The organism is Pseudomonas sp. FBF18, from assembly GCF_024261405.1.
Classification (GTDB): domain Bacteria; phylum Pseudomonadota; class Gammaproteobacteria; order Pseudomonadales; family Pseudomonadaceae; genus Aquipseudomonas; species Aquipseudomonas palmensis.
Genome location: NZ_QKRS01000005.1, coordinates 54,877 through 110,912, shown reverse-complemented (window position 1 = coordinate 110,912; position 56,036 = coordinate 54,877). Strand labels below are relative to the sequence as shown.

50 protein-coding genes (2 of these 50 only partly in view) are annotated in these 56,036 nt (G+C 63.5%); 26 read left to right on the top strand and 24 right to left on the bottom strand.

Annotated features, from left to right (window positions below):
* Together DN387_RS10295 and DN387_RS10290 are read right to left on the bottom strand one after the other, a co-directional pair.
* Window positions 1–1,465 carry the 5' portion of a copper resistance system multicopper oxidase gene (locus tag DN387_RS10295; protein ID WP_012316927.1) on the bottom strand. Its footprint begins 353 nt before the window's first position, so the window shows 1,465 of its 1,818 coding nt (coding positions 1–1,465); the start codon lies at window positions 1,463–1,465; its stop codon lies beyond the left edge, outside the window.
* A gap of 181 nt (window positions 1,466–1,646) precedes the next feature.
* On the bottom strand, window positions 1,647–1,853 hold the full coding sequence (locus DN387_RS10290; protein ID WP_012316926.1) for a co-regulatory protein PtrA N-terminal domain-containing protein: 207 nt from the start codon (window positions 1,851–1,853) through the stop codon (window positions 1,647–1,649).
* A 165-nt stretch (window positions 1,854–2,018) separates the two neighbouring features.
* On the opposite strand from DN387_RS10290, the gene DN387_RS10285 reads away from it, so the two are divergent.
* Window positions 2,019–2,696 (top strand): heavy metal response regulator transcription factor, encoded by a 678-nt coding sequence (locus tag DN387_RS10285; protein WP_012316925.1) that lies wholly within the window; start codon window positions 2,019–2,021, stop codon window positions 2,694–2,696.
* Window positions 2,696–4,102, top strand: coding sequence for a heavy metal sensor histidine kinase (locus tag DN387_RS10280; protein ID WP_236171628.1), 1,407 nt, complete (start codon window positions 2,696–2,698; stop codon window positions 4,100–4,102). The genes DN387_RS10285 and DN387_RS10280 overlap by 1 nt, the downstream gene beginning before the upstream one ends.
* 1,741 nt (window positions 4,103–5,843) lie before the next feature.
* Here DN387_RS10280 and DN387_RS10270 read toward each other — a convergent pair.
* Window positions 5,844–8,057, bottom strand: coding sequence for an LTA synthase family protein (locus tag DN387_RS10270; protein ID WP_236171617.1), 2,214 nt, complete (start codon window positions 8,055–8,057; stop codon window positions 5,844–5,846).
* A 176-nt stretch (window positions 8,058–8,233) separates the two neighbouring features.
* On the opposite strand from DN387_RS10270, the gene hcnA reads away from it, so the two are divergent.
* From hcnA to hcnC, 3 genes are read left to right on the top strand one after another with little or no spacing between them, the layout of a single operon-like run.
* On the top strand, window positions 8,234–8,548 hold the full coding sequence (gene hcnA, locus DN387_RS10265) for a cyanide-forming glycine dehydrogenase subunit HcnA (protein WP_043861504.1): 315 nt from the start codon (window positions 8,234–8,236) through the stop codon (window positions 8,546–8,548).
* Window positions 8,545–9,948 (top strand): cyanide-forming glycine dehydrogenase subunit HcnB, encoded by a 1,404-nt coding sequence (gene hcnB / locus DN387_RS10260; RefSeq protein ID WP_043861505.1) that lies wholly within the window; start codon window positions 8,545–8,547, stop codon window positions 9,946–9,948. The genes hcnA and hcnB overlap by 4 nt, the downstream gene beginning before the upstream one ends.
* Window positions 9,945–11,189 carry a cyanide-forming glycine dehydrogenase subunit HcnC gene (gene hcnC, locus DN387_RS10255; RefSeq protein ID WP_054916441.1) on the top strand — a complete coding sequence of 415 codons (1,245 nt, stop codon included), beginning with the start codon at window positions 9,945–9,947 and terminating at the stop codon, window positions 11,187–11,189. Before hcnB ends, hcnC begins: the two co-directional genes overlap by 4 nt.
* Before the next feature lie 77 nt (window positions 11,190–11,266).
* Here hcnC and lpdA read toward each other — a convergent pair whose 3' ends face one another.
* On the bottom strand, window positions 11,267–12,667 hold the full coding sequence (lpdA, locus tag DN387_RS10250; protein WP_054916442.1) for a dihydrolipoyl dehydrogenase: 1,401 nt from the start codon (window positions 12,665–12,667) through the stop codon (window positions 11,267–11,269).
* 188 nt (window positions 12,668–12,855) lie between these two features.
* Between lpdA and cfaB the strand changes: the two genes are divergently transcribed.
* The gene (gene cfaB, locus DN387_RS10245) at window positions 12,856–14,040 is read left to right on the top strand and encodes a C17 cyclopropane fatty acid synthase CfaB (RefSeq protein ID WP_054916443.1); all 1,185 of its coding nucleotides are present in this window, start codon (window positions 12,856–12,858) and stop codon (window positions 14,038–14,040) included.
* A 9-nt stretch (window positions 14,041–14,049) separates the two neighbouring features.
* Here the strand turns inward: cfaB and cls are convergent, their stop codons facing one another.
* Window positions 14,050–15,489 carry a cardiolipin synthase gene (gene cls, locus DN387_RS10240; protein WP_054916444.1) on the bottom strand — a complete coding sequence of 480 codons (1,440 nt, stop codon included), beginning with the start codon at window positions 15,487–15,489 and terminating at the stop codon, window positions 14,050–14,052.
* Between the two features lie 128 nt (window positions 15,490–15,617).
* Here cls and DN387_RS10235 point away from each other — a divergent pair, with 128 nt between their 5' ends.
* Window positions 15,618–16,145, top strand: a complete 528-nt coding sequence (locus DN387_RS10235; RefSeq protein ID WP_043861510.1) for a DUF3617 domain-containing protein — start codon at window positions 15,618–15,620, stop codon at window positions 16,143–16,145.
* Here the strand turns inward: DN387_RS10235 and folE2 are convergent, their stop codons facing one another.
* Window positions 16,146–17,045, bottom strand: coding sequence for a GTP cyclohydrolase FolE2 (gene folE2 / locus DN387_RS10230; protein WP_054916445.1), 900 nt, complete (start codon window positions 17,043–17,045; stop codon window positions 16,146–16,148). It abuts the gene before it with no gap.
* Between the two features lie 75 nt (window positions 17,046–17,120).
* Window positions 17,121–17,438, bottom strand: a complete 318-nt coding sequence (locus DN387_RS10225; protein ID WP_290445893.1) for a glutamine synthetase — start codon at window positions 17,436–17,438, stop codon at window positions 17,121–17,123.
* Window positions 17,439–17,591: 153 nt separating this feature from the next.
* Between DN387_RS10225 and zigA the strand changes: the two genes are divergently transcribed.
* The 3 genes from zigA to DN387_RS10210 are packed head-to-tail and all read left to right on the top strand — an operon-like array spanning window position 17,592 to window position 20,404.
* Window positions 17,592–18,800 carry a zinc metallochaperone GTPase ZigA gene (gene zigA, locus DN387_RS10220; protein WP_054916447.1) on the top strand — a complete coding sequence of 403 codons (1,209 nt, stop codon included), beginning with the start codon at window positions 17,592–17,594 and terminating at the stop codon, window positions 18,798–18,800.
* Window positions 18,800–19,399: a DUF1826 domain-containing protein gene (locus DN387_RS10215; RefSeq protein ID WP_054916448.1), complete on the top strand. Its 600-nt coding sequence runs from the start codon at window positions 18,800–18,802 to the stop codon at window positions 19,397–19,399. The genes zigA and DN387_RS10215 overlap by 1 nt, the downstream gene beginning before the upstream one ends.
* A gap of 42 nt (window positions 19,400–19,441) precedes the next feature.
* Window positions 19,442–20,404 (top strand): GTP-binding protein, encoded by a 963-nt coding sequence (locus DN387_RS10210; protein ID WP_054916479.1) that lies wholly within the window; start codon window positions 19,442–19,444, stop codon window positions 20,402–20,404.
* A gap of 54 nt (window positions 20,405–20,458) precedes the next feature.
* Here the strand turns inward: DN387_RS10210 and DN387_RS10205 are convergent, their stop codons facing one another.
* On the bottom strand, window positions 20,459–20,851 hold the full coding sequence (locus DN387_RS10205; RefSeq protein ID WP_043861515.1) for a DUF3301 domain-containing protein: 393 nt from the start codon (window positions 20,849–20,851) through the stop codon (window positions 20,459–20,461).
* A 117-nt stretch (window positions 20,852–20,968) separates the two neighbouring features.
* Here DN387_RS10205 and pdxY point away from each other — a divergent pair, with 117 nt between their 5' ends.
* Complete coding sequence (pdxY, locus tag DN387_RS10200; RefSeq protein WP_043861516.1) at window positions 20,969–21,841, top strand: pyridoxal kinase PdxY; 873 nt, start codon at window positions 20,969–20,971, stop codon at window positions 21,839–21,841.
* Here pdxY and DN387_RS10195 read toward each other — a convergent pair.
* Window positions 21,838–22,323, bottom strand: coding sequence for an acyl-CoA thioesterase (locus DN387_RS10195; RefSeq protein ID WP_043861517.1), 486 nt, complete (start codon window positions 22,321–22,323; stop codon window positions 21,838–21,840). The genes pdxY and DN387_RS10195 overlap by 4 nt on opposite strands.
* 323 nt (window positions 22,324–22,646) lie before the next feature.
* Between DN387_RS10195 and DN387_RS10190 the strand changes: the two genes are divergently transcribed.
* Window positions 22,647–24,407 (top strand): cation:proton antiporter, encoded by a 1,761-nt coding sequence (locus tag DN387_RS10190; protein WP_054916449.1) that lies wholly within the window; start codon window positions 22,647–22,649, stop codon window positions 24,405–24,407.
* Here the strand turns inward: DN387_RS10190 and DN387_RS10185 are convergent.
* From DN387_RS10185 to uvrD, 4 genes are all read right to left on the bottom strand, one after another.
* Window positions 24,404–25,216 carry a hypothetical protein gene (locus tag DN387_RS10185; RefSeq protein WP_054916450.1) on the bottom strand — a complete coding sequence of 271 codons (813 nt, stop codon included), beginning with the start codon at window positions 25,214–25,216 and terminating at the stop codon, window positions 24,404–24,406. The two genes, DN387_RS10190 and DN387_RS10185, sit on opposite strands and share 4 nt — an antisense overlap.
* A gap of 157 nt (window positions 25,217–25,373) precedes the next feature.
* Window positions 25,374–25,781 (bottom strand): SMI1/KNR4 family protein, encoded by a 408-nt coding sequence (locus DN387_RS10180; protein ID WP_014720555.1) that lies wholly within the window; start codon window positions 25,779–25,781, stop codon window positions 25,374–25,376.
* A gap of 111 nt (window positions 25,782–25,892) precedes the next feature.
* Complete coding sequence (locus tag DN387_RS10175; protein WP_043861520.1) at window positions 25,893–26,744, bottom strand: Tim44 domain-containing protein; 852 nt, start codon at window positions 26,742–26,744, stop codon at window positions 25,893–25,895.
* Between the two features lie 192 nt (window positions 26,745–26,936).
* Complete coding sequence (gene uvrD, locus DN387_RS10170) at window positions 26,937–29,120, bottom strand: DNA helicase II (protein WP_054916451.1); 2,184 nt, start codon at window positions 29,118–29,120, stop codon at window positions 26,937–26,939.
* Window positions 29,121–29,355: 235 nt separating this feature from the next.
* On the opposite strand from uvrD, the gene DN387_RS10165 reads away from it, so the two are divergent.
* Window positions 29,356–32,226, top strand: coding sequence for an EAL domain-containing protein (locus DN387_RS10165; protein WP_054916452.1), 2,871 nt, complete (start codon window positions 29,356–29,358; stop codon window positions 32,224–32,226).
* A 61-nt stretch (window positions 32,227–32,287) separates the two neighbouring features.
* On the opposite strand, the gene DN387_RS10160 is transcribed toward DN387_RS10165, so the two are convergent.
* Together DN387_RS10160 and zwf are read right to left on the bottom strand one after the other, a co-directional pair.
* Window positions 32,288–32,605, bottom strand: a complete 318-nt coding sequence (locus DN387_RS10160; RefSeq protein WP_054916453.1) for a hypothetical protein — start codon at window positions 32,603–32,605, stop codon at window positions 32,288–32,290.
* 84 nt (window positions 32,606–32,689) lie between these two features.
* Window positions 32,690–34,132: a glucose-6-phosphate dehydrogenase gene (gene zwf / locus DN387_RS10155; RefSeq protein ID WP_054916480.1), complete on the bottom strand. Its 1,443-nt coding sequence runs from the start codon at window positions 34,130–34,132 to the stop codon at window positions 32,690–32,692.
* Window positions 34,133–34,236: 104 nt separating this feature from the next.
* Between zwf and hexR the strand changes: the two genes are divergently transcribed.
* Window positions 34,237–35,103, top strand: a complete 867-nt coding sequence (hexR, locus tag DN387_RS10150) for a transcriptional regulator HexR (RefSeq protein ID WP_043861524.1) — start codon at window positions 34,237–34,239, stop codon at window positions 35,101–35,103.
* A gap of 162 nt (window positions 35,104–35,265) precedes the next feature.
* Complete coding sequence (locus DN387_RS10145) at window positions 35,266–35,484, top strand: PA3496 family putative envelope integrity protein (protein WP_078481432.1); 219 nt, start codon at window positions 35,266–35,268, stop codon at window positions 35,482–35,484.
* Here DN387_RS10145 and DN387_RS10140 read toward each other — a convergent pair.
* Window positions 35,426–36,373: a LysR family transcriptional regulator gene (locus tag DN387_RS10140; RefSeq protein WP_162484870.1), complete on the bottom strand. Its 948-nt coding sequence runs from the start codon at window positions 36,371–36,373 to the stop codon at window positions 35,426–35,428. The genes DN387_RS10145 and DN387_RS10140 overlap by 59 nt on opposite strands.
* Window positions 36,374–36,578: 205 nt before the next feature.
* On the opposite strand from DN387_RS10140, the gene DN387_RS10135 reads away from it, so the two are divergent.
* Window positions 36,579–37,994, top strand: coding sequence for an acetyl-CoA carboxylase biotin carboxylase subunit (locus DN387_RS10135; protein ID WP_043861526.1), 1,416 nt, complete (start codon window positions 36,579–36,581; stop codon window positions 37,992–37,994).
* A gap of 11 nt (window positions 37,995–38,005) precedes the next feature.
* The gene (gene oadA, locus DN387_RS10130) at window positions 38,006–39,814 is read left to right on the top strand and encodes a sodium-extruding oxaloacetate decarboxylase subunit alpha (protein ID WP_043861527.1); all 1,809 of its coding nucleotides are present in this window, start codon (window positions 38,006–38,008) and stop codon (window positions 39,812–39,814) included.
* 94 nt (window positions 39,815–39,908) lie between these two features.
* Here oadA and DN387_RS10125 read toward each other — a convergent pair whose 3' ends face one another.
* Together DN387_RS10125 and DN387_RS10120 are read right to left on the bottom strand one after the other, a co-directional pair.
* Entirely contained in the window at window positions 39,909–40,583 is a 675-nt protein-coding gene (locus DN387_RS10125) for a GNAT family N-acetyltransferase (RefSeq protein ID WP_054916454.1), read from the bottom strand.
* A gap of 14 nt (window positions 40,584–40,597) precedes the next feature.
* Window positions 40,598–41,044 (bottom strand): GNAT family N-acetyltransferase, encoded by a 447-nt coding sequence (locus tag DN387_RS10120; RefSeq protein ID WP_043861529.1) that lies wholly within the window; start codon window positions 41,042–41,044, stop codon window positions 40,598–40,600.
* Between the two features lie 107 nt (window positions 41,045–41,151).
* Between DN387_RS10120 and DN387_RS10115 the strand changes: the two genes are divergently transcribed.
* Entirely contained in the window at window positions 41,152–42,681 is a 1,530-nt protein-coding gene (locus DN387_RS10115) for a PLP-dependent aminotransferase family protein (RefSeq protein WP_054916455.1), read from the top strand.
* A 2-nt stretch (window positions 42,682–42,683) separates the two neighbouring features.
* Here DN387_RS10115 and DN387_RS10110 read toward each other — a convergent pair whose 3' ends face one another.
* The 3 genes from DN387_RS10110 to DN387_RS10100 all read right to left on the bottom strand — a co-directional run bounded on the left by DN387_RS10110 (window position 42,684) and on the right by DN387_RS10100 (window position 45,928).
* Window positions 42,684–43,721: a histone deacetylase family protein gene (locus DN387_RS10110; RefSeq protein WP_054916456.1), complete on the bottom strand. Its 1,038-nt coding sequence runs from the start codon at window positions 43,719–43,721 to the stop codon at window positions 42,684–42,686.
* Between the two features lie 141 nt (window positions 43,722–43,862).
* Entirely contained in the window at window positions 43,863–44,855 is a 993-nt protein-coding gene (locus DN387_RS10105) for an AraC family transcriptional regulator (protein ID WP_054916457.1), read from the bottom strand.
* A gap of 86 nt (window positions 44,856–44,941) precedes the next feature.
* On the bottom strand, window positions 44,942–45,928 hold the full coding sequence (locus DN387_RS10100) for an asparaginase (protein ID WP_054916458.1): 987 nt from the start codon (window positions 45,926–45,928) through the stop codon (window positions 44,942–44,944).
* Between DN387_RS10100 and DN387_RS10095 the strand changes: the two genes are divergently transcribed.
* The gene (locus DN387_RS10095) at window positions 45,927–46,508 is read left to right on the top strand and encodes a hypothetical protein (protein WP_152644110.1); all 582 of its coding nucleotides are present in this window, start codon (window positions 45,927–45,929) and stop codon (window positions 46,506–46,508) included. The two genes, DN387_RS10100 and DN387_RS10095, sit on opposite strands and share 2 nt — an antisense overlap.
* A 126-nt stretch (window positions 46,509–46,634) precedes the next feature.
* Here DN387_RS10095 and aspA read toward each other — a convergent pair whose 3' ends face one another.
* Window positions 46,635–48,059, bottom strand: coding sequence for an aspartate ammonia-lyase (gene aspA, locus DN387_RS10090; protein ID WP_043861534.1), 1,425 nt, complete (start codon window positions 48,057–48,059; stop codon window positions 46,635–46,637).
* A gap of 178 nt (window positions 48,060–48,237) precedes the next feature.
* On the opposite strand from aspA, the gene DN387_RS10085 reads away from it, so the two are divergent.
* The 5 genes from DN387_RS10085 to DN387_RS10065 all read left to right on the top strand — a co-directional run bounded on the left by DN387_RS10085 (window position 48,238) and on the right by DN387_RS10065 (window position 51,863).
* Entirely contained in the window at window positions 48,238–49,143 is a 906-nt protein-coding gene (locus DN387_RS10085) for a LysR substrate-binding domain-containing protein (protein ID WP_043861535.1), read from the top strand.
* A 212-nt stretch (window positions 49,144–49,355) separates the two neighbouring features.
* A complete protein-coding gene (gene purE / locus DN387_RS10080; protein WP_054916459.1) occupies window positions 49,356–49,847 on the top strand; it encodes a 5-(carboxyamino)imidazole ribonucleotide mutase in 492 nt (163 codons plus the stop codon).
* Between the two features lie 10 nt (window positions 49,848–49,857).
* A complete protein-coding gene (locus tag DN387_RS10075) occupies window positions 49,858–50,940 on the top strand; it encodes a 5-(carboxyamino)imidazole ribonucleotide synthase (protein WP_054916460.1) in 1,083 nt (360 codons plus the stop codon).
* Between the two features lie 92 nt (window positions 50,941–51,032).
* Window positions 51,033–51,278 carry a GlsB/YeaQ/YmgE family stress response membrane protein gene (locus tag DN387_RS10070; protein WP_043861538.1) on the top strand — a complete coding sequence of 82 codons (246 nt, stop codon included), beginning with the start codon at window positions 51,033–51,035 and terminating at the stop codon, window positions 51,276–51,278.
* A gap of 51 nt (window positions 51,279–51,329) precedes the next feature.
* A complete protein-coding gene (locus DN387_RS10065; RefSeq protein ID WP_043861581.1) occupies window positions 51,330–51,863 on the top strand; it encodes a DUF3299 domain-containing protein in 534 nt (177 codons plus the stop codon).
* Window positions 51,864–51,967: 104 nt separating this feature from the next.
* Here the strand turns inward: DN387_RS10065 and DN387_RS10060 are convergent, their stop codons facing one another.
* Window positions 51,968–52,864, bottom strand: coding sequence for a D-hexose-6-phosphate mutarotase (locus DN387_RS10060; protein WP_054916461.1), 897 nt, complete (start codon window positions 52,862–52,864; stop codon window positions 51,968–51,970).
* A gap of 72 nt (window positions 52,865–52,936) precedes the next feature.
* A complete protein-coding gene (locus tag DN387_RS10055) occupies window positions 52,937–53,338 on the bottom strand; it encodes an acyl-CoA thioesterase (RefSeq protein WP_009402429.1) in 402 nt (133 codons plus the stop codon).
* A 359-nt stretch (window positions 53,339–53,697) separates the two neighbouring features.
* Between DN387_RS10055 and DN387_RS10050 the strand changes: the two genes are divergently transcribed.
* Both DN387_RS10050 and DN387_RS10045 read left to right on the top strand, forming a co-directional pair.
* Window positions 53,698–54,987 (top strand): MFS transporter, encoded by a 1,290-nt coding sequence (locus tag DN387_RS10050; RefSeq protein WP_043861540.1) that lies wholly within the window; start codon window positions 53,698–53,700, stop codon window positions 54,985–54,987.
* A gap of 150 nt (window positions 54,988–55,137) precedes the next feature.
* Window positions 55,138–56,036, top strand: the 5' portion of a protein-coding gene (locus tag DN387_RS10045; protein ID WP_043861541.1) for a phosphate ABC transporter substrate-binding protein PstS. Its footprint extends 103 nt past the window's final position; 899 of the gene's 1,002 nt are visible here — the first part of the coding sequence; it begins with the start codon at window positions 55,138–55,140; the stop codon falls past the right edge of the window.

Below are 56,036 nucleotides of genomic sequence, written 5' to 3'. Positions count from 1 at the left end.
CAGGCTCTCGACCATCGGGATCGATGAAGGTGCTCCGCAGATCGGCGTACGTCAGCACTCGACGCCCGTTGTTGCGTAGGCCAATTCCCGGATCGTTCAGCTTTGGCGTTGGCGACATAGTCTGCATATCGACCAGTGGGTTGTTGGTCTCGGAAGCCGGATGGCTTTGCATTGCGCCGCTCATGCCGGCCATGCCTTCATTGCCCATCCCAGTCATCTTGCTGTGGTCCATACCGGCCATGCTGCCGTGGTCCATTCCAGCCATCTTGCTGTGATCCATGCCGGCCATGCTGCCCTGGTCCATGCCAGCCATGCTGCCATGATCCATTCCGCCCATGCTGCCGTGGTCCATGCCCATATCGCTCATGGCGATGATCGGGCGTGGATCTACCGCCGGTACGGGCGCTTGCAAGCCTTCGCGAACTGCCAGGGTGCCTCGGGAATACCCGGTACGGTCCATGGATTGCGCGAAAATCGTATAGGCCTGTTCGTTTTCAGGCTCGACGATGACATCGTAGGTTTCAGCAACGGCGATCCGGAACTCATCGACCGATACGGGTTTGACGTACTGGCCGTCGGCAGCCACAACCGTCATCTTGAGCCCAGGAATCCGGACATCGAAATAGGTCATGGCCGAGCCGTTGATGAATCGCAGGCGGATCTTCTCGCCGGGCTTGAAGATACCCGTCCAGTTGCCGTTCGGAGCTTGGCCGTTCATGAGGTAGGTGTAGGTATACCCGCTCACATCTGCGAGGTCGGTGGGGCTCATCTTCATTTCAGCCCACATCTTCCGATCCGCTACAGCGGCCGACCAGCCTTTCTCGCTCACGTCGTCAACGAAGTCGCTGACCGTGCGCTTGTGGAAGTTGTAATAGTCGGACTGCTTCTTGAGTTTGGAGAGCACCCGCGCCGGGTCCTCATCCGTCCAATCGCTGAGCATGACGACGTAATCGCGGTCATATACAAACGGCTCGGGATCCTTAGCATCGATCACCAGTGCGCCATAGACCCCAGACTGCTCTTGGAGGCCTGAGTGGCTGTGATACCAGTAAGTGCCGTTCTGGTGGACCTTGAACTTGTATTCGTACATGCCATCGGGAGCGATGCCGTGAAAGCTCAAGCCCGGCACACCGTCCATATTGGCGGGCAGGATTATGCCGTGCCAGTGAATGGAGGTGTCCTGTTTCAACCGGTTGCGTACACGCAGCGTCACGGTGTCGCCTTCGCGCCATCGCAGGATCGGCCCAGGCACGGAGCCGTTGATGGCCATGGCCGTACGAGCTGCCCCCGTAATGTTGACGGGCAGTTCACCGATATACAGGTCGAATTCATTGCCGCTGAGCACGTTCGGTTGGCCAGGGCTGGTCACAGCCCAGACCGGCGCGCGCCACATGCCGAGCCCACCCAGAAGTCCGGTAGCGGCCAGGCCTTTGACGAATGATCGTCTCGTGGTTTTGCTTTGCATGCCGTTGCGTCCAGTCAGGTAGATCGCTGATATCCAGGCTGCTCGATGGCGCAGCCCTTGGGTTCGTTGGAGCTCTCACCAGTCTCGTAGACTTTCGCTACTGCGCGAGGCTGATGAGAGGCCGTAGTCTGAAACTGCCATAGTTCAGATTCCGGAGTGATTACATTTCTGTAAGCTCGGATCAGCAGCTCTCGTGGCCGACATGCTTGCTGGACTGTGCGGCGACCGGCGGCTGCTCTTTCTCCTGCTGCGCAACCTGATAGGCCTGCATGGAGTTTTGGCGAGCCGCTTCCATCCGCGCAAAGGTCCGGTCCGCGCCGCCCTCTGCCAGGGCGATGCCTGCCATGCCGAAGGTAACGACCACCACAATTGCTTTGACCATGTTCATCTGGAGATCCTCAGTGGGTTCTGCGCCTCATGGCGTCAGGTACAGGGTCAAATTAGCCTCGCGGTGCTGTCAGAAAACTGATCGCGACATTACTTTTCCGTCAGCTTCTGGTTGGGCGTCTTTTTTCCTGCAAACTGGAGATGCACTCCGCGTGGATGAGAGCAGATGAAATTACTCGTAGCCGAAGATGAGCCGAAAACCGGTGTCTACCTCCAGCAAGGCCTAACAGAGGCTGGCTTCACTGTAGACCGGGTGATGACAGGCACTGACGCCCTGCAACAGGCGCAGAGCGAAGCGTATGACTTGCTGATCTTGGACGTAATGATGCCGGGGCTCGATGGCTGGGAGGTCCTGCGCAAGATCCGGGCAGCGGGGAAAGACGTGCCGGTCCTCTTTCTCACGGCCCGTGATGGCGTAGATGATCGCGTTAAAGGCTTGGAGCTGGGTGCTGATGACTACCTTGTGAAGCCCTTTGCGTTCTCTGAGCTGTTGGCTCGGGTCCGCACACTGCTGCGCAGAGGCAACGGTGGTTCTGCTCAAACCACCATGAAGATGGCGGACCTTGAGGTTGACCTGCTCAAGCGCCGGGCTACGCGAAACGGCAAGCGGATCGACCTTACTGCCAAGGAGTTTGCCCTTTTGGAGCTGCTCATGCGCCGACGCGGGGAGGTGCTCCCCAAGTCGCTGATCGCTTCTCAGGTCTGGGACATGAACTTCGACAGTGACACCAACGTGATCGAGGTCGCGATTCGCCGACTGCGGGCCAAGATTGATGACGACTTCGCGCCAAAGCTCATCCATACCGCCCGAGGCATGGGCTACATGATGGATGTGGCAGAGTGATGCGCCCGCAATCATCGCTCGTCAAGCGACTGACCCTGATGTTCATGTTCGCGGTGACTGCTGTCTTGGTCGTTGCCGGCGTGGCTTTCTACGGGCTCAGCCAGCACCATTTCCGGATGCTGGATGAGCAGGCGCTCTCCGAAAAGCTGGAGTCAACGCGTCATATTCTGTCCATTTCAGCAGCGCGAGGCGAGCTCGGCGATCAGGAGCAGCAGCTGCGGGCATTGCTCGGCGCACATCAGGATCTTTCGGCGAAAATCACCAAGGCTGACGGAACGACCCTTTTTTCAGACTCCAAAGCCTCCCAAATTCCTCAGCGGTTCGAGCAGGCGCGCCAGGGTGCGGTCTGGGAGTGGCAGGATGAATCGCAGAACTTCCGCGGTATCACCGCCCAGTTGGCCATCGCGGGCGAGCCGGAACCTGTGACGGCGGTGCTGATGCTCGATGTCACCACTCATGCCCATTTCTTCTACACCTTGCAGTGGTGGTTCGGGATCGGCTTGGTGATCAGTGCAGTGGTGAGTGCAGGCTTGGGCTGGGTCGTGGCCAAAAGCGGGCTTCGGCCTGTCGGGCAAATCACCAAAGTGGCGGCCGCGATGTCAGCAAGATCGCTCCGCGAGCGCATTCCCCTGAAGCCCGTACCGATTGAGCTTCAGGAGCTCATCCTGTCTTTCAACGGGATGCTGGGACGATTGGAGGATGCATTCGTTCGGTTGTCCAACTTTTCTGCCGATATCGCTCACGAGTTGAGAACGCCGGTCAGCAACCTACTGACCCATACTGAAGTGGTGCTCACCAAGAAGCGTGACCTGGATGCATATGAGGAAAACCTCTATTCGAACCTGGAAGACCTCAAGCGCATGTCGCGCATGATTGACGACATGCTTTTCCTCGCCAAGGCGGACAACGGTCTGATCGTGCCCGAGCAGATCGATGTGGACCTCTCCGAACTCGTATACAAGCTGTTCGAGTACTACCAGTTCCTGGCTGAGGACCGGGGCATTCAGCTGACCCTCCAAGGTCGTGGCAAGGTTCGTGGCGATCGCCTGATGATTGACCGAGCGCTTTCCAACATTTTATCGAACGCGTTGCGCTACACCCCGGAAGGCAACGAGATATCAGTGCAGATCGAGCAAACACGTGAAACCGTGACGCTATCCGTACGTAACAGCGGAGTAACCATCGATCCTCAGCACATTGGCAAGATCTTCCACCGGTTCTATCGGGCCGATCCAGCCAGACGCGAAGGCGGGCCAAGCAATGCAGGCCTAGGCCTGTCGATAACACGCTCCATCATCGAGGCTCACAGCGGACGAATTTGGTGTACTTCAGCGGAGGGTGTCACAACCTTCTTCATCAGTCTCCCAGCCTCCATGCGGTTGGTTGGTGCAGCCCCAACCCCTTAATGGTGAGTTCATCCCGGTAACCTATACTCGCCCATCCTGATTCTTATCGTGGCGCTTCCGCTTAACGGGATGGCGGGCATCGATTCGGCGACTGAACCTTGCCCAATGCAGACCATGGGCATGGAAATGATGGCGGGCATGGACCATGCCTGCTGCCAGGACCAAGACCTGGGAAAGACTGGTGACCATACCAATCCTGCAAGGTAGGCCAGGAGTGCAGGACTGCCAGCACAGTGCAGCCCAGCTTCCTAACGCCTGGACTGACTATGCCAAGCCACGACCTGCCGATACCTATGCTGTAGGCATAGCGACAGGTTCTCCCCCCCGATCCATGGCGTCCTCCCCGCGTCTGACTCCCTCTTAATTTCACACCATCGTTCTGCGTAGCAGCGGGGCGATGGCACGCGGCTGGGCGCTGATCTGTCGAGGAATCATTTTCATGACTCCACAACGTTTTCAGGGACGGATCCAAGCTGAGCCTGCACAGCTGAAGGGCTTGAACGTAGGAGACAAGGTGAAATTTGGGTTCCGTATGGGGGGAAGCGTCGCGAAATCGTGAGCATTCAGAAGCAGTGATTTTCCAGCCTTAAATGATCGGGCAGGCCTTCGCACCGAGATGCTGACCACTGTCAGCAATGCGCACAGGCCTGTATGACCTGCGCAGATTCCTGCGAAGCAATGGCTGCGTAAGCGAATTTCGCCAAACCTCCGCCTGCTTTCCATGCGCCTGATAAAAGATTTGGGTACGTCGATAACCGGCGTGCCTAGGGAGACAGGTAGACCGCTTATGGGCATGCGTTCTGGCAGAGCCTAGCTTGGGCAGCTAGCCAACCAAAGGCGCTGCTGTACAGATCTGGTAGCAAAGAAGCCCGCCTCGGCGGCGGGCTATCAGATGTCTCCAAGGGGAGGCTGTAGGCCAACAAGTCTCGGAGCAAGCGCTTGTAGGATACGCCTCTTGGCTCACGCCCACCAGCCAGCTCGACGGGAGCGAATGGTCCTGCGTTCTGACGGCATTTGAAGCGGCTTATGTGGGCCACGTCAATCGGCAGGGCAATCCGCCAAGACAAAGCAAGCTGGTTATCCCCAGGCGGTATACCCTCAGGGAGAGTCAAAGGCAAAGCTAGGGGTAAATCTAGCGGGTACTCACATTTGAGGGCAGAATCACCAGCTTCGCCTACATTGCACTGGGTTGAGGGGAAGGTGGTGGGAGCAGAGCTAGATCGGGTAAAGGATCGCAAAAGGAGCAGAGCGTTAATCGAAGACCTCTACCTCGAGCTCGTACCGATTACCTCTGTGTACAAAGATACCATCATAATTTTTCCGGGGTTTTTGCACGATATATCCTTGTGATTTTTCTTTAGCTGAACCTTTGCTGTGACAACCTTTACTGTTGTGACGACCTTTATTAAACGGAAAAGCCCAAGAATTTTTGAAAGATTATGCTTTGTGACAACCTTTATTCTCTCTTCTCCAGGATCAGCGCCCCCGCTCGGCCGCGGAATCCAAGAGCTTTTGTGACAAAGTTTATTAATCCGTAACATCTCCACACCGCCAAAGGATCCGGGAAGGTTCGCCTTCCCGGATCCTGCTTGCCCCGCACACCCGTGCGGTCGCTGCTCAGGCCATCACAGCGTCGGCCAGCGCCACGCTTCACACAGGCAAAACGGGCAGCCGCTTCTGCTGGTTGAACAGCCGCGTTGTGCGCTGAAGGCCGGTGAACTGTCCACCGACAATCAGGGAATCAACTGGGTTTGCCGTTCAACCGCGCCAGCGTTTCATCCAGCTCATCAATCTGCCCCGGCGCTTCGGTCACCACACTGAAGTCGCTCACTTCGACCGCCCCCAACCCATGCCCCAGCAGGTGGAACGAGAACGCCTTGCGCGACTCGTTGTTGTCGAACGTGAACTCCATTTCCAGGGGCTGATCCGGCGTGACCAGCATCTCCTCGGTAGGTAGCCCCACCAGCACCTCCTGCTCGAACTCCTTGGTCTTGAGCACGATATAGGCGTTCTGCTGCGGGTCGGCCGAGCGTACCGTCAGGCGCACCCGGGTGTGCGAGCCCTTGGGCATCTCCAGGTACTGCGCGCCGATCAGGTTGTCGGCCCAGTCATCCTTGATCTGCGGCTGCAGCGGGATCACCGTCGCACTGCCGAACTGGTAGTGCTGGTTCAGCGGTGAGCCCATCACTGATTGATCCAGTGCGCTGGCGCGCGCCTGCACCTGGCGTGCCCGCTGGCCACGGAAGCGATCTGTCAGGTTGGCGCGTTCGGCAATGAAGCCGGTACTGGCATACGACCGGCAGCGCTGCTGGAAATCGCATTCGGTGAAGGTGGCATTGCCATCGTGATAGCGCAGCTTGCCGTTGGTGAACGACATGATTTCACGCCCGTTGTCATAGTCGCGCAGCAGCGAACGCCCACTGAGGGCGTTGGGCACCGGGAAGCCGAAGTAGTCGAGCACCGATGCGGTCAGGTCGACGTGACCGTACACGCCGGATTTCACCTGTGGCAGTTGTGCCTGCTCGGGCGCCAGCATCAGGTTGAAGCCCCACGAAGACGCCAGGCGTACACCGTCGATGCCATGGGATTCGTCCGAGGTGATCACCACCAGGGTGTCCTTGAGTACCCCCTGACGTTCCAGTCCGGCAAGAAAGTTATCCACAGCGTCGTCGAGATAGGCCACTGCCGCCTGCTTGGGCGTGGCGTAGCGTTCGAGGTATTCCGCCGGCGCGGAGTAGGGCTGGTGGGTGCCCACGGTCAGCAGGGTGAGCATCCACGGTTCAGGCTGCTTCTGCAGTTGGCCGACATAGTCCAGCGCGCCTTCGAAAAACGCCTTGTCGTCCTTGCCCCACGGGAAGTCCAGGTAGTTGGGGTTCTTGAACCAGTCCAGGCCCAGGGTGGTATCGAAGCCGATGTGCGGCATGATCTTGTCCTTGGCCATGAAGCGCAGCCCGGCACCCTGCAGGTAGTGCGTGCTGAAGCCGTGCTCGCGCAATTGCGCCGGCAGGCATTCCTGGTTGCGCTGGTTCTGCGTCAGCATCTCGACCCCCTTGGGGGTACCGTTGTCGAGCTTGTCGTAGTCGCCACACAGCATGGCGTAGAGGCCACGGATGGTCTGGTGGGTATGCAGCACGTAGTCGGGGGTGTTCATGCCGCGTTCGGCCCAAGCGCTCAGCTTGGGCATCAGGTGTTCCTGGTAGGCGGGGTTGAGGGTGCGTCGGTTGATGTCCAGGTAAGCCCCCGGGATGCCTTCCAGCGCGACCACCAGCACGTTGCGCGCGCTGCCGGGCGCGTCGAGCAGCGGCTTGCCGCTCAGGTCCAGGCGGGTCAGGCCGGCCATGGCCACGGGTGGGTCGACCACATCGGCCTCCAGCCAGTCTTCGATACGCGCCTGGCTTTCACCCACGCCTACCGCCAGCAATTGATGTGGCAGGTTGAACACCTGCCACTCGTCCGCTTCGGCAGGTTCCCAGGCCTGGGTACCGGCATGCACCAGCAGGCAGGTCACGGGCACCGCCCACAGGTGCCGCGGCAATGGCGCGACGGGTCTGGCCCGGGCCGCCCAGCGGGTCGCAAGCCACAACAGCAGGCCAAGCCCCAGGGCAATGGCGAAGCCAGGGTTGGCCAGGCTGCCACCGGCGGAGTTTTCCATGAACTGCACATCGGTGAGGTAGTGCAGGTCGGCCGGGGTCGGCAATCGGCCTACTGCGGCCACCAGCTCGGCAGTGGCCAGGCTCAGCACTCCCCACGCCAGCACCACGGGCACTGCCAACCATACCGGACGACGGTACAGCAGAACGACCAGTGCTCCACCGAGGCCCACGTCGGACAGGTACCCCAGCGGATCGGCCCAGCCGTTCGCCACGCGCAGGCATACAGGAACCACCACCAGCAGCCCGAACAGGGCGGCGAGCGAAGCGCGAGGGTGCTGCAACCAGCGATAGATACGTTTCACGGGGGCGTTCGTCATCATGTCGTCATGTAAATGTGGTGATGGTACCAAGTGCAGTACATCTCCACAGCATTCCGGCAACAAGTCGAAACCCAGTTTTCTGGCCTGGATCAATGTCGAATGCGCCTTCATGGCTTACCGTGGTGGGTTCCTGCCACTCTTTTCAAGGATGAAACGCAATGCAGTCAATGGACCGCAATCATGATATTCAGCCCCTGTCGCGGGCAGACATGACCATCGAGCTCAACGGGCGGCCGGTACCGGCCGCGGCAGGCGAAAGCGTGCTCAACGTGCTGCACGCGGTGGGCCTGCGCCAGGTGGCGCGCAACGACCATGGCCAGGTCACGGGTGCCTTCTGCGGCATGGGCGTGTGCCACTGCTGCCTGGTGTCGATCAACGGTCGCCCCAAGCGCCGCGCCTGCCAGACCATCGTCAAGCCGGGCATGCAGGTCGAAACCGGGGTCAACCGCTTCGACGTGGAGGGTGTCGAATGAGCCTGCGTCCGGTAATAGTCGGCGGCGGTTCGGCAGGCATGGCGGCTGCCATCGAACTGGCCCGGCATGGCGTCTCCAGCGTGCTGTTCGACGAAGCTTCGCGTCTGGGTGGGGTGGTCTATCGCGGCCCGTTGCGCAGCGGCGTCGACCTGGGCTACCTGGGCAAGCGCTATGCCAGCGCGCTGAACACCTTGCACGAAGAGTTCGCCGATTGTGCCGAGCGCATCGACGTGCGCCTGGAAACCCGTGTGGTCGGGGGCGAAGGCGGCAACCGCCTGATGGTGCTGGACAGCGACGAGCAGCTGCACGAAGTGGAATACAGCCACCTGGTACTGTCCGCCGGCTGCCATGAGCGCAACGTGCCGTTCCCCGGCTGGACCCTGCCCGGCGTGATGCTGCTGGGCGGTCTGCAGTTGCAGATCAAGAGCGGCGTGGTCAAGCCGCTGGGCACCACCGTCATCGCCGGCACCGGCCCGCTGCTGCCCCTGGTGGCATGCCAACTGCACGCGGCCGGGGTCAAGGTGGAAGGGGTGTACGAGGCATGTGCCTTCGGCAAGATCGCCAAGGAAAGCCTGGCGCTGCTGAACAAGCCGCAGCTGTTTCTCGACGGCCTGAGCATGCTCGGTTATCTGAAGCTCAACGGTATCCCCATGAACTACGGCTGGGGCGTGGTAGGTGCCAACGGCGAGGGCGAACTCACCGAAGTGCGCCTGGCCCCCTACAGTGACAACTGGCAGCCGGACATCAGCCGTGTGCAGCGCGTCTCGGCGCAGACCCTGGCCGTGGGCTACGGCTTCATTCCGCGCACCCAGCTCAGCCAGCAGATGGGCCTGGCCCACGGCTTCAACGAAGACGGCTACCTGCGCGCCGAAAGCAACGTGTGGCAACAGAGCAGCGAGCCGCACATTCACCTGGCCGGTGACATGGGCGGGATTCGCGGTGGCGAAGCCGCGATGCTCACCGGGCGCATCGCCGCCGTGTCGATCCTGCACCAGGCTCAGGTCATCACCCCCGAACAGGCGCTGGACCTGCGCGAGCGCTACCTGGGCAAGCTGGCCGCGATCAAGCGCTTTCGTGCCGGGGTAGACCGTTACACCCTGCGCGGCACTGAGCAGATCACGCTGCCCGCACCCGACACCGTCATCTGCCGCTGCGAGCACGTCACCCGCAGCGACATCGACCGCGCCCTGGAGCAGGGTGTACAGGACATGGCCGGGCTGAAGATGCGCACCCGCGTGAGCATGGGCGATTGCCAGGGCCGCATGTGCGTGGGCTACTGCAACGATCGCCTGCGCCAGGCCACCGGGCGTGCCGATGTGGGCTGGCTGCGCCCGCGGTTCCCCATCGACCCGATCCCTTTCTCCGCATTCAAGAACCTCGGCACGGAAGCTGAAGCATGAACAGAACCTATGATGTGGTCATCGCCGGCGGCGGTGTGATCGGCGCTTCCTGCGCCTACCAGTTGTCCAAGCGTGGCAACCTCAGGATCGCGCTGATCGACGCCAAGCGCCCCGGCAACGCTACCCGTGCCTCGGCGGGCGGGTTGTGGGCGATCGGCGAATCGGTCGGCCTGGGCTGCGGGGTGATCTTCTTTCGCATGATGTCGCAAAAGCACAAGCGCGAAGCCAACGGCGCCGCCGTGGCGGTCGATTCCAGCACCCCGCACATCCTGCCGCAGTCGTTCTTCGACTTCGCGCTGCAATCCAATGCCTTGTACCCCGGCCTGCACCAGGAGCTGATGGAGCGCCACGGCATGGACTTCAAGTTCGAGCGCACCGGCCTCAAGTACGTGATCTACGACGACGAGGACCGCCTGTACGCCGAGCATATCGTCGCGCAGATCCCGCACCTGGCCCACGAGGTTCGCTGGCTCGACCGCGATGCCCTGCGCAAGGCCGAGCCAGCCGTCAGCCACCATGCCCACGGCGCGCTGGAGTTCCTGTGCGATCACCAGGTCAGCCCGTTCCGTCTGGCCGATGCCTACACCGAAGGTGCGCGGCAGAACGGCGTCGACCTGTTCCTCAACACCAACGTCACCGGCGTGCTGCACCAGGGCGACCGGGTGGTGGGGGTCAAGACCGACGTGGAAGGCGAGTTTCACTGCCAGACCCTGATCAACGCCGGCGGCGCCTGGGCGGCAGAACTGAGCGAGATGGCCACCGGCCTGAGCATTCCGGTCAAGCCGGTCAAGGGCCAGATCCTGCTCACCGAGCGCATGCCCAAGCTGCTGCAGGGCTGCCTGACCACCGCCGATTGCTACATGGCGCAGAAGGACAACGGCGAGATCCTGATCGGCAGCACCACCGAAGACAAGGGCTTCGACGTCACCACCACCTATCCGGAAATCAATGGTCTGGTACAGGGCGCGGTGCGCTGCATTCCGGAGCTGGCGCAGATCAACCTCAAACGCAGCTGGGCAGGCCTGCGTCCCGGTTCGCCGGACGAGCTGCCGATTCTCGGCCCGGTGCAGAGCGTGAGTGGCTATCTCAATGCCTGTGGGCACTTTCGCACCGGCATCCTGACCTCGGCGATCACTGGCGTGCTGATCGACAAGGTGCTGCATGAGGAGGCACTGCCGCTGGACCTGACGCCGTTCCTCGCGGACCGCTTCGGTGCTCAGCCCAAAGCCGCCCAGGCCTGACCCGGTGCGTGCCTGAACCTGCGGTGATGGTCGCCGTCGGTTCAGGCGCACGGATCAAGCGTGCAGGCTGACCGGGGTCAGATCTGCATGGCCATGCCTTCGACGTTCATCGCCGCCTGGCGCAAGGCCTCGGAGCGAGTCGGGTGCGGGTGGCAGGTGAGGGCGATGTCTTCGGCCGAGGCCGAGAACTCCATGGCCACGCAGTACTCACCGATCATCTCGCTGACGCACGGGCCAACCAGGTGCACGCCGAGTACCTCGTCGGTTTCGGCATCGGCCAGCACCTTGGCGAAGCCTTCGGTCTCGTGGTTGATCTTGGCCCGGCTGTTGGCCATGAACGGGAACTTGCCGACCTTGTAGGCGCGACCTTCGGCCTTGAGCTGCTCTTCGGTCTTGCCCACGCTGGCCAGTTCGGGGCGGGTGTAGATCACCCCCGGGATCAGCCCGTAGTTCACTTCGTGGGCCTTGCCGTGGATGCGCTCGATGCAGGCGATGGCTTCGTCTTCGGCCTTGTGGGCGAGCATCGGGCCGCTGGTGACGTCGCCGATCACCCACACGCCCGGCACGCTGGTGCGATGGCCCTGGTTCTCGAGCATGCCGCGCTTGTCGGTCTGCAGGCCTACCGTTTGCAGGCCCAGGCCCTGGGTGTAGGGGCGACGGCCGATGGCGACCAGCACGTAGTCGGCCTGCAGGGTTTCGGAGGTGCCGCCGGCGGCCGGTTCGAGGGTCAGGCTGACACCGTCGGCCGACGGCGTGGCCTGGGTCACCTTGCTGCCCAGCTTGAAGCTCATACCTTGCTTGGCCAATGCGCGCTGCAGGGTCTTGGCGGTTTCTTCGTCGGTGCCGGGGCAGATGCGGTCGAGGTATTCCACCACGGTGACCTGGCTACCGAGGCGGCGCCACACCGAGCCCAGCTCCAGCCCGATCACGCCCGCGCCGATCACCACCAGGTGTTTGGGCACCTGGGGCAGGGCGAGGGCGCCGGTGGAGTCGATGATGCGCTGGTTGTCGATGGTCACGCCGGGCAGCGGAGTCGGCTCGGACCCGGTGGCGATGACGATGTCCTTGGCCTGCAGTTCGGTCACGGCGCCCTGGTCATCGGTGACCTTGACCTTGCCCACGCCATCGAGCTGGCCCCAGCCCTTGATCCAGTCGACCTTGTTCTTGCGAAACAGGAACTCGATGCCCTTGGTCAGGCCCGCGACGCTCTCGTCCTTCTGTTTCATCATCTGCGCCAGGTTCAGGCTTGGCTTGACCTCGATACCGAGGTTGGCGAACTCGCTGCCGGCAGCCGCTTCGTAGAGTTCGGAGGCATGCAGCAGGGCCTTGGACGGCATGCAGCCAACGTTCAGGCAGGTGCCACCGAGGGTCGGGCGACCTTCGACACAGGCCACGCTCAGGCCCAGCTGGCCTGCGCGAATGGCAGCGTTGTAGCCGCCAGGGCCGCCGCCGATGATCACGACATCATAGGTTTTCATTGTTGTACTCCCGGATGAAGAATCGACAATGCCGCCAAGGTTAGGGGCCGATCTGGAGGTTGTATACAATTTATGCCACTACCTTTTTGCATCGGCCGGTCTACGACGATAGTCCGGCATGCCTCCCTGTTCTTGAGGATGGGCTACCCTTTTGTGCAGACGTCCGAAGATTACGGGAGGCTCATTTCATGCTTGCGCAACTTCCACCTGTTCTGCAAAGCCTGCGGTTGCCCTTGCGACTCAAGCTTTGGGATGGTCACGAATTCGATCTCGGCCCCCAGCCGCAGGTCACCATCGTGGTCAAGGATCCCCAGCTGATCGGCCAGTTGACCCACCCCAGCCTGGATGAGCTGGGCGCGGCGTTCGTCGAGGGCAAGCTGGAACTGGAGGGCACCATCGGCGAAGTCATCCGCGTGTGCGACGAGCTCAGTCAGGCGTTGCTCACGGACGAGGAAGAAGACCAGCCGGTGCGCAGCGAGCATGACAAGGCCACCGACGCGGCGGCCATTTCCTACCACTACGACCTGTCCAACGATTTCTACCAGCTGTGGCTGGACCGCGACATGGCGTATTCCTGCGCCTACTTCAAGACCCCCGGCGACACCCTTGAGCAGGCCCAGCAGAACAAGTTCGAGCACCTGTGCCGCAAGCTGCGGCTCAAGCAGGGCGACTACCTGCTGGACGTGGGCTGTGGCTGGGGTGGGTTGTCACGTTATGCCGCACGTGAGTTCGGCGCCAAGGTGTTCGGCATCACCCTGAGCAAGGAGCAGCTCAAGTTGGGGCGTGAACGGGTCAAGGCAGAAGGGCTTGAAGATCAGGTGGAACTGCAGATTCTCGACTACCGCGACCTGCCCCAGGACGGTCGCTTCGACAAGGTGGTGAGTGTCGGCATGTTCGAACACGTGGGGCATGCCAACCTGGCGTTGTACTGCCAGCGCTTGTTCGGCGCGGTGCGCGAAGGCGGCCTGGTGATGAACCACGGCATCACCGCCAAGCATGTGGACGGGCGCCCGGTGGGGCGCGGCGCGGGCAATTTCATCGAGCGCTATGTGTTCCCCCATGGCGAGCTGCCGCACCTGTCGATGATCAGTGCGCGTATCAGCGAAGCGGGGCTGGAAGTGGTCGACGTCGAGAGCCTGCGCCTGCATTACGCACGGACGCTGGCGCAGTGGAGCGATCGCCTGGAAAGCCAGCTGGACAAGGCCGCGAGCCTGGTGCCGGAAAAGGCCCTGCGCATCTGGAGGCTGTACCTGGCCGGTTGCTCCTATGCCTTTGCCAAGGGCTGGATCAACCTGCACCAGATTCTGGCAGTCAAGCCGTTCGCCGATGGTGGCCACGACCTGCCGCTGACCCGCGAGGACCTGTACCGCTGACAGTCGCGCTCAGAGGATCGGCGAGATCAGTCGGGCGATGCGCATCCCCAGTTGTTGCAGGCGGCGCGTCTGCTGGCTGTCCTCGGGGGTGATTTCCCGCGCTTGGTCGAAGTCGTGCTGGAGCATGGCTTCGACCTGCGCGGCAAAGGCAAGGTCTACGGTCAGCAGCATGATTTCGAAGTTCAGGCGGAACGAGCGGTTGTCCAGGTTGGCACTGCCGATGGCGCTGACTTCGTTGTCGACCAGCACCACCTTCTGGTGCAGAAACCCCGGCCCGTAGCGGAACATGCGCACCCCGGCCTGCACCGCCTCGAAGGCGAACAGGCTGGAGGCGGCGTACACGATACGGTGGTCAGGGCGCGAGGGAATCAGGATACGCACGTCGACGCCCCGCAACACCGCCAGGCGCAGCGCGGCCGACACGGCCTCGTCGGGAATGAAGTACGGGCTGGTGATCCAGAGCCGCTCGCGCGCCGCGTGGATGGCGTCGACAAAAAACAGCGAACAGGTCTCCTGCGGATCGGCCGGCCCGCTGGCCAGTACCTGGCAAAGTACGCCGTTGTCGGGGTAGGTGTCGGGCAGGATCAGTGGCGGCAACTGGCGCGCCGCCCAGTACCAGTCTTCGGCAAAGGATTCCTGCAGGCAGGCCAGCACCGGGCCGCTGACCTGCACATGGGTGTCGCGCCAGGGCGATAGCCTGGGGTTGCCGCCCAGGTATTCGTCGCCCACGTTATGGCCCCCCATGAACCCCAGCATGCCGTCGACCACCACGATCTTGCGATGGTTGCGGAAGTTGACCTGGAAGCGGTTGAACCAACCGCGGCGGGTGGCGAAGGCGCGGATGTTCACGCCGCCTTCGCGCAAGCTCTGTATATAGGCGGAGGGCAGGGCGTGACTGCCAACGCTGTCGAACAGCACGTAGATCTTCACCCCTTCAGCGGCCTTTCTCAGCAGCAGCGCCTTGAGCTCACGGCCGATGCCGTCGTCGTGGATGATGAAGAACTGGATCAGTACCGTGTCGTGGGCCGCTTCTATCGCCTTGAAGATCGCGTCGAAGGTGGCCTGTCCGTCGATCAGCAGGCTGACCTGGTTGTTGGCCAGGCACGGCATGCGCCCAAGCTTGGGCATGGCCCGCAGCGCCGCATAGGATTCGGAGTTGCGCGCGGTCAGCGCCTCTTCCACCCAGGGGCGCCAGTTGAGGTCGGCCATGGCCACATGCATTTCGCGGTTGGCCTGGCGGCGGGCCTGGATGTAGGCGTCGAAGGTGCGACTGCCGAACACCAGGTACGGAATCAGCGTGAAGTAGGGGATAAACAGCAGCGACATGGCCCAGGCAATTGCACCTTGGGCAGTGCGCACGGTGAACACGGCATGCAGGGCGGCAATCACGCCCAGCAGGTGAATCAAACCGATGAGGTAACCGAAGAAGTAAGGGCTGTGGTAATCCATACACATTCTGCTATCCGAGGGCACTGCCCGCTAACAGAGCACGTTCGCGCCTGCACTTGCAACTGAAAGCACGAAAACGCGTCTAAGCTGTGTTCCGGCTTGGGGCCGGATTCTGAAGGAGTCACTACATGAAAAGTCGTCTGCCGATGCTGGCACTGGTACTGGGCCTGGCGAGCCCGTTGGTGCATGCGCAGATGTTGCAACCGGGCCTGTGGGAGTTGACCAGCAGCAACATGCAGGTCGATGGCAAGCCACTGCCCGACATGGAATTCATGCTCGGCCAGTTGAAGAACCTGCCGCCCGAGCAGCGCGCAATGATCGAGGGTGGCCTGGCCAAGCAAGGCATCAGCGTCGGGGGCAAAGGGGTGCGTTCGTGCCTGACCCAGGAGCAGGTTCAGACCAACGACATTCCGCTGCAAGACCCGCAGTCGGGGTGCACGCAGAAGATCACCGAGCGCAACGGCAATGTGTGGAAGTTCACCTTCAGTTGCCCCAAGGCTCAAGGCAACGGTGAAGCGCAGTTTCTCAGCGATCGGGAATTTCTGACCAAGGTCAGCGGCACGTTCAATGCGTCCGGTGTTGAGCAAAAGGGCAGCATGAACACCCGTGCGGTGTGGCTGGGCAACGATTGCGGCACGGTCAAGCCGCGCACCTGATCAGCGCAGGTGCCACTGCCATTGGCTTTGCGCGACAGCGTCGTGGGCATGCAGGCTTTCGGCATGTTCCACACGCAGCTTGAAGCCGTCGATCCACGGCAGCGGTTGCAGGGCCAGATGCAGGCGCCTCGCGGCGTCTTCGCAGAACATCAGGTTCTGCCCGTTGGCCAGCGCAAACGCCTGTTCGTCGGCTCGTTTCACGGCTGTCTGCACAGCAGTGCCGAGAGCTGCCTCGGCCAGTTCGATCAGCTGTCGAAAGGGCATTTGCTCCTCGCCTGGGGCCAGGCGCAGGTGCAGATGGGCCGTGCTGCGTTGGCTGTGTGGTGTTGCGACGATGCCTTGGGCGGTGCCGAGCCAATGCAGGATGGCAGCATGATCGAGGTTACTGCGGTTGGCGAAATCATCGACGAACTGCTGCTGAATCAATTGGCGGGCGAGCGCGGCGGAGCATGGGCAGGTCGAGGAATACTCGACTTGTGCGTTTAGTTCCACGTGGAACACTCCGTTTTCCAAACGTGCGTCCACACTCACCGGGTAAGCCTTCCAGCCTGCCAGCGGGCTGACCAGCGCAGGCCGCTTGAGCAACAATTCAAAGCCCAGACGCAGGTAAGCGGTGGTAGAGAGGCCCTGATGGCTGTCGATAAACCGTTCCAGGACCTGGCGCACCAACCCTACTGAAAACGCCGCGTGCTCGAATGCCTCCAACGCGAGGTACAGGCGCGACATGTGAATCCCCCGCGAGGCTCCATCATCCAGGCTGACGCCGGCATCGGCGCTGGCGCGTACCTGCACGCCGTCGAGTGTGATCGGCAGTGCGATGCCGCACATGCCAACCCATTCCAGAGGCATGGATTGCTGGCTGGCCTGAGCGGCGATATCGGGAAGGGTCAGGGCGTTCATGCTGAAACCATCGCTGAATTAAAAACCGATACGTTACATTATAACGATTCATTCATCATAGCTTTTTCCGAGTCCTCACTCGCAGCCCCCAAGGCGATTGCAACGCAGGCTGAAGCGTTGGCCGCTGGAGCTGGACACCCGGTTCTGCGTGGTCCAACCCACCCGGCGGCTATAGCCGACCCAGGCTTCGCCGTCGCTGGCCAGGCCCGTGTAGAAGGTCAGCGGCCCATAGAGGCTGTTGGTTTGCACCCAGCGTCGCTGCCCCAACACCTCAACGCCGCGCACGTACTGGGTGTTGCCCTGGCTGTGCACGCTGTACACATTGCCGTCGCGATCTTGGCAGGCCAGCAGGTTGGCGCTGCGCGTGCATTGGGCAGGCTCACTGCGCGGCATCGCGGCGTGAACCGTCGCGACAGGAATTAGCAGGAGCGAAAGCAGTACGAAGGTTTTCATCCAATCTCCGATTGGCTAAATTGCATTGTTATAATATAACATTGAAAAAGGCATCCTTCGAATGCCCCGACGCCCTGATGAGGTATTTGCGCCATGACCGACCGTCTCCCCGTTACTGTGCTGTCCGGCTTTCTAGGTGCCGGCAAGAGCACCCTGCTCAACCATGTGCTGCGTAACCGCGACAACCTGCGGGTGGCGGTGATCGTCAACGACATGAGTGAAATCAATATCGACGCCAGCGAAGTGCAGCGCAACGTCAGCCTCAATCGTGCAGAAGAAAAACTGGTCGAGATGAGCAATGGCTGCATCTGCTGCACCCTGCGCGAAGATCTGCTCGAAGAGGTCGCGCGGCTTGCCCGCGAGGGGCGTTTCGATTACCTGTTGATCGAGTCCACCGGCATATCCGAGCCGCTACCGGTAGCCGAAACCTTTACCTTCCGTGATGAACAAGGCCGCAGCCTGGCCGACCAGGCGCGGCTGGACACCATGGTCACGGTGGTAGACGGGCTGAATTTCCTGGGTGACTACCAGGCCGCCGATAGCCTGGCTTCGCGCGGCGAGACCCTGGGCGAGGGCGATGAACGTTCCATCAGCGACCTGCTGATCGAGCAGGTCGAGTTCGCCGATGTGATCCTGTTGAGCAAGATCGACCTGATCGGCAGCGATGAGCGCGAAGAACTCTGCGCCATTCTGCGCTCGCTCAATGCCCACGCCCAGATCGTGCCGATGGTGATGGGGCAGGTGCCATTGGCGCAGATTCTCGATACCGGCCTGTTCGACTTCGAGCGTGCTGCCCAGGCGCCGGGCTGGCTGCAGGAACTGCGCGGTACGCATGTGCCGGAAACCCAGGAGTACGGCATTGCCGCCACCACCTGGCAGGCCCGCCGCCCCTTGCACCCACAGCGTTTTTTCGACTTTATCCACAGGCCCTGGAGCAACGGCCGCCTGTTGCGTTCCAAGGGCTTTTTCTGGCTGGCCAGCAAGCACCAGGAAGCCGGCAGCTGGTCCCAGGCCGGCGGCATGATGCGCCACGGCTTTGCCGGCCGCTGGTGGCGTTTCGTACCACGCGGGCAATGGCCCCAGGACCCGCAGGACACGGCGGCGATCCTCAAGCACTGGACGGCCGAATGCGGCGATTGCCGACAGGAGCTGGTGTTCATCGGGCAGCACATCGACTTTGCGCAACTGGATGCCGAGCTGGGCGCCTGCCTGCTGAGCGATGAAGAAATGGCATTGGGCGCCGAGGGCTGGCAACGCCTGCCCGACCCGTTTGGCGACTGGCACGACGAAGAGGCGGCCTGATGCTGGCCCTGAAACGCCGTGGCAGCGCCCGGCAAACAGTCGGCGAATCGCCCCAGGTGCTGACCGAGGTGCTGCAGGATGGCGTCAATCTGGCCGTGTGGCAGCGCCAGTTGCCGGTGCATGTGGCCGATTTTGCCCAGGTGCTGTTGTCCCTTGGGCAGCCGCTGGCCGAGTCCCTGACCCTGGAGTTGCAGCCAGATGACGACGCACCCGCCCTGCGCGGGTTGGCGGCAGCGTATGCCGATCTGCAGGGGTATGAGGGGTTCATCTGCGATGTGCGCTGGCTGGTGGGCGCCTACGCCTGCCTGCTCGACGCGCGTCGGGTGGGGCTGCGCCTGCGCGCACTGGAGGGCGCAATGTGCCCGCGTTTTCACGTCGACCACGTGCCGGCGCGGCTGATCTGTACCTATGCGGGCCCCGGCAGTGAATGGCTGACGGCGCCCGATGCGGTGCAGGTGGAGCAGTTGTCGACCGGTGATGTTGCCGTGCTCAAGGGCGAGAGGTGGCTGGGCAATGAGGGGCAGGGGCTGGTGCACTGTTCGCCGGCGGTACCTGCGGGGCAGCGCCGCCTGATGCTGACGCTTGACTGGATGGCCTGAGCGCGCAGCATAGTGCGTATCCTTCCTGACGAATCGATGCGCATGCTGCAGAACATACCCACCCACCTGATCGGCGGCCCCCTGGGCGCCGGCAAGACCAGCCTGATCCGGCACCTGCTGGCCCAGCGCCCGGGCCACGAGCGGTGGGCGGTGCTGATCAACGAGTTCGGCCAGATCGGCCTGGATGCCGCCTTGCTCGCCACCGACGATGATGGCGTGGCGATGGGCGAAGTGGCGGGCGGATGCCTGTGCTGCGTGAATGGTGCACCGTTCCAGGTGGGCCTGGGGCGCTTGTTGCGCAAGGCGCGCCCTCATCGACTGTTCATCGAGCCTTCGGGGCTGGGTCATCCTGCCCAGTTGCTGGCCCAGCTGGGCGAGGCACCCTGGCAAGGCGTGCTGGCGGTTCAGCCGTCGGTGCTGGTACTGGACGCCCAGGCATTGGCGGCGGGCCAGGTATTACCCCAGCCGCAGGCGCAGGCACTGCACGGTGCGGGGCTGCTGGTGCTCAACAAATCTGAAGGCTTGGCGGCCACCACGCGCCTGTGGATAAGCCAGGGGTTGCCTGATGTACCCCAGCTTTGGACGGACCATGGGCAGATTGCGCTGAACAGCCTGCCGGGCGTTGGTGTGCATCCGTTGCCGGTGGATAACTTCAAGCTGCCGGAGGCCAGGCCGTTGCCGGCGGCGCTGTGGATAAACCCGCTGACGCCGATCTGTCTTTATCAACAGCTGGAGCAGGGCTGGAGCATTGGCTGGCGCTGGCACCCGAGCCAGCAGTTGCACCCGCAGCGTTTGCAGCAATGGCTTGCAGGCCTTGGGTGGCGCAGGGCGAAGCTGGTTATCCACAGCCCGGAGGGTTGGCAGTCGGCCAATGCGCTGGAGGGGCAGGCGCTGCACTGGCAGGCCAGCGAGTGGCGGCGCGACTCGCGTATCGAGCTGATTTTTGCACAGCCGCAGGCAGTGGCGGCCTTGGAGCAGGGGATGCAGGAATGCCGGATTCCCTGAAGACAGGGCCGGCCTCTTTGCAGGCAAGGCTGGCCCCGGTAGACGAAGGGAACGTCACTGGCGCCAGCGATTGTGCTCCTGGCGCCACTGGTTCATCTCGATCACGTTGCCGCCCTGCACCGGCGGCTTGATCTCGAACGGGTAGGGTGCCAGTTCGATCTGCATCGTGTGCGCGCCAAACTGCGTCACCGTACCGGGGTGACGATGTTCGCCCGTCACCGTGAATTCGAAGTTGTACACACGGGCCAGGCGCTTGCGCCCGTTGGCATCGCGCACAAAACCGATGCGCTTGAGCGCCACGTTGCCATCCAGCAGTTCCAGGTCGAGCTTGGCGCAATGCTGCTTGACCCGTTCCAGTGCCTTTTCGCGCAGGCCGTGGTTATGCCACAGCCAGGCGCCTGCGGTGGCCAGCAGCATCAGCACCAGAAGGTTTTCGAGGGTTAACATCTACGTTCGCTCCAACCAGATAGGCTCAGCTTAACTGCCACCCCGGTCTGTCGTACAGGTGGCATTTGGCGCCATACTGCGCGCCTTGTTTTTCATTCGATCGTTTGGAAGCCCTGCATGAAACGTACACCGCATCTGCTCGCCATCCAGTCACACGTGGTATTCGGCCACGCCGGCAACAGCGCCGCGGTGTTTCCGATGCAACGGGTGGGGGTCAATGTCTGGCCGCTGAACACCGTTCAGTTCTCCAACCATACTCAGTATGGCCAGTGGACCGGCGAAGTGCTTGCGCCAGAGCAAATTCCGGCGCTGGTGGACGGGATTGCGACGATCGGCGAGCTGGGCAACTGTGATGCGGTGCTTTCCGGCTACCTCGGCAGCGCCGCCCAGGGCCGTGCGATTCTTACTGGGGTGGCGCGGATCAAGGCGGTCAACCCGAACGCCCTGTACCTGTGCGACCCCGTCATGGGGCATCCGGAAAAAGGCTGCATCGTACCCGCCGAGGTCAGTGACTTCCTGCTTGATGAAGCGGTGGCGGTGGCAGATGTGCTGTGCCCCAATCAGCTGGAGCTCGACAGCTTCTGCGGGCGTCGGGCCGAGTCGCTGGAGGACTGCGTGGCCATGGCGCGCAGCCTGCTCGCCCGCGGGCCCAAGGCTGTGCTGGTCAAGCACCTGGCATACCCGGGACGCAAGGCCGAAGACTTCGAGATGCTGCTGGTGACTGCCGAAGGCAGTTGGCACCTGCAACGACCGCTGCTGGCCTTTGCGCGGCAGCCGGTGGGGGTCGGCGACCTGACCTCCGGCCTGTTCCTGGCGCGGGTGCTGCTGGGTGACAGCTGGGTGGCGGCTTTCGAATTCACTGCCGCGGCCGTGCACGAGGTGCTGCTGGAAACCCAGGCTTGCACCAGCTACGAGCTGGAGCTGGTGCGTGCTCAGGACCGCATCATGCACCCGCGGGTGCGCTTCGAGGCGCGGCGCCTGGCGCTCTAGAAGGCGTCGCCCTTGAGTTCCTGGTAGCGCTTTTCGAGTTCCTGGCGAATCAGGCGGCGCTGCTTGCCTTGCACGAAGCGGCGCTTTTCCTCGCTGGTCTCTGGCTGGCGTGGCGGCACGGCGACCGGCTTGCGATCGTCGTCCACCGCGACCATGGTGAAGAAGCAGCTGTTGCTGTGGCGCACCGAGCGCTCGCGGATATTTTCGGTGACGACCTTGATCCCGACCTCCATCGAGGTGTTGCCGGTGTAGTTCACCGACGCCAGGAAGGTCACCAGTTCGCCCACGTGTACCGGCTCGCGAAAGACCACCTGATCCACCGACAACGTCACCACATAACGGCCCGCGTAGCGGCTGGCGCAGGCATAGGCGACTTCATCGAGGTACTTGAGCAGGGTGCCGCCGTGTACGTTGCCAGAAAAGTTGGCCATGTCCGGGGTCATCAGGACGGTCATCGACAGCTGGGCGTTTCCAGGTTCCATAGTGTGCTCACGGTAAGGTTGCGCTGAGGCGGGGTGGCGAGTGGTCGTCACGCTTCTTTTCCCCAATTTCGAATCCCATGAAAACGGGACGCTGACAGCGCCGTTGCCGTCACGCCGTTCGTGCCATCTTTGGCGTGTTACCGGTCTATCTGTTTCTTGATATTACACCGCCTTTTCGTCGCAGGCGCCGGTGTTAACCTGACCAAGCCCATGCAATGTGGTGCCTGGCGTCATTTGACAGACTAATTCCCCCGCCGCTCCACGACAGGCATGTCATCGAGCGGCGGGCTTGTTCTTCGGTTCGAAGTAAGGAGCTCCACGCCGTGCATGCCATCAGCTTTATTCAGGATCTGGCGGTGATCATGCTGGTTGCCGGTGTGGTCACCATCCTGTTTCACCGTTTCAAGCAGCCGGTGGTACTCGGCTATATCGTCGCCGGCTTCATCATCGGCCCGCACACCCCGCCATTCGGCCTAATCCACGACGAAGACACGATCAAGACGCTGGCCGAACTCGGGGTGATCTTCCTGATGTTCTGCCTGGGGCTGGAGTTCAGCCTGCGCAAGCTGTTCAAGGTGGGGGCCACGGCGTTCATTGCGGCCTTCCTCGAAATCGTGCTGATGATCTGGATCGGCTTCGAGATCGGCCGCTGGTTCGGCTGGAACACCATGGACTCGCTGTTCCTGGGCGCAATCCTGGCAATTTCTTCCACCACCATCATCGTCAAGGCGCTCAACGACCTGAAGATGAAGAACGAGCGCTTCGCCCAGCTGATCTTCGGTGTGCTGATCGTCGAGGACATCCTCGGTATCGGCATCATTGCCCTGCTGTCGGGCATTGCGGTCAGCGGCGCGGTCAGTTCCGGCGAGGTGTTCTCCACCGTCGGCAAGCTCTCGCTGTTCATGATCGTGGCGCTGGTCATCGGCATACTGCTGGTACCGCGGGTACTGGCCTACGTGGCCAGGTTCGAAAGCAACGAGATGCTGCTGATTACCGTGCTGGGACTGTGCTTCGGCTTCTGCCTTCTGGTGGTCAAGCTCGAGTACAGCATGGTACTGGGCGCGTTCCTGATCGGGGCGATCATGGCCGAATCGCGCCAGCTGCTGAAGATCGAGCAGTTGATCGAGCCGGTTCGCGACCTGTTCAGTGCCATCTTCTTCGTCGCCATCGGCCTGATGATCGACCTGAGCGTGCTCATCGAGTACATCTGGCCGATCGTGGTCATCACTGTAGCGGTGGTCCTGGGCAAGATGCTCTCGTGCGGCATGGGCGCCTTCATCGCTGGCAACGACGGTCGCACCTCGTTGCGGGTGGGCATGGGGCTTTCGCAGATCGGCGAATTCTCCTTCATCATCGCTGCGCTGGGCATGACCCTGCAGGTCACCAGCGACTTCCTTTACCCGGTGGCGGTGGCGGTGTCGGCCATTACCACCTTGCTCACGCCCTACCTGATTCGCGCCGCCGACCCGCTGTCGCTCAAGCTTGCCAGTGTGGTGCCTAAGCGCCTGTCGCGGGTGCTGTCGCTGTACGGCGAATGGCTGCGCAGCATCCAGCCGCAAGGCGAGGGCGCGATGGTGGCGGCGATGATCCGGCGCATCCTGCTGCAGGTGGGGGTCAACCTGGCGCTGGTGGTGGCGATCTTCTTCAGTGGAGGTTACTTCGCGGCACGCATCGGCGAGTACCTGAGCGAATGGTTGCCCGACCTGGCCCAGCAGAAAGCGCTGATCTGGGGCGCGGCGTTGCTGCTGTCATTGCCGTTCCTGATTGCCGCGTATCGCAAGCTCAAGGCGCTGTCGATGCTGCTGGCCGAAATGGGGGTCAAGCCGGAAATGGCCGGGCGCCATACCCAGCGCGTGCGCCGGGTGATCGCCGAGGTGATCCCGCTGCTGTCGCTGCTGGTGATCTTCCTGCTGCTGTCGGCGCTGTCGGCGAGCATCCTGCCCACCAGCGAGCTGCTGTTGCTGATTGCGGTGGTGGCGGCCGGCGTGGTGGCGTTGCTGTGGCGCTGGTTCATCCGGGTGCACACGCGCATGCAGATCGCACTGCTCGAAACCCTCGACAATCAGAAGGAACATCACCCCTAGGGTTTGCAGCGCAGCGGCTGGTCCCGCCATTGGGCCCAGGCCTGTGTCCAGCCTTCGGCGTGGCTCACACCGGGCAGCGCAACCTGCTGCATGCAGCGGGCACTGCCTAGTTCCACGCGGTAGTGCTCGAACAGCGAGGCCGGCACGCTGCGGTCCTGCAGCCCGAGAAGGTGGCGCTGCGGCAGGTCGCGCAGGCGCTGGCGATAGTCCAGCGGCTCCAGTGAGCCCGCCAGTGGCGTCAGTTGCAGGGTCTGTGCCCAGTACCGCGGGCTGAGGTTGCCGGCCAGGGTCTGTACCTGGGTAACGTCGCTTCGCCGGGCGGCCAGCAGCAAGGCCAGCGCACCCCCGCCGGAATAGCCGATCAGCTCGAACTCCTGGTTGCCATAGCGCTGCTTGATGCCGCTCAGGGCTTGGTCCAGGCTATCGAGCACTGCCTTGCCAAAGCGCTGGTCGGTCCACATCGCTGCGCGGCAGCCAGGCGCACTGACGAACTGGCAAGGGCGCGCGAGGTACAGGCTGGGCTGTGGGTCTTCCAGGGCCAGTCGCGCCAGCAACAGGTTGCGCGGGCTGGGGTCCAGGCTGGGTTGGCTGGAGGTGGCCCAGGCGCGTCCGTCACCTTCCAGATAGACGCGCAGGCGCAGGGCGCCTGGCGCCTTGAGCGGAACGCTCAGCGCCAGCGGGAAGGGCTGGGTAGGCTGGATCTCGATACGATGGCCATGGGCCTGGCTGAGGGTCTGCAACTGTGTCAGCGGCGCCTGGCAGCCGCTCGCCAGCAGCAGGGCGAGCAGTGTGAACAGTCTGGAGTACATCGACAGGGCCCCGGCATGTGAAGGTGCATTCCTGTGCGCGCGGGTCGTATGTCCGAGGGGATGGAGCGGTAGCAACACCGCCGCGCACAGGAAGGCGCGGCGATTCTACGAAGATTGATAGCTCAGAGCCATCATTTTTGTCCGACAAACTGACGGATCAGCTTTCCAGCCACACGTCGCGCGCCCAGTGCCATACCGATTCCCAGGTTTCTTCGGTCACCAGCTCTTCTTCGGCCGACCACAGCACCACGGTGCCGTCTTCCTCGACGCAGTAGTAATCGTCACCATCCTGGCAGATCGGAATCAGCGAACGGTCCACGCCGGCATCCCAGGCATTGGCCGCCACGTCAGGCAGGTAGGTATGCGATTGCGGGTCGGTAACGGTCACCGGCTCCAGGCTGCCGTACACCACATCGCTGACGGTCAACAGGAACTCCCTGAAGACGAACGGGATATCGATGAACAGCTGTTCTTCAATCTCGACCAGCAGGTCTTCGTCGGGCAACTCAAGCGGTACGGGTACCGGTTCGTTGGCTTCACGCAGTTGCTCGATGATTTCTTCCACGGGTTCAATCCTCTTACCTTGACGACACGCTGCGCGTTATACCCTAGTAGGACGCTACGCTAAAAGCAAAACCCCGGGCAAGCCCGGGGTTTTTTGTGCAATGCCTCAAGATCAGCCGTTCTGGCGGATCCCTGCGACCAGCCAAGGCTGGTTTTCGCCCTGGGCACGTTCCATGTTCCAGCTTTCGCTGAACACTTCGCCCTGGTCGAAACGCGAGGTTTTCGACACACCGCTGAAGGTCAGGGTGGCGATGGTGCGGTCGGCACGGTCATCCACGCCTTCCAGTTGCACGTTCAGGTCGTCGATGTAGGTGGACTGGAAGCCTTCACCCAGCTCGGCACGTTCCTTTTTCAGGAACTGCAGCATCTGCGGGGTAACGAACTCGGCGATCTTGTCGATCTCGTTGGCGTCCCAGTGCTGCTGCAGGGTCTGGAAGTGGTTGCGTGCAGCGGCCAGGAAGCTCTCTTCATTGAACCAGGCTGGTGCATTGATTACCGGGCGGGCCGCGGCAGGTGCAGCGGAACCACCGAAGATCGACGGCTGAGCCGGTTGCTCGTGAACTTCACGCTGGAACGGCGCGTGACCGGCAGCGGCCATCTGCGGCTGTTGCTTGCGGCGACGGGCGGCAATGAAACGGAAGATCAGGAAGGCGATGACCGCCATGATCAGGATGTCGAAGATCTGCATGCCCTGGAAGCCGTCGCCCATGAACATGGAGGCCAGCAGGCCACCGGCGGCGAGGCCGGCCAGAGGGCCGAGCCAGCGCGAAGCACCGCTGGCGGCTGCCGGTGGACGGCCTGCCGCATTTGGCGTGGCGGCCGGCGTGGCCGGAGCGGCCTGGCGCGTCTGGTGGGTCGGCGCGGCGCCCGAGCTCTTGCCGCCGCCGAAGCGCTTGGCGTTGGCGTCGAGGCTCAGCGTAAGGCCGATGCACAGCGCCAAGGCGATGCTAAGAAAACGTTGCATAGAAGGGTATTCCCGTTTTGTGGAGTGCACGCGCGCCATGGTGCACAGGTTGTAGGACACATGACTAGCGCCATAATGTTTCTATCTTTTGCTTGGCGCTGTGGGATGTTTATCAAGTGCGTGTAGGAACTGGCCGACCTCTTCGCCGGCAAGGCCGGCTCCCACAGGGGACGGCCTTGCCGGCGGAGGGTGTTACAGCGGCTCCAGCTTGGCGTAGCCAAGCATCAGCCACTTGCTGCCTTCGGCGAAGTTCACCTGCACCCGCGCCTGGGCACCGGCGCCCTCGAAATTGAGGATCACGCCCTCGCCAAACACCGCGTGCTGCACGCGCTGGCCGAGGTTGAACGCGGTTTCGGGGATGTTCGCCGCACCGAACAGGCTGCTCGAATTCTGTTTCTGACCCGAGCCGAACGGCCGGCTGACGCTGTTGGACAAGCGCACTTCCTGCACCAGCCCCGCAGGGATCTCACGCACGAATCGCGACACCTTGTTGTAGGTTTCGCTGCCGTACAGGCGCCGGGTTTCGGCGTAGGTCATCACCAGCTGCTGCATGGCGCGGGTAATGCCCACATAGGCCAGGCGGCGTTCCTCTTCCAGGCGGCCGGGCTCTTCCAGGCTCATCTTGTGCGGGAACAGGCCCTCTTCCATGCCCACCAGGAACACGTGGGGGAACTCCAGGCCCTTGGCGCTGTGCAGGGTCATCAGCTGGATGCTGTCTTCGTGTTCCTCGGCCTGGGCATCGCCGGCCTCGAGGGAGGCGTGGCCCAGGAACGCAGCCAGCGGCGACAGCTCGGCGTCTTCCTCGGCGCTTTCGAAGTTGCGCGCGGCGCTGACCAGTTCTTCAAGGTTTTCTACCCGTGCCTGGCCCTTTTCACCCTTTTCTTCCTGGTGATAGATGATCAGCCCGGACTGCTCGATCACGGTCTGGGTCATCAGGTGCAACGGCATGTCCATGACCTTGGCCGAGAGGTTCTCGATCAGCTCGATGAACGCGGCCAGGGCGCTGGCGGCACGGCCCTTGAGGCCCTTGTTGGCGATCAGCAGGCTCATCGACTCCCACATCGATACCTGGGCGTGACGGGCGTGTTCGCGAATCGCCTCCACGGTCTTCTCGCCGATGCCGCGCGGCGGCACGTTGATCACCCGCTCCAGCGCCGCGTCATTGCCACGCCCTTCAAGCAGGCGCAGGTAGGCCATGGCGTTCTTGATCTCGGCGCGTTCGAAGAAGCGCTGACCACCATAGATGCGGTACGGGATGCGCTCGCGCAGCAGGGCTTCCTCGAGCACCCGCGACTGGGCGTTGGAGCGGTACAGGATGGCGATGTCGCTGCGCGCCATGCCGGTCTTGAGCGCGCTTTCGATGGTCTCGACCACATAGCGCGCTTCGTCGTGTTCGTTGAAGGCGGCGTACAGGCTCAGCGGTTCGCCGTCGCCGCCGTCGGTCCACAGCTCCTTGCCCAGGCGATCACTGTTGTTGGCGATCAGGGCGTTGGCCGCCTTGAGGATGCCGGCGGTGGAGCGGTAGTTCTGCTCCAGGCGGATCATCTGGGTGTCGGGGAAGTCGGCACTGTACTGGTGGATGTTCTCGATCTTGGCGCCGCGCCAGCCATAGATGGACTGGTCGTCGTCGCCCACCACCATCAGGCTGTCACCGCCCTGGGCCAGCAGGCGCAACCAGGCGTACTGCACGGCGTTGGTGTCCTGGAACTCGTCCACCAGCAGGTGGCGGAAGCGCCGCTGGTAGTGCTGCAGCAGGCCCGGGTTGTCGCGCCACAGGTCCAGCGCGCGCAGCAGCAGTTCGGAGAAGTCGATCACGCCGGCGCGCTGGCAGGCTGCCTCGTAGGCCTCGTAGATGCTGCGCATGGTGCCCAGGAACAGGTCGCCGCTGGCCTGGATGTGCTGCGGGCGCAGCCCTTCGTCCTTCTGCCCGTTGATGAACCACTGCGCCTGGCGTACCGGCCAGCGCTGTTCGTCCAGGCCCAGCTCGCGGATCACCCGCTTGACCAGGCGTTGCTGGTCGTCGCTGTCGAGGATCTGGAAGTTCTGGTTCAGCCCCGCTTCCTGCCAGTGGGCACGCAACAGGCGGTGCGCCAGGCCGTGGAAGGTACCCACCCACATGCCGGCCGGGTTGATGCCCATCAACTGCTCGATGCGCTGGCGCATCTCGGCGGCGGCCTTGTTGGTGAAGGTCACCGACAGCACCGAATGGGGTGAGGCCTGCTCGACCTGGATCAACCAGGCGATACGGTGCACCAGCACTCGGGTCTTACCGGAGCCGGCACCGGCCAGAACCAACTGGCGACCAAGCGGGGCCGCTACGGCCTGGCGTTGGGCGTCGTTGAGGGAGTTCAACAGGAGGGAGAGGTCATCGCGCATCCGGCCATTTTAGGGGCGCAAGCGAGCCGGGGGCAAACCCATGGTGGAAAAAGATCGCCCAAGGCGCCGCCCGCTCATCGGTCGCGCCCCTTGGCCCGCGTGCTTGAGGGCTCGGCACTGAAACCAGGTTCCATAATTGCCACGCACAATTTATGACCCAGAGCAGTTTGGCCCAGGCGCCTGCTTGTGTATGCTCCGTGCTCGTTCGAGGCTCACCATTACAAGAACATTGCCTATGACCTTCGCATCTGCCTCCGTCAGCGTGCCGCTGGAAGCGCGCCGCGGTATTCGCAAACAGTTCGCCACGCAACTGGCCGTCGAGCGTACCCGTCTGTTGTACCAGGGCTCGTTGCTGCCCACCCTGTTCATGCTGCTCAACGGCCTGGTGTGTGCCTGGCTGCTGTGGAGCCCGCAGCGCTACCTGCTGGTCAGTGTGTGGATCGTCTGGTTGATGGCGCTGGTAGCGCTGCGGGTCATTCAGGTGGCGGCCTTCGACGCGGCGATGCCCGATCGACAGGTGCAACCGACCTGGTGGCGCATGTTCCTGCTCGGTTCGGCCTTCAGCGGCCTGACCCTGGCCAGCGCGGCGATTGCCCTGGTGCCTGTGGATAACTTCGTGCAACAAGCCTGGGTCTTCGGCTTGCTGGGGGCCGCGACCCTGTCGGCGAGTGTGGCCTACGCGGTCAGCCTGCCGGCGTTCCTGAGTTTCACCTTGCCGTGCCTGCTGCCGCCGATCGCGTTTCTGTTCTGGCGCGGTGACGAGCAGCAGCAAGGCTGGGGCTGGCTGGGGCTGATCCTGCTCGGCGCGTTGATGGTGGTGGCCTGGCAGGTCAATCGGCTGATCGAGGGGGGCCTGTTGCGCCGCTTTCAGAACCAGGCGCTGATCGAGCACCTGCAGGCCGCGCAGGCGCGCAGCGAGCGGCTCAACAAGGCCCTGGCGACCGAGGTCGAGCAGCGTCGGCTGATCGAGGAGCAACTGCGTCAGGCCCAGGCCGGGCTGGAATCGAGGGTGGCGCAGCGCAGCCAGGAGCTGGACCGCGCCAACCAGGCCCTGAGCAAGAGCGAGCAGCGCCTGGCCCTGGCGCTGGAAGCCAGTGAGCTGGGGCTGTGGGACTGGAATCTGGAAACCGACGAGGTGCATCACACCCAATTGCACGAGCTGTTCGGCCTGAACCCGGAGCAGGTGCGGGCGGTGCAGGCGCACCTCAAGCCGCGCCTGCACCCGGATGACGTGCCGGCGCTCAAGCGCGCCCTGGTCGACCACCTCAAGGGGCGCACCGACGATTACCGTATCGAGTACCGCTTCCGCCACGCCCAGGGCCACTGGTGCTGGATCGAGGACCGCGGCCGCGCGGTGGAGCGCGATGCCGCCGGGCGGGTGGTGCGCATGCTCGGCACCCGGCGCGACGTGAGCGCGCGCAAGGCCCAGCAGGAACAGCAACGCCTGGCCGCAACCGTATTCGAGGCGGCCAGCGAAGGCATCGCGATCATGGGGCCGGACTATGCCGTACTGGCCGCCAACCAGGCGTTCTGCCACATGACCGGCTACGTGCGCGAAGAACTGCTGGGGCGCAATGCGCTGGAGCTGCCATGCAGCCGCGACGCGCGCCGGCACTACGGTGCCATCGACCAGGCCCTGGCGCAGCAGGGGCGCTGGGAAGGCGAGCTGGTTGAGGCGCGCAAGAGCGGGGAACTCTACCCGCAGTGGCTGCAACTGACCGGCGTGACGGATGCGCGTGGCCAGGTCGGCACCATCGTGGGTTTCTTCACCGACCTGTCGGCACGCCGCGAGTCCGAAGAGCGCCTGCGGTACCTGGCGCACTACGACGAACTGACCGGCCTGGCCAACCGCGCGTTGTTCCGCCTGCGTCTGCATGAAGCCGGCCAGCGCCTGCGTGGCAGCGGTCGCAGCCTGGCGCTGCTGCACATCGACCTGGACCGCTTCAAGCTGCTCAACGACAGCCTGGGCCACGAACTGGCCGACCGGCTGCTCAAGACCATGGCCCAGCGCATCGGCAACGCAGTGCCCGAGGCCGATACCGTGGCGCGTCTGTCCGGTGACGAGTTCGTGGTGCTGTTCGACGGCTATTCACACCTGTCCAGCCTGGTGCGGGTAGCGACGCGCCTGCTGGACAAGCTACGCGTGCCGCTGCGTGTCGACGGGCACGAGCTGGTGATCAGCGCTTCAGTGGGGGTCAGTCTGCTGCCCGATGCCAGCCTGGATGTCAGCACCCTGGTGAGCCAGGCCAACATGGCCATGCAGCACGCCAAGCACCTCGGCGGCGACGGGTTCCAGTTCTACACCGAGAGCCTGCAGGCCAGCACCCTGGAGCGCCTGCAACTGGAGAACCAGCTGCGCAAGGCCATCGAAGAGCGCCAGCTGGAGGTCTATTACCAGCCCAAACTGTGCCTGACCAGCGGCCGCCTGCAGGCTGCCGAGGCCCTGGTGCGCTGGCATCACCCGCAGGTGGGCATGGTGCCACCGGGCGACTTCATCGGCCTGGCCGAAGAGACCGGGCTGATCGCGCCGATGGGCGAGTTCGTGTTGCGCCAGGCGTGCTGGCAGGCCTGTGAATGGCAACGGCAGGGGCTGGCGCCGATTCGCGTGTCGGTGAACCTGTCGGTGTATCAGTTGCGCCAGGGCAAGCTGGTCAGCCTGGTGCGTCAGGTGCTGGAAGACAGCGGCCTGGCACCGCACCTGCTGGAGCTGGAGCTGACCGAAAGCCAGTTGCTCGACAGCGTGGAGCACATCATCGCGACCTTTCATCAGCTGCATGAACTGGGGGTCAAGCTGGCCATCGACGATTTCGGCACCGGCTATTCGTCGCTCAGCTACCTCAAGCGTTTTCCGGTGAATTACGTGAAGATCGACCAGACCTTCATCCGTGGCCTGCACGAAGGCAGCGAGGACGCCGCAATCACCCGTGCGATCATTGTCATGGCCCACAGCCTGGGCCTGCAGGTAGTGGCCGAAGGGGTGGAAACCCAGGAGCAGCTGGCGTTTCTGCGCGAGCAGGGCTGCGATGAGGTGCAGGGCTACCTGATCAGCCGGCCGGTGGAGGCCGACAGCCTGGCCGCCTTGCTGCGTGAAGATCGGCGCTGGTAGCCCTACGGCCAGGGCCCCGATCAACGGGGCCCTGGCGTTGTAACAAGTCGCAGCCTGCCGGTCAGTGAGTGACCAGGATCTCCTCCAGGCTCACCAGCAGTTTGCCGTCGTGGAAAATATCCACTTTCGGGATGTTGCTGTGGTCGCCGTCCATTTCGAAACAGACCGCACGTTCGGTGATCACCTGGGCAGCCAGGGCGTCCACGTTCTCCAGCTTCAGTTCCAGCGCCAGGGCGTGCGATTTGTCCTGGATGGCGCGTTTCACCAGCACCGGCACGATGGCCGAGGTGGCGACTTCCACGGTGCCATACACTCGAAACCTGGCGTTGCCCGGCATCTTGTCGTTCTGCGCGATCCAGCCTTTTGCTTTCAGGGACATTCCTTTGTACTCCATTCGATGGTGGGTGGGATGTTGCGTGCCCACTATCGAACAGCGCGGCTGCACCCGGCAGCCGGAAAGCTTTCAACCGTGCCAGGCGCGTCCCTGGTGAGCCAGCAGGCTGTGGGCCTGGTCCGGGCCATTGGAGCCGGCCGGGTAAGGGCGCGGGGCCTGGAAGTGCTCCTGCCAGCCAGTCAGGATCGGGTCGATCCAGGCCCATGCGGCCTCCACTTCGTCGCGGCGCATGAACAGGGTCGAGTCGCCGTCCAGAACATCCAGCAGCAGGCGTTCGTAGGCGTCCCAGCGTCGAGCCTGGCCGAACACCTGGGCCAGGTTCAGGTTCAGTTCCACCGGCTCCAGGCGCATGCCCTTGCCCGGTGCCTTGGTCATCATCTGCAGGCTAATGCGCTCGTCGGGCTGCAGCTGGATCAGCAACTGGTTGGCCTGGTCGCCGTCGAACAGGCGATGGGGCACCGGCTTGAACTGGATGACGATCTGCGAGGAGCGCTTGGCCATGCGCTTGCCGGTACGCAGGTAGAAGGGCACGCCGGCCCAGCGCCAGTTGTTGATGTGGGCTTCGACGGCGACAAAGGTTTCGGTGTCGCTGTCGTTGTCCACGTCCTTCTCGAAGTAGTAGGCCGGAACCTCCTGCCCGCCGATCTTGCCGGCGCTGTACTGGCCGCGCACGGTCTTGTCCTGCACGTCCTGCCCGGTGATGGGTTTGAGGGCCTTGAGGATCTTGACCTTTTCATCGCGCACCGCCTCGGCCTCGAACTGCGCAGGTGGCTCCATGGCTACCAGGCAGAGCAGTTGCAGCAGGTGGTTCTGCAGCATGTCGCGGGTCGCGCCGGCACGGTCGTAGTAGCCGCCGCGGTTTTCCACGCCGAGGGTTTCGCACACGCTGATCTGCACGTGGTCCACCTGGTTGGTGCGCCACACCGGTTCCAGCAGCGCGTTGGCGAAGCGCAATGCCATGAGGTTCTGCACCGTCTCCTTGCCCAGGTAGTGGTCGATGCGAAACACCTGGGATTCGGCGAATACCGCGCCGATGGCGCTGTTGATCGTGGTGGCGGACTCCAGTGAGTGGCCGATGGGTTTTTCCAGCACGATACGCGCTTCGCTGTCGACCAGCCCGGCCACCAGCAGGTGGGTGGCGATGGGCACGAACAGGTTGGGTGCGGTGGCCAGGTAGTAGACCCGCGTCAGCCCGCCGGGCTCGCCCAGAAAGCGGGCGAGGCGGCCGAAATCGGCGCTCTGCATGGCGTCCATGGAGAAGTAGTCCAGGCGCGTGGAAAAGCGGTGCCACACCTCGTCGCTGAAGTCCTGGGGCGCGATCTGGGCGCGGCAGCGGCGTTCGACCAGCTTGAGAAATTCAATCCGTGGCAAGGGCCGGCGGGCCAGGGCGATGATCCGCACGGCGTTGTGCAGACGGCCTTCGCGAAACAGGTGGTAGAGCGCTGGAAGCAGTTTGTTCAGGGCCAGGTCGCCGGTGCCGCCGAACACCAGAATGTCGCACGGGATAGTCAATGCCACCACTCTCCAAGATCGTTTAGCTGGGCGGGTCGCCGGTCATGTAGTATAACTACAAGAAAGCTACAACCCGGTCAGCCGATCATAACCGAGTCCTGCCCTTGAATCTGTTGCAACACATCGCCCAGTCGCGCCATCTGCTACGCAAATCGGAACTGAAGGTTGCCGATCACGTATTGCTCGATCCAGCGGCTGTCATGCATAGCTCCATGGCTGATCTGGCGCACAGCGTCGGGATCAGCGAGCCGACCATCGTGCGTTTCTGCCGGGCGATCGGTTGCACCGGTTTCCAGGACCTCAAGCTCAAGCTGGCGCAAAGCCTGGCGGCGGGTGCGAGCTTCGGTCAGTTCGCGATTCATGAAGACGATTCGGTAGCCGACTACAGCCTGAAGATCTTCGACACCACCCTGCACACCCTGATGGAAGTGCGCGAGCACCTCGATGCCCAGGCATTGCAGCGCGCCGTGACGGCCATGGCCCAGGCGCAGCGCGTGGAATTCTACGGGTTTGGTGCATCGGGTGCGGTGGCTGCCGATGCCCAGCACAAGTTCTTCCGCCTGTTGCTGACGGCAGCGGCGTATTCCGACCCGCACATGCAGGCGATGTCGGCGGTCACCCTCAAGCCGGGTGATGTAGCGATCTGCATTTCCCAGTCAGGGCGTTCCAAGGACCTGCTGATCACTGCCAACCTGGTGCGTGAAAGCGGCGCGACGCTGATCACCCTGTGCCCGAGCCAGACCCCGCTGGCCGAATTGTCCACGGTCAACCTGGCCATCGACGTGCATGAAGACACCGAAATCTACACCCCGCTGACCTCGCGTATCGCCCACCTGGTGGTGATCGACGTGCTGGCCATGGGCGTTGCCATGGCGCGCGGGCCGAGCCTGGTCAACCACCTCAAGAGCGTCAAACGCAGCTTGCGCAGCCTGCGCCTGTCGCCCAAGTCGATCAAGGCGATGGACGACTGATCGTCTTGCACCGCCCGCACTGACGCCTTCGCTGGCTTGCCGGCGAAGGGCAGCACCGCATGCCACGCCTGATTGTTCATGCTTTTGTAACCCTCCCGCCGCCAAACCGTAACCCCGCCCGGGCACGCTGAAACTCCCCGCAATCGACCAGGGAGACACGCAATGGCTCGTGAATTCGATGGCTCGCACCAACCTACCGCCAAGTCCCGCAAGCAGCAGGAAAAGGATCAGCGCCGCATGGAGTTTCGCCGCGCGATCGAAAGCTATTCCGAGCAGCGCCAATTGCTGCAGGACATCGCCGACTACCCCGAACTGCACGCTGTCAGCGTATGGCAGGTGTCAGCGGCAACGTCCCCGAGAAACGCTCAACAAGCGCGCTGATCTGCGCACGTTCGCTGCGGATGAACGCAACAAAGGCCAGGGCCACCGGCGACTGCCGCTTGGCCTTGGCCTGCACCACGCACCAGCTGCGGTACAACGGCAGCTCCTCTACCGGCAGCTCGCGCAGCACCCCGGTGGCCAGTTCCATGTTCAGTGCGTGCCGGGTCAAAAGGGCAATGCCAAGGCCTGCGATCACGCATTCGCGTTGGGCGTCGGCCGATGCCACTTCCAGGGTCTGGGTGAAGTGCACGCGCTTTTCCTTGAAGTACTCCTCGCACGCCTTGCGCGTGCCCGAACCCTGTTCGCGCACCAGCAGCGTATGCGGCTCCAGGTCCTGCAGGCGCAGGCTGTCGAGCGTGCACAGCGGGTGATCGGGCGGGGCCACGGCCACGATCGGGTTGTTCAGGAAGGGCAAAAACTCCAGGCCCATGTCCTGCGGCACCATCGACATGATGATCAGGTCGTCGCGGTTGTCCGACAGGCGCCGGATGGCCTGGGCGCGGTTGACCACGGTGAGGGTCAGGTTGACCTCCGGGTGCAGGCGCTTGAAGGCGGCGAACAGGTGCGGCACGAAGTACTTGGCGCTCGATTCCACCGCCAGCTTGAGCTGGCCCTGCAGCGAGCCCTGCATGTCCGACAGCTGCATGTCGAGGCTCTCCAGGCGTCCGAAGATGTCCCGGCTGGCGCGCTGCAGCGCCTCGGCGGCCTCGGTGAGGTAGAGCTTCTTGCCGACGTATTCGAACAGCGGCTGGCCCACCAGTTCTTCGAGCTGGCGGATCTGTAGACTAACGGCGGGTTGCGTCAGCGACATCTCCTCGGCGGCCCGGCTGTAGGAACGCAAATCACACACTTCATTGAAGATCTGCAATTGACGCAATGTCATACGCATCAATGACTTACGCATATTTCCCGTCGCCTCGGCAAAACCCTGTTACGGCACTATAAGCAATTGCTAATGCTGCCCCTAACAAATATTGATTTTTGTTTATTCACGTTCGGCGCTAGGGTGATTATACGACTGGCCAGCGACGTCTGGTCACGCGCCGACCGGTACTGCCGGTTCGTTTGTTACCAACGGCTTTGGGAAGACTCCAGTGATAAAAAAAATCCTGATCGCCAACCGGGGTGAAATCGCAGTACGCATCGTGCGTGCCTGCGCCGAGATGGGCATTCGCTCGGTGGCGATCTATTCCGACGCCGACCGTCACGCCCTGCACGTAAAGCGTGCGGACGAGGCCCATAGCATCGGTGCCGAACCCCTGGCCGGTTACCTCAACCCGCGCAAGCTGGTGAACCTGGCAGTGGAAACCGGCTGCGATGCGTTGCACCCGGGCTATGGTTTTCTGTCGGAGAACGCGGAGCTGGCGGACATCTGCGCCGAACGCGGGATCAAGTTCATCGGCCCGGCCGCCGAAGTCATTCGCCGCATGGGCGACAAGACCGAGGCGCGGCGCAGCATGATCAAGGCTGGCGTACCGGTCACCCCGGGCACCGAAGGCAACGTGGCCGACATCCACGAAGCCCTGGAAGAGGGCGACCGCATCGGTTACCCGGTAATGCTCAAGGCCACTTCCGGCGGCGGCGGGCGCGGCATTCGTCGCTGCAACAGCCGCGAAGAACTCGAGCAGGCCTTTCCGCGGGTGATTTCCGAAGCCACCAAGGCATTCGGTTCGGCCGAGGTGTTCCTGGAAAAATGCATCGTCAACCCCAAGCACATCGAGGCGCAGATCCTGGGTGACAGCTTCGGCAACGTGGTGCACCTGTTCGAGCGCGACTGCTCGATCCAGCGCCGCAACCAGAAGCTCATCGAGATCGCCCCCAGCCCGCAGCTGACCCCCGAACAGCGCGCCTACATCGGCGACTTGTCGGTGCGCGCGGCCAAGGCCGTGGGCTACGAGAATGCCGGTACCGTGGAGTTCCTGCTCGCCGATGGCGAGGTGTACTTCATGGAAATGAACACCCGGGTGCAGGTGGAGCACACCATCACCGAGGAAATCACCGGTATCGACATCGTTCGCGAACAGATCCGCATCGCCTCGGGCCTGCCGCTGTCGGTCAAGCAGGAAGACATCCAGCACCGCGGCTTCGCGCTGCAGTTCCGGATCAATGCAGAAGACCCGAAAAACAACTTTCTGCCCAGCTTCGGCAAGATCACCCGCTACTACGCCCCCGGCGGCCCGGGCGTGCGCACCGACACGGCGATCTACACCGGCTACACCATCCCGCCGTTCTACGACTCGATGTGCCTGAAGCTGGTGGTCTGGGCACTGACCTGGGAAGAAGCCATGGACCGCGGCCTGCGGGCCCTGGACGACATGCGCCTGCAGGGGGTCAAGACCACCGCCGCGTACTACCAGGAAATCCTGCGCAACCCGGAATTCCGTAGCGGCCAGTTCAACACCAGCTTCGTTGAAAGCCACCCTGAACTGACCAACTACTCGATCAAGCGCAAACCCGAAGAGCTGGCCCTGGCCATCGCCGCCGCCATCGCCGCCCACGCAGGCCTGTGAGGAACCCTACAATGTCCAAGAAAATTTTTGTAACCGACACGATCCTGCGCGACGCCCACCAATCGCTGCTGGCCACCCGCATGCGCACCGACGACATGCTGCCGATCTGCGACAAGCTCGACAAGGTGGGCTACTGGTCGCTGGAAGTGTGGGGCGGCGCGACCTTCGACGCCTGCGTGCGCTTCCTCAAGGAAGACCCGTGGGAGCGCCTGCGCAAGCTGCGCGCAGCACTGCCCAACACCCGTCTGCAGATGCTGCTGCGCGGCCAGAACCTGCTTGGCTACCGGCACTACAGCGATGACGTGGTCAAGGCCTTCGTGGCCAAGGCAGCAGTCAACGGCATCGATGTGTTCCGCATCTTCGACGCCATGAACGACGTGCGAAACCTGCGCGTGGCCATCGAGGCCGTGAAGGCGGCCGGCAAGCATGCCCAGGGCACCATCGCCTACACCACCAGCCCGGTGCACACCATCGAGGCGTTCGTGGCCCAGGCCAAGCAGATGGAAGCCATGGGCTGCGACTCCATCGCGATCAAGGACATGGCCGGCCTGCTGACCCCCTACGCCACCGGCGAGCTGGTCAAGGCACTCAAGGCCGAGCAGTCGCTGCCGGTGTTCATCCACAGCCACGACACGGCCGGCCTGGCCGCGATGTGCCAGCTCAAGGCCATCGAGAACGGTGCCGACCATATCGACACCGCCATCTCCAGCTTCGCCTGGGGTACCAGCCACCCGGGCACCGAATCGATGGTTGCAGCGCTCAAGGGCAGTGAGTTCGATACCGGCCTGGACCTGCAACTGCTGCAGGAGATCGGCCTGTACTTCTATGCCGTGCGCAAGAAGTACCACCAGTTCGAAAGCGAGTTCACCGCCGTGGATACCCGCGTGCAGGTCAACCAGGTACCGGGCGGGATGATTTCCAACCTGGCCAACCAGCTCAAGGAGCAGGGTGCGCTCAACCGCATGAACGAAGTGCTGGCCGAGATCCCGCGGGTGCGTGAAGACCTCGGCTTCCCGCCGCTGGTCACGCCCACCTCGCAGATCGTCGGCACCCAGGCGTTCTTCAACGTGCTGGCCGGCGAGCGCTACAAGACCATCACCAACGAGGTGAAGCTGTACCTGCAGGGTGGCTACGGCAAGGCACCGGGGGTGGTCGACGAGAAGCTGCGTCGCCAGGCCATCGGCAGCGAAGACGTCATCGACGTGCGCCCCGCCGACCTGCTCAAGCCCGAGATGACCAAGCTGCGTGCCGACATCGGCAGCCTGGCCAAGTCCGAAGAAGACGTGCTGACCTTCGCCATGTTCCCGGACATCGGGCGCAAGTTCCTTGAAGAGCGTGAAGCCGGCAGCCTGACCCCTGAAGTGCTGCTGCCGATTCCGGAAGCCGGCGCGGTGGCCTCGGCCGGTGGCGAAGGCGTACCAACCGAGTTCGTGATCGACGTGCACGGCGAGACCTACCGCGTGGATATCACCGGTGTGGGCGTCAAGGCCGAAGGCAAGCGCCACTTCTACCTGTCCATCGACGGCATGCCGGAAGAGGTGGTGTTCGAGCCGCTCAACGAGTTCGTCGGCGGTGGCAGCAGCAAGCGCAAGCAGGCCAGCGAGCCGGGCCATGTGAGCACCACCATGCCGGGCAACATCGTCGATGTGCTGGTCAAGCAGGGCGACACGGTCAAGGCCGGCCAGGCGGTGCTGATCACCGAAGCGATGAAGATGGAAACCGAGGTGCAATCGGCCATCGCCGGCAAGGTTGCAGCCATACACGTGGCCAAGGGCGACCGGGTCAACCCGGGCGAGATCCTGATCGAGATCGAAGGCTGACTCAGGCCTTCATCTGCAAGCGGTTAACCTCTGGGGAGCGAATTGCTCCCCTTTTTTTATCTTCTGTTGGATACGCCCGCTTCGGGTACCCGCCTCACGCACCCGTACGGCACGCTTCCAGCGTCTTGAGCTGACCCTCTGGGCGCTGGTTGTCCTCGCTCAGCCAGCGTTCGAAACCAGCGGCAATGGCCGGCCATTCGTCATCGGTGATGGAGTACCAGGCCGTGTCGCGGTTGTGGTCCTTGGTCACCATGTGCTTGCGAAACACCCCTTCGAAGGTGAACCCGAAACGCTCGGCCGCGCGCTTGGAGCGGGCATTGTCGTTGTTGCACTTCCATTCCAGGCGCCGGTTGCCCAGGGCGAAGGCCTGCTTGCCCAGCAGGTAGATGGCCTCGGTGCCCTTGGGCGTGCGCTGCATGGCCGCGCCGAAGGCAATGTGGCCGATCTCGATACGGCCCTGCTCGGGCACGATCGACATCAGGCTGAGGATACCCTGGGTCTGCCCGCTGGCCAGGTCGATCACGCTGTAGAACAGCGGGTCGCTGCTGGCGGCGTTGCTGTCTAGCCAGTGGTCGAAGTCTTCGCGCTCGGTGAATGGTCCGTAGGCCAGGTACTTCCACAGTGTCTGGTCGGCCTCGGGGCCCTGGAACACCGCCCACAGGTGCTCGCGGTCGCGGCGCGGGTCGAGTTTTTCCAGGCGGATGAAGCGCCCGACCAGCGGGACAGGCTGCGGGGCCTTGGCCGGCCGCCAGTTCAACGGTGTGCTCATGGTGGCTTCTCCGATTACAGGGCTTTGCGGAACTGGATGAAACCCGGCCGTTCGGCCACCTGTTCATACAGCGAAATACCGGTGGCGTTGGTTTCATGGGTCAGCCAGTGCACCTTGGTGCAGCCGGCCTGGCGCGCCGTGTCGTACACCAGCTCGATCAGCTGGCGGCCCACGCCCTTGCCGCGCTGGTTGGCGTCGACATACAGATCCTGCAGATAGCAGGCGTTTTCCACCGTCCAGTTGGAGCGGTGGTAGATCCAGTGCACCATGCCCACCGCCTTGCCATCGACCCAGGCCAGCGCAGCGTTGGTCGGCTCGCTGGTGTCGAGCATGCGCTGCCAGGTCACGGCACTGACCGCCTCATCGATGCGGGTCTCATAGAAACGCTGGTAGGCCTGCCACAGCGGCAGCCAGGCGGCGTGGTCATCGGCGGTCACGGGGCGCAGGGTCACGGTAGACATCGAAGGATCCTTGTGTGCAATACAGGGGTTGGCGAATGGCCCCATCCTAGGCAGGCTATTGGCTTATGGTAAGAGCCATTTCCGGCTTATTTGGCAGGTCCAATTTCATGAGCGAACGTAGCGTTGCCTTGCCCTTCGACCCCACCGGCATCGTGCTGGACCGTCGTCAGGGGCTCAGTCGCCAGTTGTACCAGGCGCTGCGCCAGCGCGTGCTGGACGGGCGCCTGGGTAGCGGCACGCGTCTTCCCGCCACCCGCGACATGGCCGCAGCGCTGGCCGTATCACGTAACAGCGTAGTTCGTGCCTACGACCAGCTGTATGCCGAAGGCTATATCGAAAGCCGGGTGGGCGATGGTACCTACGTCAGTCAGCTGCCAAAACTATCCACAAAACTGTCCACAGGGTTATCCCTGGGTTTTTCCACAGGGTTATCCACAAAAACGGATGATTGCACTGAATATTTATCCAGTAAAGTTATCCACACGGACGTGCTGGAGCGCCTGGAAAACAATCATTTATCCGTGCATGAGCCTCGTGCGCCGCGGGCTTTTCAGGTTGGCATACCGGCCTTCGACCTGTTCCCCTTCGAGGTGTGGGCCAAGCTGCAGGCGGGTTTCTGGCGAAATCCCGACCCGGCGTCACTCGGTTACGGCGACCCGGCCGGAGAACCGCTGCTGCGCGAGCTGATTGCCACCTACCTGCGTCGCTCCCGTGGGTTGTCCTGCGTGGCTGAACAAATTGTGATCACCAGTGGTGCGCAGCAGGCAATCAGCCTTTGTGCACAGCTGCTGCTGGCGCCCGGTGACGGTGTGGCTGTGGAAAACCCCGGCTATCGTGCGGCGGGCAAAGCCTTCGCCATGGCGGGCGCGAAGGTGCATGGCGTGGGGGTGGATCACGACGGGTTGCAGTGCGCTGCCCTGGCCCAGTTGCCCAACTGTCGCCTGAGCTACGTTACCCCCGCGCATCAGTACCCCACCGGCGTCACCCTGAGCCTGGCGCGGCGTCTGGAACTGCTGGCCTGGGCCGAGCGCAACGACAGCTGGATCATCGAGGACGACTACGACGGCGAGTACCGCTACAGCGGCGCGCCGCTGGCCCCGCTGGCAGCCCTGGACCGCAGCGGACGGGTGCTGTATGTCGGCACCTTCGGCAAGGTGGCCTTTCCGGCGCTGCGTCTGGGCTACCTTGTGCTGCCGGCCCGGCTGGTGGAGGCATTCTCGCGCTTTCGGGCGTTGGCGGTGCGCCATTCCGAGGTCGGCACACAGGCGGTGATGGCGCAGTTCATGGCTAAAGGGCACTTCCAGCGTCATATCCGGCGCATGCGCCGCGCGGCGTTGAGCCGGCGCAATGCGCTGCTGGCCGGCTGGCCGAAGGCTGTGGCGGGGCTGGGAGCCTTGCCGGAGGTGGCGGCGGGCCTGCACCTGAAGATCGACGTGCACAGCCAGGCGCGCGAGCGGGAACTGATCGCCCGTGCCGCAGCGGTGGGTGTCGAACTCAATGCGCTGAGTGATTACTGGTTGCCCGACACGCCGCTGCCTGTGGATAAGCGTGCCGGACTGGTGCTGGGGTTCGCGGCCGTGAACGAGGCCGCGATTGCCCAGGCCCTGGCACGCCTTGCACGTGCCTGGGCCGACTGAGCCTAGCCTTGACGGGCGCGCTCGAAGCCCTCGAGCACGTTGACCGCGTTGACGCCGATTTCGGCCACGGCATAGCCACCTTCCATGATGAACAGGGTCGGCTTGCCCAACTGCGCGATGCGCTCGCCCATGGCCAGGTAGTCGGGGCTGTCGAGCTTGAATTGCGAGATCGGGTCGTCCTTGAAGGTGTCCACGCCCAGCGATATCACCAGCACTTCGGGGTCATACGCGCCGATGCGTTCGCAGGCTTCGTCCAGCGCGCCGCGCCAGGTGGCCCAGTCGCTGCCTGCCGGCAGCGGGTAGTTGAAGTTGCAGCCCAGCCCGTCGCCTTCGCCGTGCTCGTCGGCATAGCCGAGGAAGAACGGGAATTCGGCCTGCGGGTCGCCATGGATCGAGGCGAACAGCACGTCGTTGCGCGTGTAGAAGATCTGCTGGGTACCGTTGCCGTGGTGGTAGTCCACATCCAGGATCGCCACGCGCTGGCGACCGTGGTCGATGAAGGCCTGGGCGGCGATCGCGGCGTTGTTCAGATAGCAGTAGCCCCCCATCACGTCGCTGGCGGCATGATGCCCCGGTGGCCGGCACAGGGCGAAGGCGCTGTGGGCACCGGCCTGCACCGCCGCCTGTGCGGTCAGGGCAACCTGCGCCGAGCTGTAGGCGGCCTGCCAGGTGCCGGCGGTGATCGGTGCACCGGCGTCGAAGCTGTAATAGCCCAGCTCGCCATGCAGGCCGCTGGGTTTGACCTGGCGCAGGCTGCGCGCCGGCCAGGTGAACGGCAGCAGGTCGCCGTCATGGCCCAGTGCGCTCCAGCGCTGCCAGGCGCCCTGGAAGAAGTCCAGGTAGTCGGCGCTGTGCACGCGCAGCAGCGGTGCGCGGCCAAAATCGGTAGGGCCTTCGACGGGCCCCAGGCCCTGGGCCTTGACCCGCTCGAGCACATGGTCGGCACGCGAGGGCATTTCGAAGCAGGGCATCAACTGCCCGTCGATCAGCTCGCAGCGGCCGTGGTGCAGGCGATGGTCATCGGAATAGATCGTCAGCATTTTTTGTTCTCCGGGTTTACTGGCGTGGCCCCATTGTCGAGAGGTACGCCCACCGGCAGAACGGCGCAAACGGCCAAAAGGGGATCGATATGGCCAACACGGTTGTCCGCATTTCGCCCCCTCGCGGTGCATGTGCGTGTTTCAGGCGCGAAAATGGCTCGGTGCCACGCCGCTCCAGCGCAGGAAGGCGTGTCGGAAGCTGGCCGGCTCGCTGAAGCCCAGCACCTCGGCGATGCGGTAGATCGGCAGCTCGTCCTCGGCCAGCAACTGCTTGGCCCGTTCGAAGCGCAGCTCATCGAGCAGCTGTTGATAACTACTGCCCAGCTCGTGCAGGTGGCGACGCAGGGTGCGTGATGAACAGCTCATCTGCCGCGCCAGGCCCTCGAGGCCTGGTGGTGCCTCCAACTGCTGCTGCAGCAGTTGGCGAATGCGCCCGAGCCAGGCCTGGCGCCCGGTGAATTCCAGGTTCTGCCGGCGGCAGCGTTCGCTCATCGCGCGGTGGGTGATCGGGTCGGCCAGGGGCAGGGCCCGGGCCAGCCAGTGGCGTTCGAAGGCAAAGGCATTGTCGCTGGCGCCGAACTGCAGGGGGCAGTCGAAAGGCGTGCTGTAGAGCGCCTGGTAATCCGGGGCAGGGTGAGCGAAACGCGCGCCCAACAAGGGCAGCGGCTGGCCGAGCAGGTCGTTGCAGATGACCTTGAGCGACGTCAGGCAGAACTCGGCATTGAACGCCGCAAGCTCCGGGGCCTGGCCGTAGTCGCTGGCGCTGAACCAGACCCGCTCGCCGTCCTCGATCAGGCGCAGCTGGAAAAGTGTTCCCAGCAGCGCGGGGTACTGCAGGGCCAGGTGCAGGGCGTCACCCAGGGTGGCACCGGAAAGCAGGGCGTAACCGAGCATGCCGTAGGATGAAACGTGCATGCGCTGGCCCAGTTCCAGCCCGACTTCCCGGCGCATGGCCACGGCGTTGGCGCACACCCGCAGTTCCTGGTGCGTGGTGATGCGCCAGTCGGCGCGGCCCAGGTCGGCCGTGGTGATGCCGGTGCCTTCGAGCAGCCGCTGGGCGGCATGGTCTTCGTCCTTGAAGGCCTGCAGCATCAGGGAAACCGCGTTCAGGGTGGTGAGGTGGGAGTGGAGCATGCTCGGCATCCGGCTGAGGGGCTTGGGGTTGAGTGAGCAATTTGTATGCCCTTCAGGGCCTGTTCGCTGGCAAGCCAGCGAAGGGCTCAACGTAATTCGCCAGCCAGGTCCAGCCCAACCAGCCGTCGCACCTCGTCAACCGGCAACCGGCTACCGAGCAATGCCTGCAATTTGCCGAACGCCGCCTCCCGGGTCATTCCACCACCCGACAGCACACCGGCGTCGCGCAGGCGGCTGCCGGCTGCGTACACCTCCAGTTCGACCCCGCCTTCATGGCACTGGGTGATCGCCACCACCACGATGTCACGCGCGCGGGCCTGTTCCAGCACGGCCACGAACGCATCGTCATCACACGGCCCGGTGCCGCTACCGTAGCATTCCAGCACCAGCCCCTGGACCCCGCTGTCGAGTGTGGCCTGCAACAGCGTGGCGTCGAGGCCCGGTACCAGCGGCAACACTGCAACCTTGGCCACCTGCAGTGGCGCGCGATAAGCCAGTGCTGCCGGTACAGGCGCCTGCGCCGCACCGTCCGAGCGCTGCAAGGTCGCGAACGGGTTCCGGCCGAAGCTGCGCACCTTGGCGGTGCGGTTTGGTGCCAGCAGCTGACCGTGGAAATACAGCTGAACACCCGGCGACGTACCCTGGCTCAGCACCTGCAGCGCCCCCGTGAGGTTCTCCCACGCATCGCTGTCCGGCGTACCGGCCGGCAGCATCGAGCCGGTGAACAGCACCGGCACCGTCAGCCCGAGCAACTGGAAGCTCATGGCGGCGGCGCTGTAGGCCAGGGTGTCGGTGCCATGCAGCACCAGCACCCCATCGCAGCCCTGGCCATCCACCGCCTCGATGATCGCGGCGCGCAGGCGCTGCCAATAGCAGGGCGTCATGTTGGCGCTGTCGATCAGCGGCAGCAGTTCGCGGAACTGCCAGGCTGCCAGGCCCGGTTGCCCGGCCAGTTGCTCACGCATGCGCTGCTCGAAGCCCGACGCCGGGGCCAGGCCGCCGGCGCTGGCCTGCATGCCGATGGTGCCACCGGTGTACAGCACCATGATGTTGTGGGCAGGGGCCGGGGTCATGGCCTGTCTCCGTGCTCGACTGAAGGAAAGCCGACCACCTTACGCCATCCCCCGGCGCGCTGTCAGCGGCCGGGCCGCCCGAGTTCGCGATGGGCAGCGCGACAGCCAGCGGTTACCATCGCGCCTGCTTCAGGACGAAGGTGCCAAGGACGTGTCGACGAACAAGTACAAATCCGCGCAAGAGCGCCTGTGCGCCGCGGTGGACCTCAATTGCCCGGCATGCGGCCACGTCTGGTTGCCGAGCGAGGGCGAGCTGGAAACGCTCATGGGCGGGCAGCCGCTCCCCTGTGCAAAGTGTGCCCAGGCGCTGGTGTTGCCCGAGGCGGATCACCGGGCCATGAAGCGCCACCTCAGCCGTTCCAACTGGGCAGACCTGATCAGCGGGCTGGGCGTGGTGCTGTGCTTTATCGGGGTGCTCACGGTGCGCCATTACACGGGCGATCTGACCGCCTTCATGGTGGCGCTCTGCCTGGCGTTCGTGTGGTGGTTCATGAAGGAGATCGTCAGCGATTCGACCTTCCTGAATGTGCTGCTGCTGCCCTCGTCGGCAGAAGCAGCCGACACCACCGGTTCGCTGTAGGCGCCGGCATTGCTGGCGAAGCTCGCGGCGCAGGCAAAAAAAAGGGCCCGGAGACAAAGTCCCTGGGCCCTCAAAAGGTGAGAGGTGTCTAGTCCCTCAACCTGGTGAGCGGTAGTACGGCGTCGGTTACGCTTTGAGCGGTACCAGACGCGGTGCAATCATGTTTTCCGGACGCAGGATGTCGTTGAGCATCGCTTCGTCCAGCAGGCCTTCCTCACGCACCAGTTCCAGTACGCCGCGGCCGCTTTCCAGCGCGATACGGGCAATACGGGTGGCGTTTTCGTAGCCGATGTACGGGTTCAGGGCGGTGACCAGGCCGATCGAGTGTTCGACCAGTTCACGGCAGCGCTGTTCGTTGGCGGTGATGCCGACGATGCAGTGCTCGCGCAGCATGTCCATGGCGCGTTGCAGCAGACGGATCGAGTCGAAGATCTTGTAGGCGATCAGCGGCTCCATCACGTTCAGCTGCAGCTGGCCGCCTTCGGCCGCGATGGTCAGCGCGATGTCGTTGCCGATGATGGCGAAGGCCACCTGGTTGACCGCTTCCGGGATAACCGGGTTGACCTTGCCGGGCATGATCGAGCTGCCTGGCTGACGCGCCGGCAGGTTGATCTCGTTGATGCCGGTGCGCGGGCCGCTGGACAGCAGGCGCAGGTCGTTGCAGATCTTCGACAGCTTGACTGCAGTGCGCTTGAGCATGCCGGAGAACAGCACGAAGGCGCCCATGTCGGAGGTGGCTTCGATCAGGTCGGCAGCCGGTACCAGCGGCTGGCCGCTGATCAGCGCCAGACGCTGTACGGCCAGGGCCTGGTAGCCCGGGTCGGCGTTGATGCCGGTACCGATCGCGGTACCGCCCAGGTTGACTTCGGTCAGCACTTCCGGCGCCAGGGTGCGCAGGCGGTTGAGGTCTTCGGTCAGGGTGGTGGCGAAGGCACGGAATTCCTGGCCCAGGGTCATCGGCACGGCGTCCTGCAGCTGGGTACGGCCCATCTTCAGTACGTGGCTGAACTCTTCACCCTTGGCAGCGAAGGCCTGGATCAGGCTGTCGAGGCTGGCCAGCAGCGCATCGTGACCCAGCAGCAGGCCCAGACGGATGGCGGTCGGGTAGGCGTCGTTGGTCGACTGCGCCATGTTCACGTCGTTGTTCGGGTGCAGGTACTGGTACTCGCCCTTCTGGTGACCCATCGCTTCCAGCGCGATGTTGGCGATCACTTCGTTGGCGTTCATGTTGGTGGAGGTACCGGCACCGCCTTGAATCATGTCGACCACGAACTGCTCGTGGAAGTCACCGCGGATCAGGCGGGCACAGGCCTCGCTGATGGCGGCGTGCTTGGCATCGCTCAGGTGACCCAGCTCGCGGTTGGCGTCGGCAGCTGCCTGTTTGACCATGGCCAGGCCGACAACCATTTTCGGGTAGTGCGACAGCGGCACGCCAGAGAGGTGGAAGTTGTTGGCAGCACGCAGGGTCTGGATACCGTAGTAGGCATCAGCAGGGACTTCGAGGGTGCCAAGCAGGTCTTTTTCGACACGGAACGATGCAGCAGCGGACATGATAGAGATCATCTCGAGTTAGGCCCGGCACATGCCGGAATGGCGCCAATCCTAGGCCTGCACGGATTTTGCGGCCAATGCTGTTGCACGCTAACCTATGCACAAACGGCATAACGTTCCATGTGACGCCAATTGACATTCGAGCGTGTACCATTTTGGTGCATGCCTGGAGAGCCCGATGAACCTCGAAAGCAAATGGCTGGAAGATTTCAGCGCCCTGGCCGCCACCCGCAGCTTTTCCCAGGCGGCGGAGCGTCGCTTCGTGACCCAGCCGGCGTTCAGCCGGCGCATTCGCAGCCTGGAGGCTGCGTTGGGGCTGACCCTGGTCAACCGCTCGCGCACGCCGATCGAGTTGACCGCTGCCGGCCAACTGTTCCTGGTGACGGCGCGCACGGTGGTCGACCAGCTGGGCGAGGTGCTGCGCCACTTGCATCACCTGGAAGGCGGGCAGGGCGAGGTGATCCAGGTGGCGGCGGCGCACTCGCTGGCGCTGGGCTTCTTTCCGCGCTGGATCGCGCAGTTGCGCAACGACGGTCTGAACATCGCCACGCGGCTGGTGGCGACCAACGTCGGCGATGCGGTGCACGCCCTGCGCGAAGGTGGCTGCGACCTGATGCTGGCGTTCTACGACCCGGATGCGGCCCTGCAGATGGACGCCGAGATCTTCCCCTCGCTGCACCTGGGGCACACCGAGATGCTGCCGGTGTGTGCAGCGGATGCCGACGGCAAGCCGCTGTTCGACCTGGAAAACGACGCCAGCGTGCCCTTGCTGGCCTACAGCGCCGGAGCGTTTCTGGGGCGCTCGGTGAATCTGCTGCTGCGCCAGCGCAACCTGCGCTTTACCACCATCTACGAAACCGCCATGGCCGACAGCCTCAAGAGCATGGCCCTGGAAGGCCTGGGTATTGCCTGGGTGCCGCGCCTGTCGGCCCGCGCCGAGCTTGAACGTGGCGAGCTGGTGATCTGTGGCGGTGCGCAATGGCACGTGCCGCTGGAGATCCGCCTGTACCGCTGCGCGCTGGTGCGCAAGGCCAACGTGCGCCTGCTGTGGCGCAAGCTCGAAGGCGGGCCGGCGACGGCTTGACTCCAGAGTCAGCCCGAAGCCCTGAAAAAGCCCGAAAAATAAGGCTTACAGTTGGTCGCCGGGGTGCATCAAACACACGGCTTTACGATATACTGCGCGGCCTTCGGTCGGTACACCCGGCCCTAATTCGCATAACAAGCCACGCCGGTCGTCCCTGCGTGGCTTGTTGTTTTTTGACGCGCCTGAAGGCGCCCAAGAGAAGAGGCTCGACGATGAGTGCACTGGTTGGCGTGATCATGGGCTCCAAGTCCGATTGGTCCACCCTTAGCCACACCGCCGATATGCTGGAAAAACTCGGCATTCCCTACGAAGTGAAGGTGGTTTCCGCCCACCGCACGCCGGACCTGCTGTTCCAGTACGCCGAAGAGGCCGAAGGCCGTGGCATCGAGGTGATCATCGCCGGTGCCGGTGGCGCTGCCCACCTGCCAGGCATGTGCGCCGCCAAGACCCACCTGCCGGTGCTGGGTGTGCCGGTGCAGTCGGCCATGCTCTCGGGCGTCGATTCGCTGCTGTCGATCGTGCAGATGCCGGCCGGCATCCCGGTTGCCACTCTGGCCATCGGCAAGGCCGGCGCGATCAACGCCGCGCTGCTCTCGGCGAGCATCCTGGGCGCCAAGCACCCGCAGTTCCATACCGTTCTGAAACAGTTCCGCGCTGAGCAGACAGACAACGTTCTGGACAATCCAGACCCGCGCCAGGCCTGAGGTCACACGCATGAAAATCGGTGTAATCGGTGGCGGCCAACTGGGCCGCATGCTGGCCCTGGCGGGTACCCCGCTGGGCATGAACTTCGCTTTCCTCGACCCGGCCCCTGACGCCTGTGCGGCCGCCCTGGGCGAGCACCTGCGTGCCGACTACGGCGACCAGGATCACCTGCGCCAGCTGGCCGACGAAGTCGACCTGGTGACCTTCGAATTCGAAAGCGTGCCAGCCGAGACGGTGGCCTTCCTGTCGCAGTTCGTGCCGGTGTATCCGAGCGCCGAAGCGCTGCGCATCGCCCGCGACCGGCTGTTCGAGAAGAGCATGTTCCGTGACCTGGGCATCCCGACCCCGGCCTTCGCCGACATCCAGTCGCAAGCCGACCTGGAGGCCGCCGTCGCCAGCATCGGCCTGCCGGCCGTGCTCAAGACCCGCACCCTGGGTTATGACGGCAAGGGCCAGAAGGTGCTCCGCACCGAAGCCGATGTTGTCGACACGTTCGCCGAACTTGGTAGCGTGCCCTGCCTGCTGGAGGGCTTCGTGCCGTTCACCGGCGAGGTGTCGCTGATTGCCGTTCGCGGCCGCGATGGCGAGACGCGCTTCTACCCGCTGGTGCACAACACCCACGACAGCGGCATCCTGCGCCTGTCGGTGGCCAGCGAAGACCACCTGCTGCAGGGCCTGGCCGAAGACTACGCGAGCCGCGTGCTCGAGCAGCTCGACTATGTCGGCGTGCTGGCGTTCGAGTTCTTCGAGGTCGACGGTGGCCTGAAGGCCAACGAGATCGCGCCGCGTGTGCACAACTCCGGGCACTGGACCATCGAAGGCGCCGAGTGCAGCCAGTTCGAGAACCACCTGCGCGCCGTGGCCGGCCTGCCGCTGGGCTCGACCGCCAAGGTCGGCGAAAGCGCCATGCTCAACTTCATCGGCGAAGTGCCGGCGGTGGCCGCGGTCGTGGCTATCGACGACTGTCACCTGCATCACTACGGCAAGGCCTTCAAGGCCGGGCGCAAGGTCGGTCACGCCACCCTGCGCTGCGCCGACATGACCACGCTGGAGCAGAAGATCCAGCAGGTCGAAGCGCTCATCGCAGGCTGAGCGGAACCATTCCCGCCGCGCATCCCTCTGATGGCAGGATGCCAAAGCGCTGACTAGGCTTTGGCTCGTGCACTCAATTCAGAGGGAATGCCATGGGTATCATCGGAACCATCTTCATCGGCCTGATCGTCGGCTTGCTGGCACGTTTTCTGAAGCCGGGCGACGACAGCATGGGCTGGATCATGACCATTCTGCTGGGTATCGCCGGCTCTCTGGCGGCGACCTACGGTGGCCAGGCGCTGGGGATCTACCATGCGGGCGAGGGTGCTGGCTTCCTCGGTGCACTGGTGGGTGCAATCATCCTGCTGGTGATCTACGGCATGATCAAAAAGCGCTGACAGGGCGCTAGAATGCTCGGCAACTTTCCGTCAGTTGCCGAGCTTTTTTTCATGCGCCGAGTCGTACTGCTTACCCTGTTGCTGTGTAGTGGCCTGGCCCGCGCCGAGCTGCCCGAGACCGACTGGCTGGAGCTGATGCCCAAGTCGGACCAGAAGGCGCTGGAGCAGATGCCCGAGATCGACCACAACTCCCCCGAGGCGATGGGTACCTTTACCGAGAAGGGTGGCCTGAAGCAGAGCAAGGGCCTGCCGGCGGTGATGTATTCGAGCAAGACGGTGGCTGCCATGAACGGCAGGCAGATCCGTCTGGGCGGGTACCCGGTGCCGCTGGAAACCGACGCCAAGGGCAACAGCACGCTGTTCTTCCTTGTGCCCTATCCGGGCGCCTGCATCCATGTACCGCCACCGCCGCCCAACCAGCTGGTGCTGGTGCGTTATCCCCATGGCCTGAAGCTGGACGATATCTACACGCCGCTGTGGGTCAGCGGCACGCTGAAGGTGGAGAAGGTCAGCAATGACCTGGCCGATGCGGCGTATGCGCTGGATGCGGGGAAGGTGAGGGTGGTGGAGGACTCCGACCTGTAACCGCGCCGTCTGCATCGCGGGTCAAGCCCGCTCCCACAGGTACAGTGCTGCCCTCATGATCAGTGCAGTGCCCGGTGGGAGCGGGCTTGACCCGCGATAGCGGTCTAGAGCGGTTCGCTGCCGATACTGACACTCAGCGAATGGGTCGCCCCGGGCGCAAGTTCCACCACGTCATCCCACACGTTCGCCGTCTCGATGCACAGCATCCGCTGCCAGCCGTCATCGGCCATGTCCGTGAGCTGCGCGGCGCGGTCCACCCATGGGTTCCAGATCACCGCCGAACGCGAACCCTGGGTACGCAGGGTGATACGCCGGTTCCAGCCCGGGTCGACGATGCTCAGACGCTCAGGTGCCTGCAGGTAGATGCGGTCGGTTTCCCCGGCAAACGCCAGGTCGCCCCGCTGGGTGCGTTGCTCCCAGTCTGCCAGCGTCTCGATGTAGGCCAGCCCGTCCACGCCTTCTACCCGCGCGCCACGCACGTCGCTGACTGCAAAGTAGCTGTGCAGCGCCTGGCTGAGGGTGACGCTGCCATTGCCCAGGTTGTGGCTGTCGAGGGTCAGCGCCAGTTCCTCGCCGAGCACGATGCTCAGTTTCAGTTCCACCGTGTGCGGCCAGCCGGGAAGCTCCCCCAACGCCTGGGGCAGCGTGAAGTCCACGCGTACCGAATCCGCACTGCTGTCGATACCCAGCAACTGCCAGTCACGCCCGCGCACCAGCCCGTGGGCCGGGGCTTCGGCGCCGTGGAACATGGCCTGTACGGCCGCTGGGTTGCGTTGCAGGTTGCCGAACCAGGGCCAGCACACCGGGGCACCGGCGCGCACCGATTTGCCCTGCCTGAAGATCGCCTGATCGCTGAGCCACAGCAGCGGCGGCTCGCCCACGCGCTGGTAACTGAGCACCTGTGCGCCCTGCTGGGCAATCAGCAGCTCGGCGCGAGGCGTGGTGATACGCCAGCAGGCAAGCTCGCCATGCTGTTCGACTTCTACCTTGGATGTGGACATGCGTTGCTCTCGAAGGGTGGCCTACGAGGTCTTGGACCTCGCGCAGACCCTCGAGTTTAGCGCGCCCCAGGCTCAGCGACGAGGCGGCACCGAGCGGGTGCGGCCGCTGCCGTCGATGGCGACGAACACGAACACCGCCTCGGTGACCTTGCGCCATTCACTGCTCAGCGGGTCGTCGCTCCACACCTCGACCATCATCTGGATCGAGCTGCGGCCGATTTCCAGGGTCTGGGTATAGAAGGACAATTGCGCGCCCACCGCCACCGGCACCAGAAAGGCCATGCGGTCGATCGCCACGGTGGCGACGCGCCCGCCTGCGACTCGGCTGGCCATGGCCGTGCCGGCCAGGTCCATCTGGGCGACCAGCCAGCCGCCGAAGATATCGCCGAAACCGTTGGTTTCACGGGGCAATGCGGTGATCTGCAAGGCCAGGTCGCCTTGCGGAATAGGATCTTCTTGTTCGAGTTCAATCATGCCGGGGTGCCTCTGACCCGTAACGCTTCGTTGGTTTGCGCTGGTGCGGACGCCGCGAAAAACGATTCAGCACGAACATACTACGCTGCTTCGCTCTGCCGTGCGGCGAAGGGAAACTCTGCGAAACCGACTAAGCATACCTAGCGGCGTTTTCGCACAACATCCCACACAAGGCGTAACCGTTTGATACGAGCGGCCAGTATATAGAGCCGCGCGTGGGGCGACGACCATGCGGTCATGATTATCTGCCCCGATTATGTCGATCCATGTGCTTTTTCGAACAATTTGCTATCGTTCGACCTCCTGATAGGCCGGGGCCAGCGCTGCCGCGGCCTGATTTGCCAATAAGAGACGCTTCGATGACCTCCGTGCCCCCCTCCATAGAGCAGCCCTCGCGGCCGCTCACCCGCAGTGACTACAAGACCCTGTCGCTCTCCGCCCTGGGCGGGGCGCTGGAGTTCTACGACTTCATCATCTTCGTGTTCTTCGCCGCGGTGGTGGGCAAGCTGTTCTTCCCGGTCGACATGCCCGAGTGGCTGCGCCTGATGCAGACCTTCGGCATCTTCGCTGCCGGCTATCTGGCGCGCCCGCTGGGCGGCATCGTGATGGCCCACTTCGGCGACCTGCTGGGGCGCAAGAAGATGTTCACCCTGAGCATCTTCATGATGGCCGTGCCGACCCTGATCATGGGCCTGCTGCCCACCTACGCGCAGATCGGCATGTGGGCACCGATCCTGTTGTTGCTGATGCGCGTGATCCAGGGCGCCGCCATTGGCGGTGAAGTGCCGGGTGCCTGGGTGTTCGTGTCCGAACACGTGCCGGCGCGCAACATCGGCTACGCCTGCGGCACCCTGACGGCGGGCCTCACCTCGGGCATCCTGCTCGGCTCGCTGGTCGCGACCCTGATCAACACCGTGTACACCCCCGAGCAACTGAGCGACTACGCCTGGCGGATCCCGTTCCTGCTCGGCGGCGTGTTCGGCCTGTTTTCGGTGTACCTGCGCCGCTGGCTGCACGAAACCCCGGTGTTCGCCGAGATGCAGCAGCGCAAGGCATTGGCCGAGGAAGTGCCGCTGCGCGCGGTGCTGCGTGACCACCGTGGCGCCATCGTACTGTCGATGCTGCTGACCTGGCTGCTGTCGGCCGGCATCATCGTGGTCATCCTGATGACCCCGACCGTGCTGCAGACCCTCTACGGCATCAGCGCCACCGAGGCCCTCAAGGCCAACAGCCTGGCCATCGTGCTGCTGAGCATCGGCTGCATCGTGGCCGGGCGCCTGGCCGACCGCTTCGGCGCCGGGCGCGTGTTCATCGTCGGCAGCCTGGCGCTGCTGGCCAGCTCCTGGAGCTTCTACCACAACCTGGCGGCGCACCCTGAGTGGCTGTACCCGATGTACGCCGTTACCGGGCTGTGCGTGGGCATCGTCGGTGCGGTGCCTTACGTGATGGTGCGCGCCTTCCCGCCGGTGGTGCGTTTCAGCGGCCTGTCGTTTTCCTACAACCTGGCCTACGCGATCTTCGGTGGCCTGACCCCGATCATGGTCACCTCGCTGATGAAGTTCAGCCCGCTCGGCCCGGCCTACTATGTCGCCGGCATCTGCACCCTGGGCCTGCTGGTAGGCATCTACCTGCTGCTCACCAAGCGCTGAAACCCCGCCCCGCGTCCGCTATAAAGGCCATCCCTCGAACGAGGTGATGGCCTTTCATCTAATTGTCACATTCAGTTCATAGAGTAGTCATACGGCCTGCAGATACTTGGGCCCGATCCATCTACCCCCAATTCCTGCTAGGAGTAAGGCATGAAACTGAAGCGTTTGATGGCGGCCCTGACCTTTGCCGCCGCTGGCGTTGCGACTGCCAACGCAGTTGCCGCTGTTGATCCTGCTATTCCGACCTACGTCAAAACCACCGGCGTATCGGGCAACCTCTCCAGCGTCGGTTCCGATACCCTGGCCAACCTGATGACCCTGTGGGCCGAGGCCTACAAGAAGGAATACCCGAACGTAAACATCCAGATCCAGGCCGCCGGCTCCTCCACCGCGCCACCCGCGCTGACCGAAGGCACCGCCAACCTGGGCCCGATGAGCCGCAAGATGAAAGACGTCGAGCTGCAGGCGTTCGAACAGAAGTACGGCTACAAGCCGACCGCCATCCCGGTCGCCGTCGACGCCCTGGCCGTGTTCGTGCACAAGGACAACCCGATCAAGGGCCTGACCATGGCTCAGGTCGACGCCATCTTCTCCTCCACCCGCCTGTGCGGTGCCAAGGCCGACGTGAAAACCTGGGGCGACCTGGGCGTGACCGGCGACCTGGCCAACAAGCCGGTCCAGCTGTTCGGTCGCAACTCGGTATCCGGCACCTACGGCTACTTCAAGGAAGAAGCCCTGTGCAAAGGCGACTTCAAGCCTAACGTCAACGAACAACCTGGCTCGGCGTCCGTCGTGCAGTCGATCAGCAGCTCGCTGAACGGTATCGGTTACTCGGGCATCGGCTACAAGACCGCCAGCGTGAAAACCGTGGCCCTGGCCAAGAAGGAAGGCGGCGCGTTCGTCGAAGACAACGAAGCCAACGCCCTGAACGGTACCTACCCGCTGTCGCGTTTCCTCTACGTCTACGTCAACAAGGCCCCGAACAAGCCTCTGGCCCCGCTGGAAGCCGAGTTCGTCAAGCTGGTGCTGTCGCAGGCCGGTCAACAGGT

What these genes read in the sequence shown, in the direction of transcription:
- aspA (WP_043861534.1), bottom strand. Translation starts at nt 48,059, where the DNA reads ATGTCCGCTGCTGCATCGTTCCGTGTCGAAAAAGACCTGCTTGGCACC.
- DN387_RS10185 (WP_054916450.1), bottom strand. Translation starts at nt 25,216, where the DNA reads ATGTACTCCAGACTGTTCACACTGCTCGCCCTGCTGCTGGCGAGCGGC.
- DN387_RS10205 (WP_043861515.1), bottom strand. Translation starts at nt 20,851, where the DNA reads ATGTTAACCCTCGAAAACCTTCTGGTGCTGATGCTGCTGGCCACCGCA.
- DN387_RS10285 (WP_012316925.1), top strand. Translation starts at nt 2,019, where the DNA reads ATGAAATTACTCGTAGCCGAAGATGAGCCGAAAACCGGTGTCTACCTC.
- DN387_RS10070 (WP_043861538.1), top strand. Translation starts at nt 51,033, where the DNA reads ATGGGTATCATCGGAACCATCTTCATCGGCCTGATCGTCGGCTTGCTG.
- oadA (WP_043861527.1), top strand. Translation starts at nt 38,006, where the DNA reads ATGTCCAAGAAAATTTTTGTAACCGACACGATCCTGCGCGACGCCCAC.
- DN387_RS10050 (WP_043861540.1), top strand. Translation starts at nt 53,698, where the DNA reads ATGACCTCCGTGCCCCCCTCCATAGAGCAGCCCTCGCGGCCGCTCACC.
- DN387_RS10065 (WP_043861581.1), top strand. Translation starts at nt 51,330, where the DNA reads ATGCGCCGAGTCGTACTGCTTACCCTGTTGCTGTGTAGTGGCCTGGCC.
- DN387_RS10095 (WP_152644110.1), top strand. Translation starts at nt 45,927, where the DNA reads ATGGCCTGTCTCCGTGCTCGACTGAAGGAAAGCCGACCACCTTACGCC.
- DN387_RS10175 (WP_043861520.1), bottom strand. Translation starts at nt 26,744, where the DNA reads ATGCAACGTTTTCTTAGCATCGCCTTGGCGCTGTGCATCGGCCTTACG.
- DN387_RS10125 (WP_054916454.1), bottom strand. Translation starts at nt 40,583, where the DNA reads ATGAGCACACCGTTGAACTGGCGGCCGGCCAAGGCCCCGCAGCCTGTC.
- DN387_RS10055 (WP_009402429.1), bottom strand. Translation starts at nt 53,338, where the DNA reads ATGATTGAACTCGAACAAGAAGATCCTATTCCGCAAGGCGACCTGGCC.
- DN387_RS10165 (WP_054916452.1), top strand. Translation starts at nt 29,356, where the DNA reads ATGACCTTCGCATCTGCCTCCGTCAGCGTGCCGCTGGAAGCGCGCCGC.
- zigA (WP_054916447.1), top strand. Translation starts at nt 17,592, where the DNA reads ATGACCGACCGTCTCCCCGTTACTGTGCTGTCCGGCTTTCTAGGTGCC.
- DN387_RS10280 (WP_236171628.1), top strand. Translation starts at nt 2,696, where the DNA reads ATGCGCCCGCAATCATCGCTCGTCAAGCGACTGACCCTGATGTTCATG.
- DN387_RS10210 (WP_054916479.1), top strand. Translation starts at nt 19,442, where the DNA reads ATGCTGCAGAACATACCCACCCACCTGATCGGCGGCCCCCTGGGCGCC.
- hcnB (WP_043861505.1), top strand. Translation starts at nt 8,545, where the DNA reads ATGAGCCTGCGTCCGGTAATAGTCGGCGGCGGTTCGGCAGGCATGGCG.
- cfaB (WP_054916443.1), top strand. Translation starts at nt 12,856, where the DNA reads ATGCTTGCGCAACTTCCACCTGTTCTGCAAAGCCTGCGGTTGCCCTTG.
- uvrD (WP_054916451.1), bottom strand. Translation starts at nt 29,120, where the DNA reads ATGCGCGATGACCTCTCCCTCCTGTTGAACTCCCTCAACGACGCCCAA.
- cls (WP_054916444.1), bottom strand. Translation starts at nt 15,489, where the DNA reads ATGGATTACCACAGCCCTTACTTCTTCGGTTACCTCATCGGTTTGATT.
- hcnA (WP_043861504.1), top strand. Translation starts at nt 8,234, where the DNA reads ATGCAGTCAATGGACCGCAATCATGATATTCAGCCCCTGTCGCGGGCA.
- DN387_RS10145 (WP_078481432.1), top strand. Translation starts at nt 35,266, where the DNA reads ATGGCTCGTGAATTCGATGGCTCGCACCAACCTACCGCCAAGTCCCGC.
- DN387_RS10215 (WP_054916448.1), top strand. Translation starts at nt 18,800, where the DNA reads ATGCTGGCCCTGAAACGCCGTGGCAGCGCCCGGCAAACAGTCGGCGAA.
- DN387_RS10085 (WP_043861535.1), top strand. Translation starts at nt 48,238, where the DNA reads ATGAACCTCGAAAGCAAATGGCTGGAAGATTTCAGCGCCCTGGCCGCC.
- DN387_RS10120 (WP_043861529.1), bottom strand. Translation starts at nt 41,044, where the DNA reads ATGTCTACCGTGACCCTGCGCCCCGTGACCGCCGATGACCACGCCGCC.
- DN387_RS10225 (WP_290445893.1), bottom strand. Translation starts at nt 17,438, where the DNA reads ATGCCGCGCAGTGAGCCTGCCCAATGCACGCGCAGCGCCAACCTGCTG.
- DN387_RS10105 (WP_054916457.1), bottom strand. Translation starts at nt 44,855, where the DNA reads ATGCTCCACTCCCACCTCACCACCCTGAACGCGGTTTCCCTGATGCTG.
- DN387_RS10075 (WP_054916460.1), top strand. Translation starts at nt 49,858, where the DNA reads ATGAAAATCGGTGTAATCGGTGGCGGCCAACTGGGCCGCATGCTGGCC.
- DN387_RS10195 (WP_043861517.1), bottom strand. Translation starts at nt 22,323, where the DNA reads ATGGAACCTGGAAACGCCCAGCTGTCGATGACCGTCCTGATGACCCCG.
- lpdA (WP_054916442.1), bottom strand. Translation starts at nt 12,667, where the DNA reads ATGAAAACCTATGATGTCGTGATCATCGGCGGCGGCCCTGGCGGCTAC.
- DN387_RS10060 (WP_054916461.1), bottom strand. Translation starts at nt 52,864, where the DNA reads ATGTCCACATCCAAGGTAGAAGTCGAACAGCATGGCGAGCTTGCCTGC.
- hcnC (WP_054916441.1), top strand. Translation starts at nt 9,945, where the DNA reads ATGAACAGAACCTATGATGTGGTCATCGCCGGCGGCGGTGTGATCGGC.
- DN387_RS10160 (WP_054916453.1), bottom strand. Translation starts at nt 32,605, where the DNA reads ATGTCCCTGAAAGCAAAAGGCTGGATCGCGCAGAACGACAAGATGCCG.
- DN387_RS10140 (WP_162484870.1), bottom strand. Translation starts at nt 36,373, where the DNA reads ATGCGTATGACATTGCGTCAATTGCAGATCTTCAATGAAGTGTGTGAT.
- DN387_RS10115 (WP_054916455.1), top strand. Translation starts at nt 41,152, where the DNA reads ATGAGCGAACGTAGCGTTGCCTTGCCCTTCGACCCCACCGGCATCGTG.
- DN387_RS10290 (WP_012316926.1), bottom strand. Translation starts at nt 1,853, where the DNA reads ATGAACATGGTCAAAGCAATTGTGGTGGTCGTTACCTTCGGCATGGCA.
- DN387_RS10235 (WP_043861510.1), top strand. Translation starts at nt 15,618, where the DNA reads ATGAAAAGTCGTCTGCCGATGCTGGCACTGGTACTGGGCCTGGCGAGC.
- pdxY (WP_043861516.1), top strand. Translation starts at nt 20,969, where the DNA reads ATGAAACGTACACCGCATCTGCTCGCCATCCAGTCACACGTGGTATTC.
- DN387_RS10100 (WP_054916458.1), bottom strand. Translation starts at nt 45,928, where the DNA reads ATGACCCCGGCCCCTGCCCACAACATCATGGTGCTGTACACCGGTGGC.
- DN387_RS10110 (WP_054916456.1), bottom strand. Translation starts at nt 43,721, where the DNA reads ATGCTGACGATCTATTCCGATGACCATCGCCTGCACCACGGCCGCTGC.
- purE (WP_054916459.1), top strand. Translation starts at nt 49,356, where the DNA reads ATGAGTGCACTGGTTGGCGTGATCATGGGCTCCAAGTCCGATTGGTCC.
- folE2 (WP_054916445.1), bottom strand. Translation starts at nt 17,045, where the DNA reads ATGAACGCCCTGACCCTTCCCGATATCGCCGCTCAGGCCAGCCAGCAA.